41 protein-coding genes, 6 tRNA genes, 6 rRNA genes and 1 riboswitch (1 of these 54 running past the window's edge) are annotated in these 57,671 nt (G+C 55.6%); of the genes, 14 read left to right on the plus strand and 39 right to left on the minus strand.

Going from position 1 to position 57,671, the window contains the following annotated elements; all coding sequences use genetic code 11:
* Positions 1 to 144: 144 nt before the first annotated feature.
* Positions 145 to 1,074, minus strand: coding sequence for a homoserine O-acetyltransferase MetA (metA, locus tag C2E16_RS19255; protein WP_038629810.1), 930 nt, complete (start codon positions 1,072 to 1,074; stop codon positions 145 to 147).
* 196 nt (positions 1,075 to 1,270) lie between these two features.
* On the opposite strand from metA, the gene C2E16_RS21005 reads away from it, so the two are divergent.
* Positions 1,271 to 1,411, plus strand: a complete 141-nt coding sequence (locus C2E16_RS21005) for a hypothetical protein (protein ID WP_218925960.1) — start codon at positions 1,271 to 1,273, stop codon at positions 1,409 to 1,411.
* Positions 1,412 to 1,507: 96 nt separating this feature from the next.
* Here C2E16_RS21005 and rrf (C2E16_RS19260) read toward each other — a convergent pair.
* From rrf (C2E16_RS19260) to C2E16_RS19275, 4 genes are all read right to left on the minus strand, one after another.
* Positions 1,508 to 1,623, minus strand: a 5S ribosomal RNA gene (rrf, locus tag C2E16_RS19260).
* Positions 1,624 to 1,831: 208 nt separating this feature from the next.
* Positions 1,832 to 4,736: ribosomal RNA gene (locus tag C2E16_RS19265) — 23S ribosomal RNA — on the minus strand.
* A gap of 195 nt (positions 4,737 to 4,931) precedes the next feature.
* Positions 4,932 to 5,007 (minus strand) — tRNA-Glu (locus C2E16_RS19270).
* A gap of 173 nt (positions 5,008 to 5,180) precedes the next feature.
* Positions 5,181 to 6,722 (minus strand): 16S ribosomal RNA (locus C2E16_RS19275).
* The 16S, 23S and 5S rRNA genes sit together here with 1 tRNA gene alongside, the layout of an rRNA operon.
* 576 nt (positions 6,723 to 7,298) lie before the next feature.
* Here C2E16_RS19275 and purH point away from each other — a divergent pair.
* Positions 7,299 to 8,888, plus strand: a complete 1,590-nt coding sequence (gene purH / locus C2E16_RS19285) for a bifunctional phosphoribosylaminoimidazolecarboxamide formyltransferase/IMP cyclohydrolase (RefSeq protein WP_038629808.1) — start codon at positions 7,299 to 7,301, stop codon at positions 8,886 to 8,888.
* Between the two features lie 18 nt (positions 8,889 to 8,906).
* Entirely contained in the window at positions 8,907 to 10,187 is a 1,281-nt protein-coding gene (gene purD, locus C2E16_RS19290) for a phosphoribosylamine--glycine ligase (protein ID WP_038629807.1), read from the plus strand.
* A 54-nt stretch (positions 10,188 to 10,241) separates the two neighbouring features.
* On the opposite strand, the gene C2E16_RS19295 is transcribed toward purD, so the two are convergent.
* From C2E16_RS19295 to nudC, 6 genes are all read right to left on the minus strand, one after another.
* On the minus strand, positions 10,242 to 10,886 hold the full coding sequence (locus C2E16_RS19295; RefSeq protein ID WP_084970602.1) for a DUF1481 domain-containing protein: 645 nt from the start codon (positions 10,884 to 10,886) through the stop codon (positions 10,242 to 10,244).
* An 84-nt stretch (positions 10,887 to 10,970) separates the two neighbouring features.
* Positions 10,971 to 11,243, minus strand: a complete 273-nt coding sequence (hupA, locus tag C2E16_RS19300) for a nucleoid-associated protein HU-alpha (protein WP_038629805.1) — start codon at positions 11,241 to 11,243, stop codon at positions 10,971 to 10,973.
* Positions 11,244 to 11,431: 188 nt separating this feature from the next.
* Entirely contained in the window at positions 11,432 to 12,022 is a 591-nt protein-coding gene (locus tag C2E16_RS19305) for a YjaG family protein (RefSeq protein WP_038629804.1), read from the minus strand.
* A 62-nt stretch (positions 12,023 to 12,084) separates the two neighbouring features.
* Entirely contained in the window at positions 12,085 to 12,750 is a 666-nt protein-coding gene (gene nfi, locus C2E16_RS19310) for a deoxyribonuclease V (RefSeq protein ID WP_038629803.1), read from the minus strand.
* A gap of 2 nt (positions 12,751 to 12,752) precedes the next feature.
* Positions 12,753 to 13,820 carry a uroporphyrinogen decarboxylase gene (gene hemE / locus C2E16_RS19315; RefSeq protein ID WP_084970603.1) on the minus strand — a complete coding sequence of 356 codons (1,068 nt, stop codon included), beginning with the start codon at positions 13,818 to 13,820 and terminating at the stop codon, positions 12,753 to 12,755.
* A 104-nt stretch (positions 13,821 to 13,924) separates the two neighbouring features.
* Positions 13,925 to 14,704, minus strand: coding sequence for an NAD(+) diphosphatase (nudC, locus tag C2E16_RS19320; protein WP_084970601.1), 780 nt, complete (start codon positions 14,702 to 14,704; stop codon positions 13,925 to 13,927).
* Between the two features lie 140 nt (positions 14,705 to 14,844).
* Between nudC and C2E16_RS19325 the strand changes: the two genes are divergently transcribed.
* From C2E16_RS19325 to thiH, 7 genes are all read left to right on the plus strand, one after another.
* Positions 14,845 to 15,351 carry an Rsd/AlgQ family anti-sigma factor gene (locus C2E16_RS19325; RefSeq protein ID WP_038629801.1) on the plus strand — a complete coding sequence of 169 codons (507 nt, stop codon included), beginning with the start codon at positions 14,845 to 14,847 and terminating at the stop codon, positions 15,349 to 15,351.
* A gap of 129 nt (positions 15,352 to 15,480) precedes the next feature.
* Positions 15,481 to 15,580, plus strand: a riboswitch (TPP riboswitch).
* Between the two features lie 84 nt (positions 15,581 to 15,664).
* Positions 15,665 to 17,587 (plus strand): phosphomethylpyrimidine synthase ThiC, encoded by a 1,923-nt coding sequence (gene thiC, locus C2E16_RS19330; RefSeq protein ID WP_084970600.1) that lies wholly within the window; start codon positions 15,665 to 15,667, stop codon positions 17,585 to 17,587.
* Complete coding sequence (thiE, locus tag C2E16_RS19335; RefSeq protein WP_038629799.1) at positions 17,584 to 18,225, plus strand: thiamine phosphate synthase; 642 nt, start codon at positions 17,584 to 17,586, stop codon at positions 18,223 to 18,225. The genes thiC and thiE overlap by 4 nt, the downstream gene beginning before the upstream one ends.
* Positions 18,218 to 18,967, plus strand: coding sequence for a HesA/MoeB/ThiF family protein (locus C2E16_RS19340; RefSeq protein WP_038629798.1), 750 nt, complete (start codon positions 18,218 to 18,220; stop codon positions 18,965 to 18,967). The genes thiE and C2E16_RS19340 overlap by 8 nt, the downstream gene beginning before the upstream one ends.
* On the plus strand, positions 18,964 to 19,164 hold the full coding sequence (thiS, locus tag C2E16_RS19345; protein WP_038629797.1) for a sulfur carrier protein ThiS: 201 nt from the start codon (positions 18,964 to 18,966) through the stop codon (positions 19,162 to 19,164). The genes C2E16_RS19340 and thiS overlap by 4 nt, the downstream gene beginning before the upstream one ends.
* A 1-nt stretch (position 19,165) precedes the next feature.
* Positions 19,166 to 19,945 (plus strand): thiazole synthase, encoded by a 780-nt coding sequence (locus C2E16_RS19350; RefSeq protein WP_084970599.1) that lies wholly within the window; start codon positions 19,166 to 19,168, stop codon positions 19,943 to 19,945.
* Complete coding sequence (gene thiH, locus C2E16_RS19355) at positions 19,942 to 21,069, plus strand: 2-iminoacetate synthase ThiH (RefSeq protein WP_104951610.1); 1,128 nt, start codon at positions 19,942 to 19,944, stop codon at positions 21,067 to 21,069. The genes C2E16_RS19350 and thiH overlap by 4 nt, the downstream gene beginning before the upstream one ends.
* A gap of 187 nt (positions 21,070 to 21,256) precedes the next feature.
* On the opposite strand, the gene C2E16_RS19360 is transcribed toward thiH, so the two are convergent.
* The 14 genes from C2E16_RS19360 to C2E16_RS19425 all read right to left on the minus strand — a co-directional run bounded on the left by C2E16_RS19360 (position 21,257) and on the right by C2E16_RS19425 (position 36,559).
* The gene (locus tag C2E16_RS19360; protein ID WP_052134000.1) at positions 21,257 to 22,330 is read right to left on the minus strand and encodes a DUF1176 domain-containing protein; all 1,074 of its coding nucleotides are present in this window, start codon (positions 22,328 to 22,330) and stop codon (positions 21,257 to 21,259) included.
* Between the two features lie 83 nt (positions 22,331 to 22,413).
* The gene (rpoC, locus tag C2E16_RS19365; protein ID WP_038629794.1) at positions 22,414 to 26,637 is read right to left on the minus strand and encodes a DNA-directed RNA polymerase subunit beta'; all 4,224 of its coding nucleotides are present in this window, start codon (positions 26,635 to 26,637) and stop codon (positions 22,414 to 22,416) included.
* 96 nt (positions 26,638 to 26,733) lie between these two features.
* The gene (gene rpoB / locus C2E16_RS19370) at positions 26,734 to 30,762 is read right to left on the minus strand and encodes a DNA-directed RNA polymerase subunit beta (protein WP_038629793.1); all 4,029 of its coding nucleotides are present in this window, start codon (positions 30,760 to 30,762) and stop codon (positions 26,734 to 26,736) included.
* Between the two features lie 325 nt (positions 30,763 to 31,087).
* Positions 31,088 to 31,453, minus strand: coding sequence for a 50S ribosomal protein L7/L12 (gene rplL, locus C2E16_RS19375; RefSeq protein ID WP_038629792.1), 366 nt, complete (start codon positions 31,451 to 31,453; stop codon positions 31,088 to 31,090).
* A 62-nt stretch (positions 31,454 to 31,515) separates the two neighbouring features.
* On the minus strand, positions 31,516 to 32,013 hold the full coding sequence (gene rplJ, locus C2E16_RS19380) for a 50S ribosomal protein L10 (RefSeq protein WP_012772934.1): 498 nt from the start codon (positions 32,011 to 32,013) through the stop codon (positions 31,516 to 31,518).
* A 345-nt stretch (positions 32,014 to 32,358) separates the two neighbouring features.
* Positions 32,359 to 33,063 (minus strand): 50S ribosomal protein L1, encoded by a 705-nt coding sequence (gene rplA, locus C2E16_RS19385; RefSeq protein ID WP_038629791.1) that lies wholly within the window; start codon positions 33,061 to 33,063, stop codon positions 32,359 to 32,361.
* Between the two features lie 3 nt (positions 33,064 to 33,066).
* Positions 33,067 to 33,495 carry a 50S ribosomal protein L11 gene (rplK, locus tag C2E16_RS19390; protein ID WP_038629790.1) on the minus strand — a complete coding sequence of 143 codons (429 nt, stop codon included), beginning with the start codon at positions 33,493 to 33,495 and terminating at the stop codon, positions 33,067 to 33,069.
* A 151-nt stretch (positions 33,496 to 33,646) separates the two neighbouring features.
* Positions 33,647 to 34,192, minus strand: a complete 546-nt coding sequence (nusG, locus tag C2E16_RS19395) for a transcription termination/antitermination protein NusG (protein ID WP_038629789.1) — start codon at positions 34,190 to 34,192, stop codon at positions 33,647 to 33,649.
* Position 34,193: 1 nt separating this feature from the next.
* Positions 34,194 to 34,577: a preprotein translocase subunit SecE gene (gene secE / locus C2E16_RS19400; RefSeq protein ID WP_038629788.1), complete on the minus strand. Its 384-nt coding sequence runs from the start codon at positions 34,575 to 34,577 to the stop codon at positions 34,194 to 34,196.
* Positions 34,578 to 34,808: 231 nt separating this feature from the next.
* On the minus strand, positions 34,809 to 35,993 hold the full coding sequence (gene tuf / locus C2E16_RS19405) for an elongation factor Tu (protein ID WP_038629787.1): 1,185 nt from the start codon (positions 35,991 to 35,993) through the stop codon (positions 34,809 to 34,811).
* Positions 35,994 to 36,104: 111 nt separating this feature from the next.
* Positions 36,105 to 36,180, minus strand: a tRNA-Thr gene (locus tag C2E16_RS19410).
* Between the two features lie 5 nt (positions 36,181 to 36,185).
* A tRNA-Gly gene (locus C2E16_RS19415) sits at positions 36,186 to 36,260 on the minus strand.
* A 128-nt stretch (positions 36,261 to 36,388) separates the two neighbouring features.
* Positions 36,389 to 36,473: transfer RNA gene (locus C2E16_RS19420), tRNA-Tyr, on the minus strand.
* Positions 36,474 to 36,483: 10 nt separating this feature from the next.
* A tRNA-Thr gene (locus C2E16_RS19425) sits at positions 36,484 to 36,559 on the minus strand.
* A gap of 609 nt (positions 36,560 to 37,168) precedes the next feature.
* Here C2E16_RS19425 and coaA point away from each other — a divergent pair.
* The gene (coaA, locus tag C2E16_RS19430) at positions 37,169 to 38,119 is read left to right on the plus strand and encodes a type I pantothenate kinase (RefSeq protein WP_038629786.1); all 951 of its coding nucleotides are present in this window, start codon (positions 37,169 to 37,171) and stop codon (positions 38,117 to 38,119) included.
* A gap of 61 nt (positions 38,120 to 38,180) precedes the next feature.
* Here coaA and birA read toward each other — a convergent pair whose 3' ends face one another.
* The 10 genes from birA to pepQ all read right to left on the minus strand — a co-directional run bounded on the left by birA (position 38,181) and on the right by pepQ (position 49,834).
* Positions 38,181 to 39,143, minus strand: a complete 963-nt coding sequence (gene birA / locus C2E16_RS19435; RefSeq protein ID WP_084971658.1) for a bifunctional biotin--[acetyl-CoA-carboxylase] ligase/biotin operon repressor BirA — start codon at positions 39,141 to 39,143, stop codon at positions 38,181 to 38,183.
* On the minus strand, positions 39,140 to 40,177 hold the full coding sequence (gene murB / locus C2E16_RS19440) for a UDP-N-acetylmuramate dehydrogenase (protein ID WP_084971656.1): 1,038 nt from the start codon (positions 40,175 to 40,177) through the stop codon (positions 39,140 to 39,142). The genes birA and murB overlap by 4 nt, the downstream gene beginning before the upstream one ends.
* A gap of 291 nt (positions 40,178 to 40,468) precedes the next feature.
* Positions 40,469 to 40,584, minus strand: a 5S ribosomal RNA gene (gene rrf / locus C2E16_RS19445).
* 92 nt (positions 40,585 to 40,676) lie between these two features.
* Positions 40,677 to 43,582: ribosomal RNA gene (locus C2E16_RS19450) — 23S ribosomal RNA — on the minus strand.
* A 195-nt stretch (positions 43,583 to 43,777) separates the two neighbouring features.
* Positions 43,778 to 43,853 (minus strand) — tRNA-Glu (locus tag C2E16_RS19455).
* 85 nt (positions 43,854 to 43,938) lie between these two features.
* Positions 43,939 to 45,480, minus strand: a 16S ribosomal RNA gene (locus C2E16_RS19460).
* A gap of 377 nt (positions 45,481 to 45,857) precedes the next feature.
* On the minus strand, positions 45,858 to 46,394 hold the full coding sequence (gene hemG, locus C2E16_RS19465; protein ID WP_038628884.1) for a menaquinone-dependent protoporphyrinogen IX dehydrogenase: 537 nt from the start codon (positions 46,392 to 46,394) through the stop codon (positions 45,858 to 45,860).
* A 15-nt stretch (positions 46,395 to 46,409) separates the two neighbouring features.
* Positions 46,410 to 47,861 (minus strand): Trk system potassium transporter TrkH, encoded by a 1,452-nt coding sequence (gene trkH, locus C2E16_RS19470; protein WP_038628886.1) that lies wholly within the window; start codon positions 47,859 to 47,861, stop codon positions 46,410 to 46,412.
* 24 nt (positions 47,862 to 47,885) lie between these two features.
* Positions 47,886 to 48,503 carry an IMPACT family protein gene (locus C2E16_RS19475; protein WP_038628888.1) on the minus strand — a complete coding sequence of 206 codons (618 nt, stop codon included), beginning with the start codon at positions 48,501 to 48,503 and terminating at the stop codon, positions 47,886 to 47,888.
* On the minus strand, positions 48,503 to 49,834 hold the full coding sequence (gene pepQ, locus C2E16_RS19480) for a Xaa-Pro dipeptidase (RefSeq protein WP_038628890.1): 1,332 nt from the start codon (positions 49,832 to 49,834) through the stop codon (positions 48,503 to 48,505). Before pepQ ends, C2E16_RS19475 begins: the two co-directional genes overlap by 1 nt.
* 187 nt (positions 49,835 to 50,021) lie before the next feature.
* On the opposite strand from pepQ, the gene fadB reads away from it, so the two are divergent.
* Both fadB and fadA read left to right on the plus strand, forming a co-directional pair.
* A complete protein-coding gene (gene fadB / locus C2E16_RS19485; protein WP_038628892.1) occupies positions 50,022 to 52,208 on the plus strand; it encodes a fatty acid oxidation complex subunit alpha FadB in 2,187 nt (728 codons plus the stop codon).
* Positions 52,209 to 52,219: 11 nt separating this feature from the next.
* Positions 52,220 to 53,383 carry an acetyl-CoA C-acyltransferase FadA gene (fadA, locus tag C2E16_RS19490; RefSeq protein ID WP_038628893.1) on the plus strand — a complete coding sequence of 388 codons (1,164 nt, stop codon included), beginning with the start codon at positions 52,220 to 52,222 and terminating at the stop codon, positions 53,381 to 53,383.
* A 78-nt stretch (positions 53,384 to 53,461) separates the two neighbouring features.
* On the opposite strand, the gene fre is transcribed toward fadA, so the two are convergent.
* Both fre and ubiD read right to left on the minus strand, forming a co-directional pair.
* Positions 53,462 to 54,163 carry an NAD(P)H-flavin reductase gene (gene fre / locus C2E16_RS19495; protein ID WP_038628895.1) on the minus strand — a complete coding sequence of 234 codons (702 nt, stop codon included), beginning with the start codon at positions 54,161 to 54,163 and terminating at the stop codon, positions 53,462 to 53,464.
* 39 nt (positions 54,164 to 54,202) lie between these two features.
* Entirely contained in the window at positions 54,203 to 55,687 is a 1,485-nt protein-coding gene (gene ubiD / locus C2E16_RS19500; RefSeq protein ID WP_038630168.1) for a 4-hydroxy-3-polyprenylbenzoate decarboxylase, read from the minus strand.
* 358 nt (positions 55,688 to 56,045) lie between these two features.
* Between ubiD and rfaH the strand changes: the two genes are divergently transcribed.
* Positions 56,046 to 56,534, plus strand: a complete 489-nt coding sequence (gene rfaH / locus C2E16_RS19505; RefSeq protein WP_038630169.1) for a transcription/translation regulatory transformer protein RfaH — start codon at positions 56,046 to 56,048, stop codon at positions 56,532 to 56,534.
* 20 nt (positions 56,535 to 56,554) lie between these two features.
* On the opposite strand, the gene tatD is transcribed toward rfaH, so the two are convergent.
* Together tatD and tatC are read right to left on the minus strand one after the other, a co-directional pair.
* Positions 56,555 to 57,334 (minus strand): 3'-5' ssDNA/RNA exonuclease TatD, encoded by a 780-nt coding sequence (gene tatD / locus C2E16_RS19510; RefSeq protein ID WP_038628897.1) that lies wholly within the window; start codon positions 57,332 to 57,334, stop codon positions 56,555 to 56,557.
* Positions 57,335 to 57,416: 82 nt separating this feature from the next.
* A protein-coding gene (gene tatC / locus C2E16_RS19515) for a Sec-independent protein translocase subunit TatC (protein WP_084971310.1) crosses the window boundary here: on the minus strand, positions 57,417 to 57,671 show its 3' end. It continues 504 nt past the right edge of the window; the window shows 255 of its 759 coding nt (coding positions 505-759); its start codon lies beyond the right edge, outside the window; it ends in the stop codon at positions 57,417 to 57,419.

Here is a 57,671-nt window from a genome sequence, read left to right on the forward strand (position 1 = left end):
CTGGTTCAATATATCCACCGCTGCCTGCGGCACTGTCTGGCATAGTTCTTATGCTGCTTAAAATCTCCGCCGACCTCCTGCTCTACCGTTTGAGCGATAGTCGGGTAACGCAGCCGACGAACGGACTCTTAAAAGAAAGCATGCCTATTCAAGCGTAGGATTCATATGCCGCAGATCGTAAGGCGTGATCTGGTAAACGTAATAGTTCAGCCAGTTGGAAAACAGCAGGTTGCCGTGGCTGCGCCAGCTGGCGCGCGGCGGCAAGGCCGGATTGTCCTGCGGAAAGTAATTGCAGGGAATTACCGGATTCAGTCCCGCTTCGCTATCGCGCTGATATTCCCCGGCCAACGTTAACACATCATATTCCGGGTGGCCGGTAACGAAGGCAAGACGCTTGTCTTTGCTGCCCAACAGGTAAGGCCCGGCCAGCTCGGATTCAGCGAAGATTTCCAGGTCGGTATAGTCCCTGATCAGCTGCGCCGGGAAATCGGCATAACGCGAATGAGGAGCGAGAAAAGTGTCATCGAATCCGCGCGTTAACAGAGCATGCGGATGCAGGGTCTGATGTTCATAAACGCCTGACAGCTTGGTGGCGCGGGTCTGTTTCGGCAGGCCATAAAGAATATTCAGCGCCGCCTGCACCGCCCAACACACAAACAGGGTTGAGGTAACGTGCTCTTTCGCCCAGTGCAGCACGCGCTGGATCTGCGGCCAGTAAGCAACATCATTAAAATCAACCAGCCCCAACGGCGCGCCGGTAACAATCAAGCCGTCAAAGTTATCGTGTGCGATATCATCAAAGTTACAGTAGAAATTATTAAGATGCTCCATCGGCGTATTGCGCGACTCACGGCTGTCTATGCGCAGCAGCTGTATATCTATCTGTAACGGTGAGTTAGAAAGCAGGCGCAAAAACTGGTTTTCCGTCTCGATCTTTTTCGGCATCAAATTCAATACCAGCACCTTAAGCGGTCGAATTTCCTGAACGCTGGCGCGAGAATGGGTCATGACAAACACATTCTCGTTACGCAGAAAGTTTACGGCTGGTAATTCATCGGGTATCCGAATCGGCATAACCTGTTTTCCTCACTACATACGTTTATACGTTTAGACATCCAGATGCCCGAAGATAGCCTGTAGCAGGGAAAATGTCGAGACTTCAGCCAGAAATTGAAAATGTTTCATACAAAGCGGCATAATGGATATAAATGCGCCGAAAAAGCGCTAAAAAAGTTATAGCGAAATGTAGGTAATGGGAGATTAGTAAAGGATGGTTGAAGGAATAACAAACGGGAACGTTGAAGGGGAATATGCTGTTATAAAAATGATTGGAATAAAAGCGCGCTGGCAGATGAATATGCCGGCCAGGGCGAAGACCCGATCGGGCAAAAAGGCGCTTTTGAAAGCCTGAACCGGCTGACTTTTAGAGTAACAATGGGCGTAAATTTCGTAAATTACACATACGAAAAAGCCTCAGCTTGCGCTGAGGCTCTGTCGTTTGTTTGATGCCTGGCAGTTCCCTACTCTCGCATGGGGAGGCCCCACACTACCATCGGCGCTGCGGCGTTTCACTTCTGAGTTCGGCATGGGGTCAGGTGGGACCACCGCGCTCTTGCCGCCAGGCAAATTCTTTGTGCCGGAAACGAATCTCCCGCGCTGCTGCTGCGTTGGCCGCATTCGCATCACTCAGTCACATACCGCTGTATGCTCCTTCCTGATGTCTCATTTGCCGCCTTGCTTCAGCGCAACATCTTTCGTTTCCGCAGATTTCTTTTATCCGGTAAACAAAGCTGAAAATCGTCTCTCATCCTCAAAACGCCTGTGGCGTTGTAAGGTTAAGCCTCACGGGTCATTAGTACCGGTTAGCTCAACGCATCGCTGCGCTTACACACCCGGCCTATCAACGTCGTCGTCTTCAACGTCCCTTCAGGAGACTCACGGTCTCAGGGAAGACTCATCTCGAGGCAAGTTTCGTGCTTAGATGCTTTCAGCACTTATCTCTTCCGCACTTAGCTACCGGGCAGTGCCATTGGCATGACAACCCGAACACCAGCGGTGCGTTCACTCCGGTCCTCTCGTACTAGGAGCAACCCCTCTCAGTCTTCCAGCGCCCACGGCAGATAGGGACCGAACTGTCTCACGACGTTCTAAACCCAGCTCGCGTACCACTTTAAATGGCGAACAGCCATACCCTTGGGACCTACTTCAGCCCCAGGATGTGATGAGCCGACATCGAGGTGCCAAACACCGCCGTCGATATGAACTCTTGGGCGGTATCAGCCTGTTATCCCCGGAGTACCTTTTATCCGTTGAGCGATGGCCCTTCCATTCAGAACCACCGGATCACTATGACCTGCTTTCGCACCTGCTCGAACCGTCACTCTCGCAGTCAAGCCAGCTTATGCCATTGCACTAACCTCACGATGTCCGACCGTGATTAGCTGACCTTCGTACTCCTCCGTTACACTTTGGGAGGAGACCGCCCCAGTCAAACTACCCACCAGACACTGTCCCCACGCCGGATTACGGCGCCAGGTTAGAACATCAAACATTAAAGGGTGGTATTTCAAGGATGGCTCCACGCAGACTGGCGTCCACGCTTCAAAGCCTCCCACCTATCCTGCACATCAAGGCTCAATGTTCAGTGTCAAGCTGTAGTAAAGGTTCACGGGGTCTTTCCGTCTTGCCGCGGGTACACTGCATCTTCACAGCGAGTTCAATTTCACTGAGTCTCGGGTGGAGACAGCCTGGCCATCATTACGCCATTCGTGCAGGTCGGAACTTACCCGACAAGGAATTTCGCTACCTTAGGACCGTTATAGTTACGGCCGCCGTTTACCGGGGCTTCGATCAGGAGCTTCTCTTGCGATAACCCCATCAATTAACCTTCCGGCACCGGGCAGGCGTCACACCGTATACGTCCACTTTCGTGTTTGCACAGTGCTGTGTTTTTAATAAACAGTTGCAGCCAGCTGGTATCTTCGACTGGCTTCGGCTCGGGGAGCAGGTCCCTCCACCTACGTGCCAGCGTGCCTTCTCCCGAAGTTACGGCACCATTTTGCCTAGTTCCTTCACCCGAGTTCTCTCAAGCGCCTTGGTATTCTCTACCTGACCACCTGTGTCGGTTTGGGGTACGATTCACTGTTACCTGATGCTTAGAGGCTTTTCCTGGAAGCAGGGCATTTGTTGCTTCAGCACCGTGGTGCCTCGTCATCACGCCTCAGCCTTGACCTTCCGGATTTGCCTGGAAAGTCAGCCTACACGCTTAAACCGGGACAACCGTCGCCCGGCCAACATAGCCTTCTCCGTCCCCCTTCGCAGTAACACCGAGTACGGGAATATTAACCCGTTTCCCATCGACTACGCCTTTCGGCCTCGCCTTAGGGGTCGACTCACCCTGCCCCGATTAACGTTGGACAGGAACCCTTGGTCTTCCGGCGAGCGGGCTTTTCACCCGCTTTATCGTTACTTATGTCAGCATTCGCACTTCTGATACCTCCAGCATGCCTCACAGCACACCTTCGCAGGCTTACAGAACGCTCCCCTACCCAACAACGCATTCGCGTCGCTGCCGCAGCTTCGGTGCATGGTTTAGCCCCGTTACATCTTCCGCGCAGGCCGACTCGACCAGTGAGCTATTACGCTTTCTTTAAATGATGGCTGCTTCTAAGCCAACATCCTGGCTGTCTGGGCCTTCCCACATCGTTTCCCACTTAACCATGACTTTGGGACCTTAGCTGGCGGTCTGGGTTGTTTCCCTCTTCACGACGGACGTTAGCACCCGCCGTGTGTCTCCCGTGATAACATTCTCCGGTATTCGCAGTTTGCATCGGGTTGGTAAGCCGGGATGGCCCCCTAGCCGAAACAGTGCTCTACCCCCGGAGATGAATTCACGAGGCGCTACCTAAATAGCTTTCGGGGAGAACCAGCTATCTCCCGGTTTGATTGGCCTTTCACCCCCAGCCACAGGTCATCCGCTAATTTTTCAACATTAGTCGGTTCGGTCCTCCAGTTAGTGTTACCCAACCTTCAACCTGCCCATGGCTAGATCACCGGGTTTCGGGTCTATACCCTGCAACTGAGCGCCCGGTTAAGACTCGGTTTCCCTGCGGCTCCCCTATACGGTTAACCTTGCTACAGAATATAAGTCGCTGACCCATTATACAAAAGGTACGCAGTCACCCTCATAAATGAAGGCTCCCACTGCTTGTACGTACACGGTTTCAGGTTCTTTTTCACTCCCCTCGCCGGGGTTCTTTTCGCCTTTCCCTCACGGTACTGGTTCACTATCGGTCAGTCAGGAGTATTTAGCCTTGGAGGATGGTCCCCCATATTCAGACAGGATACCACGTGTCCCGCCCTACTCATCGAGCTCACAGCACATGCATCTTCGTGTACGGGACTGTCACCCTGTACCGTGCGCCTTTCCAGACGCTTCCACTGACACACATGCTGATTCAGGCTCTGGGCTGTTCCCCGTTCGCTCGCCGCTACTCAGGGAATCTCGGTTGATTTCTTTTCCTCGGGGTACTTAGATGTTTCAGTTCCCCCGGTTCGCCTCGTTAAGCTATGTATTCACTTAACGATAGTGTGACGAATCACACTGGGTTTCCCCATTCGGACATCGCCGGCTGATAGCGGTTCATATCACCTCACCGGCGCTTTTCGCAGATTAGCACGTCCTTCATCGCCTCTGACTGCCAGGGCATCCACCGTGTACGCTTGGTCGCTTAACCTCACAACCCGCAGGCGTCTTGCGACACCGCATGGTGCGAGAAATTGAGAGACTCTGAACAGTTCTTTATGCAAGAAGCTGTTCTTTCAAATTTTCAGCTTGTTCCGGATTGTTAAAGAGCAATATCGTAAAGCTGACTCGCAAGTCAGTTTTAGGATATGACGGGTACGCGACTTTCACTCACACTACCAGCAAGTGGCGTCCCCTAGGGGATTCGAACCCCTGTTACCGCCGTGAAAGGGCGGTGTCCTGGGCCTCTAGACGAAGGGGACACGAAATTTGCTCAGCGAATCACCGATTCGCTAATTTCGTGTAAGGGCGAGATTTTCTCAAGAAAATCGAGCGACAATGTCTTTTGTCACCGTACCCCCTACGCGTAAACGCCTTGCTCATGCTTTCTATCAGACAATCTGTGTGAGCACTTCACGGGAAGGTATCAGCTTGGTAAGGAGGTGATCCAACCGCAGGTTCCCCTACGGTTACCTTGTTACGACTTCACCCCAGTCATGAATCACAAAGTGGTAAGCGCCCTCCCGAAGGTTAAGCTACCTACTTCTTTTGCAACCCACTCCCATGGTGTGACGGGCGGTGTGTACAAGGCCCGGGAACGTATTCACCGTGGCATTCTGATCCACGATTACTAGCGATTCCGACTTCATGGAGTCGAGTTGCAGACTCCAATCCGGACTACGACGCACTTTATGAGGTCCGCTTGCTCTCGCGAGGTCGCTTCTCTTTGTATGCGCCATTGTAGCACGTGTGTAGCCCTGGTCGTAAGGGCCATGATGACTTGACGTCATCCCCACCTTCCTCCGGTTTATCACCGGCAGTCTCCTTTGAGTTCCCGCCATCACGCGCTGGCAACAAAGGATAAGGGTTGCGCTCGTTGCGGGACTTAACCCAACATTTCACAACACGAGCTGACGACAGCCATGCAGCACCTGTCTCACGGTTCCCGAAGGCACTAGGGCATCTCTGCCGAATTCCGTGGATGTCAAGACCAGGTAAGGTTCTTCGCGTTGCATCGAATTAAACCACATGCTCCACCGCTTGTGCGGGCCCCCGTCAATTCATTTGAGTTTTAACCTTGCGGCCGTACTCCCCAGGCGGTCGACTTAACGCGTTAGCTCCGGAAGCCACTTCTCAAGGAAACAGCCTCCAAGTCGACATCGTTTACGGCGTGGACTACCAGGGTATCTAATCCTGTTTGCTCCCCACGCTTTCGCACCTGAGCGTCAGTCTTCGTCCAGGGGGCCGCCTTCGCCACCGGTATTCCTCCAGATCTCTACGCATTTCACCGCTACACCTGGAATTCTACCCCCTCTACGAGACTCAAGCCTGCCAGTTTCAAATGCAGTTCCCAGGTTAAGCCCGGGGATTTCACATCTGACTTAACAGACCGCCTGCGTGCGCTTTACGCCCAGTAATTCCGATTAACGCTTGCACCCTCCGTATTACCGCGGCTGCTGGCACGGAGTTAGCCGGTGCTTCTTCTGCGGGTAACGTCAATGACGGCGCGTATTAAGCACCATCCCTTCCTCCCCGCTGAAAGTACTTTACAACCCGAAGGCCTTCTTCATACACGCGGCATGGCTGCATCAGGCTTGCGCCCATTGTGCAATATTCCCCACTGCTGCCTCCCGTAGGAGTCTGGACCGTGTCTCAGTTCCAGTGTGGCTGGTCATCCTCTCAGACCAGCTAGGGATCGTCGCCTAGGTGAGCCGTTACCCCACCTACTAGCTAATCCCATCTGGGTTCATCCGATGGTGTGAGGCCCGAAGGTCCCCCACTTTGGTCTTGCGACGTTATGCGGTATTAGCCACCGTTTCCAGTGGTTATCCCCCTCCATCGGGCAGATCCCCAGACATTACTCACCCGTCCGCCACTCGTCAGCAAAGCAGCAAGCTGCTTCCTGTTACCGTTCGACTTGCATGTGTTAGGCCTGCCGCCAGCGTTCAATCTGAGCCATGATCAAACTCTTCAATTAAAGTCTGATGCTCAAAGAAAAACGTCGTAATGAATTACGTGTTCACTCTGAGACTTGATACTGCAAATGTGTTTTGCGATATCCGTCCTGTGAGTGCCCACACAGATTGTCTGATAAATTGTTAAAGAGCGGTGCGACCGGCGCTTCGTGCCGTTGTCGCGAGGTGGCGTATATTACGCTTTCCTCTTTCAGAGTCAACCCTTTTTCAGAAGTTTTTCTCCGGCGATTCAGGCTTCGCTGAACCGCTCAACACCGCGTGGCGTAAGCCGTTGTGCCGTGTCGATGGAGGCGCATTATAGGGAGTTCTCGCGGCGCTGCAACCGCTAAATCGCGATAAATTGACTGTTTGCTGCAATCCTCAGCAAAAGCGGGGTTTATACCCAGTTATCCACAGAATTACCCACATACCGCTCTCATTTTAATTTAGTCGAGCATCGCGCAAACGTTTTCGCTACAATGCCAGCCGACGTTAATGCGCGCCCCTGATGGGGCGTTACCTGAAGTTTATCGCCGTACAGGCTTAAACTTGATGTAACGCTCTTTACTTGCGAACCAAAGCCAAGGGATAAAACCACCATGCAACAACGTCGTCCTGTACGCCGCGCTCTGCTCAGCGTGTCTGATAAAGCCGGTATCGTCGAATTCGCTCAGGCTCTTTCCAGCCGGGGCGTCGAGCTGCTCTCTACTGGCGGCACCGCTCGCCTGCTGGCTGATGCCGGCCTGCCGGTAACAGAGGTCTCTGACTATACCGGTTTCCCGGAAATGATGGATGGACGCGTTAAAACTCTGCATCCGAAAGTTCATGGCGGCATTCTGGGCCGTCGCGGCCAGGACGATGCGATCATGAATGAGCATCAGATCTCCCCTATCGATATGGTCGTCGTTAACCTTTATCCCTTTGCCCAGACTGTCGCGCGCGAAGGCTGCTCGCTGGAAGACGCCGTAGAGAATATCGATATCGGCGGACCGACCATGGTGCGCTCCGCGGCCAAGAACCATAAAGATGTCGCGATCGTTGTAAAGAGTAGCGACTACCAGGCGATCGTGGCCGAGCTGGACGCCAACGAAAATTCTTTGACGCTGGAAACCCGCTTCGACCTGGCGATCAAGGCGTTTGAACATACCGCCGCTTACGACAGCATGATCGCTAACTACTTCGGCAGCCTGGTGCCCGCCTATCACGGCGAGACCAATGCCCCGTCCGGGCGCTTCCCGCGTACGCTGAACCTGAACTTTATTAAAAAGCAGGATATGCGCTACGGCGAGAACAGCCATCAGCAGGCCGCTTTCTATATAGAAGAAGAGATTAAAGAAGCTTCCGTCGCCACCGCACAGCAGCTGCAGGGCAAAGCGCTCTCCTACAACAACATCGCCGATACCGACGCCGCGCTGGAGTGCGTGAAGGAATTCAATGAGCCTGCCTGCGTGATCGTTAAGCATGCCAATCCCTGCGGCGTCGCCGTAGGCGATTCGTTGCTGGACGCCTACGAGCGCGCTTATAAAACCGATCCAACCTCTGCATTCGGCGGCATTATCGCCTTTAACCGCGAACTGGACGAAGCCACTGCGCAGGCGATTATTAGCCGCCAGTTCGTTGAGGTGATCATCGCGCCTTCCGCCAGTGAAGCGGCGTTGAAAGTGACGGCGGCGAAGCAGAATGTGCGCGTCCTGACCTGCGGCGCCTGGCAGCAGCGCGTGGCGGGGCTGGACTTTAAACGCGTTAATGGCGGCCTGCTGGTGCAGGATCGCGATTTGGGCATGGTGGAAAGCCACCAGCTGCGCGTGGTCAGCAAGCGTCAACCGACCGAGCAGGAACTGCGTGACGCCCTCTTCTGCTGGAAGGTGGCGAAGTTTGTGAAATCCAACGCTATCGTTTACGCCCGCGACAATATGACTATCGGCATCGGCGCCGGTCAGATGAGCCGCGTTTACTCCGCAAAAATCGCTGGCATTAAAGCGGGCGACGAAGGACTGGAAGTAAAAGGCTCCGCGATGGCGTCTGATGCGTTCTTCCCGTTCCGCGACGGCATTGACGCCGCAGCGGCCGTTGGCGTGAGCTGCGTGATTCAGCCGGGCGGCTCTATCCGCGACGATGAGGTAATTGCCGCCGCCGATGAACACGGCATCGCAATGATCTTTACCGATATGCGTCACTTCCGCCATTAATCGCTTTGGGAGAAACAGATGAATATTTTAATTATTGGTAACGGCGGGCGCGAACATGCGCTGGCGTGGAAAGCGGCCCAGTCTCCGCTGGCGGAACGCGTCTTCGTCGCCCCAGGCAACGCAGGCACCGCGCTGGAGCCAGCGCTGCAAAATATCGACATCGCCGCGACTGATATTCCGGCCCTGCTCGATTTCGCGCAGAAAGAAAATATCGGCCTGACTATCGTCGGCCCCGAAGCGCCGCTGGTCAAAGGCGTCGTGGATGCGTTCCGCAAAGCGGGCCTGAAAATCTTCGGTCCGACTAAGGCCGCCGCGCAGCTGGAAGGCTCTAAGGCGTTCACCAAAGATTTCCTGGCGCGTCATAAAATCCCGACGGCTGAATATCAAAACTTTACCGACGTCGAGCTGGCGCTGCAGTATGTGCATGCCAAAGGCGCGCCGATCGTCATTAAAGCAGACGGCCTGGCGGCGGGCAAAGGCGTTATCGTCGCCATGACGCTGGAGGAAGCGGAAGCGGCGGTGCGCGATATGCTGGCTGGCAATGCGTTTGGCGACGCCGGACACCGCATCGTCGTGGAAGAGTTCCTGGACGGCGAAGAGGCGAGCTTTATCGTCATGGTGGACGGCGAGCATGTGCTGCCGATGGCCACCAGCCAGGATCATAAGCGCGTGGGCGACGGCGACACCGGCCCGAATACCGGCGGTATGGGCGCCTACTCGCCAGCGCCGGTCGTGACGGCAGAGATCCACCAGCGCGTGATGGACGAGGTAATCTGGCCGACGGTGCGCGGCATGGCGGCCGAAGGCAACGTCTATACCGGCTTCCTGTACGCCGGACTGATGATTGGTCAGGACGGCCAGCCGAAAGTCATTGAATTCAACTGCCGCTTCGGCGACCCGGAAACGCAACCGATCATGATGCGCCTGCAGTCGGATCTGGTTGAGATGTGTCTGGCGGCCTGCGAAGGCAAGCTGGATAATGCGGAGTCGCGCTGGGACGATCGTCCGGCGTTGGGCGTGGTGCTGGCCGCCGGCGGCTATCCGGGCGACTATCGCATCGGCGATGCGATTCACGGTCTGCCGCTGGAAGCGCTGCCGGACGGCAAAGTATTCCATGCCGGAACGAAGCTTGAAGATGATTTAGTACTCACCCATGGCGGCCGCGTACTGTGCGTAACGGCGCTGGGGAAAGATATCGCTGAAGCGCAGCGTCGCGCCTATGAGCTGGCGTCGCCCATTTCATGGGAAGGCAGTTTCTGCCGCCGCGATATCGGCTATCGCGCCATCAACCGTAAGTAATCAATTGCGGTCCTGCCCTGCTGGCGGGGCCGCTTCTTTCTCTGTGCCGTCCGTTTAAAAATCCGCTTCCTGCGGCTCCCACTGACAGTCATCTTCCGTTGATACCTGTATCAGCTGCGTCCCCGCTGGCGCTTCCAGCCACGCAACGCTCAGCTTCACATCCGCCTGATGCGGCCAGAACCGAATGCGCTGCCATTCGCTCTCATCCAGCGCTGGCTTTACCGTCTCGCCCTGACAGGTTCGCACGCTATCGTCGCCCTGCCAGCGCCCCTGCTTCAGCAGCACGCGTCCGGCCAGTAGCGCATCGCTGATTTTCAGCATCCGCTGGGCGTCGAATTTATACAGTTCTATCGTTTGTTCGCTTACCGCTTCGCGCCGGTCGGCCAACTGACGCTGCATAAAGCTCAGCCCGCCGTCGCGGTCGAAACGCAGCGTTACGTCATCCGGCTTAGCGCCGCTGAGATGACGTTCAATGCTGACCAGGTTTTCATCCTGCCAGCTGTAGCGCGTAAACACCGACGCGCCCTCCTGGAACGGCGTAAACACCGTCAGCATATGTACGCTGTGATCTTCGGTCTTACGCCAGATGCGCACCGCGCCGCGATCGGCCAGATAGCCGCTGGCGGTAAAAGCGGGCAACGTCGGCTGCGAGCTGCATCCTGCCAGCAGCAACGTCAGAAGTGCCAATAGCCGCTTCATGATGCTCCGTTATGATAACGACGACACAAAAACAAAAGGGCGACAATAATTGCCGCCCTCGTTAAACCTTTCACTGCAACGCGATTACTTAACGGCGTCTTTCAGTGCTTTACCAGAAACGAATGCCGGTACGTTTGCAGCAGCAATTTTGATTTCTTTGCCAGTCTGCGGGTTGCGGCCAGTGCGCTCAGCACGGTGGTTAACTTTAAAAGTACCAAAACCAACCAGTTGTACAGCATCACCATCTTTCAGAGACTCGGTAATTGCAGCCAGGGTGGATTCCAGCGCAGCTTTAGCCTGGGACTTGGAGAGATCCGCTTTCTCTGCAATTACATCAATCAGTTGAGTCTTGTTCATAAGTTATCCTTACAGTGTATTTATCGCTTGCTAAGCATCGAGTGCGAGGGAATTGCCAGATTCTGACACTCTTCAGCCTGCACGCACCGATAGCCACATTTTTCAGCCCCCCAAATGTAGACCAGACAGGGGGCGGATGTGAAGCCTTTAGGCGCGACAATTCAGGCGTGAAGTCACGTTTTATCGCCTTATTGCTCTATTTTTATACCGATGTTGCTTGTCGCGGCTTCCCGCAGGTCAGAACGTAATCCTTTTATCAATTCCAGGTCCCGTTCTTCACAGGCCGCCAGCAGGCGAAAAATCTCCCACTGGAGGTCCCATTCTTCTTCTATCGCCGGCAGTTCGCCCAACTCCTCGTCGGTCATTTCCCGACCAGCCTGAGTCATTTCCAGCATTGCCACGGTGGTGATCGACGCCTTGCTGACTTCGATAGCATGCTCCAGCGTTTCCCCGCTCAGACGCGAATGCAACAGCTCGCTTAAAGCGACGCAGGCGTCGATCGCCGGATAAACGCCATAGACGTCGAAATCGTCTGCCAGCGGGATCGCCTCTTCCAGCTTTTCCAGCTGGGAGTCGAAGTTGATTTTCGCGTCTTTGACCGTCAGGGATTCCCAAATCAGATCGAGAATGCGGCGGTAGCGCTGCGCATCGGCGAAGCCGGTCTGTTGGCAAAACGCCCAGTAGTTGGGATAGAGGCGTTCGCACAGACAGGCCATAAAGGTCACATGCTGCCAGCTTTCCAGCTTTTCGAGGCGCAGGTGGATAGGGTTACGTAACATGATAAGGTCTCTTCAGCATCATTCTGGCGGCAGTGTAACGCAAAAGGACCCTTGCGGCACGGCTAACCCTTCTGCCAGCGCAGAAAGGCGCTGCGCTCTGAGGCGACGGCGTCCGCCCAGCGCGTCGGTTCCGGCAAACGGTAGCCCGCCATGCACTTTTGCACCCACTCTAAGGCGGTATCGATGCTGACGCGATGGCCGGTAGAGACGAACAGCGGATTACAGCGTTTTTTGCTGCGCCAGACCCAGCCGATCTTTTCACCTTTGTCCATCAGCGGCTGCTGCGAACCCGGCTCGTCGTCCAGCGGCTCGAAACGGCCGCACAGACGGCGCTTCGCCACGCCGATGGTCGGCACATCCACCAGCATGCCGAAGTGGCTGGCGACGCCGAGCCGACGCGGATGCGAAATGCCGTGGCCGTCGACGAAAAGCAGGTCAGGTTTTTGCTCCAGCATCTCCCAGGCCGCCAGCAGCGCCGGATATTCGCGGAAGGAGAGGAAGCCGGGGATATAAGGCATGATGGTGGCGATGCGCGCCACCTTATATTCGATAAGCTTCAGCGAAGGATATTCCAGAATGACCATGGCGGCGCGCGTCACCTCGCCGTCCTGCTCGAATCCTACGTCCGCGCCGCCAATCAGGCGCGGCGGCATCACATCGAAATCATCATGGCGCACCACTTCCGCGGCGCGCTGCAACTGTTCGGCTCGTAATGCCTGTATATCCATGTCTACTCCTTGTGATAAGGACATGACAGCCGATGCACCGCCTCCACAAACGCGCCTGCGTGCTCAGGCGGCACATCCTGATGGATGCCATGTCCTAAATTAAATACGTGTCCGTTACCCTGGCCGAAACCTGCCAGAATAGTCGCCACTTCCTGCTCGATACGCGCAGGCGATGCATAAAGCATAGACGGATCCATATTGCCCTGCAGCGCGACTTTATCGCCCACGCGACGGCGCGCATCGGCAATATCAGTGGTCCAGTCCAGGCCCAGCGCATCGCAGCCGGTCGCCGCCATCGCTTCCAGCCACTGACCGCCGCCTTTGGTAAACAGCGTAACCGGCACGCGGCGCCCGTCATGTTCGCGGATCAGGCCGTCAACGATCTTATGCATATACTGTAACGAGAAGTCGTGATAATCGCGTCCGGTCAGCACGCCGCCCCAGGTGTCGAATATCATGACCGACTGCGCGCCAGCGCGAATTTGCGCATTGAGATAGAGCGTGACGCTGTCGGCCAGCTTATCCAGCATCGCGTGCAGGGTTTCCGGCTCGGCGTACATCATTTTTTTGATTTTGGTGAAAGCCTTGCTGCTGCCGCCTTCAACCATATAGGTACCGAGCGTCCACGGGCTGCCGGAGAAGCCGATCAGCGGCACTGCGCCCTGTAAGTTTTTGCGGATGGTGCGCACCGCGTTCATCACGTAGCCCAGCTCCTGCTCAGGATCGGGAATCGGCAGCTTGTCGACGTCGGCACGACAGGTAATCGGCGAGGCGAAGCGCGGGCCTTCGCCCGCCTCGAACCACAGCCCCAGCCCCATCGCATCGGGAATAGTCAAAATATCAGAGAAGAGAATCGCCGCATCCAGAGGATAGCGACGCAGCGGCTGCAGCGTGACTTCGCAGGCCAGCTCGGCGTTTTTGCACAGCGACATAAAATCGCCTGCCTGCGCGCGCGTGGCTTTATATTCCGGCAAATAGCGTCCAGCCTGACGCATCATCCATACCGGCGTCACATCTACCGGCTGGCGTAACAGGGCACGCAGGTAACGATCGTTCTTCAATTCGCTCATCATAAGGCTCTCTCAAATACAGGCGCCTAGTGTAGCAGTTATTGCCGCCGGTTAAGCAAGTTTGCCGCCTCAGGCGCATCTATCCAGCCCTGCGAACGTCGCCGTTACGGTTGCTCATCCGCCGCGCGACAGAGCGCCACGGTATCCTCTATCAGACGACGCGCTACGGTGCCGGCGGGCGGAAGCTGCGGCAGGGCGTCGTAGCGAAACCAGTTGGCGTCGATCAGCTCTTTATTGTCGATTTGCAGCTCTCCCTCATCATATTCTGCCATAAAGGCCATCATCAGCGAATGAGGAAAAGGCCAGGGCTGCGAGGTTACATAGCGCAGGTTTTTTACCCGCACGTTGCTCTCCTCCATCACTTCGCGCGCCACCGCTTGCTCCAACGTTTCGCCAACTTCGACAAATCCCGCCAGCACGGTATAGATGCTGTTGCGATGCCGGGCATGCTGGGCCAGCAGAATTTTATCGTCGCGGCGGATAGCAACGATGATGCACGGGGCGATTTGCGGGTAATAGCGCTGACGGCAATGGCCGCACAGGCAGGCGTTTTCGCTATTGCTCAGATGCATTTCATGGCCGCAGTAGCCGCAGTAGCGGTGCGAGCGAATAAATTCCGCCAGCTGGACGCCGCGTCCGGCCAGCTGAAACAGTCCGCTGTCCAGATCGATGATTTGTCGAATCGATCCCATATTTTCGCTGCGATTTTCGCGGATCAACCAGACCGGCTCGCCGCGCCATTCGCCGATTATGGCGCCGCGCGACCCCGCCAGATCCCATGTTTCTGCCGTACCGAACGGTAATTCACCATTCGGCAACCAAATTTTCTGTTCGTGGCTGACAACCCACCAGCCAGCGTCTACGCTTGTAATCACACGTTCCATAGAAAAGTTATCCTTTGCTTCAGCACGCCTTTTGTGACTGGGGCCGTAAATATTCTTAAAACTGGAACAGATACGGGACACAGCCTCTGTACTGATGTTAAGTATAAGTAGCGGTAAGACTATAACCCACGGAGACAAACATGCTTAACCAGTTAGACGTTCTGACCGAGCGCGTAGGTGGCAGTAATGAACTGGTAGATTTTTGGCTAAATGCGCGCAGGCAACTGTTGGTTGCTTATTATCAGGTAGTAGGCATCAAGCCGAATAAGGAATCACTCACTGCGCTTGATGAGAAAGCTCTTGATGATTTTTGTCAGAACCTGGTGGACTATCTTTCTACCGGACATTTTAGCGTCTATGAACGTATCATCGAAGAGATGACTGGCGACAGCCCGTTACTGGCGGCGGCACAAATTTACCCCGGCCTGCAGGCTAATACCGAAACCATCATGCAACTGTATGATACCCATCTTGAAGCGGCTATCGATCACGATAACTGTCTGGAATTCCAGCAGGCCCTTTCGGAAGTCGGTGAAGCGCTGGAAGCGCGCTTTACGCTGGAAGATAAGCTGATCCAGCTGGCGTTCGACCATAATCTCGCCGCTCTGGCGGCTGCAAACGATCAGGCAATGGCACGTCCGGCCTGATGGTTATCAGTTTGTTATAAACCCTTGTAGTTTCTTAAACGCCCCTTTATGCTGAAGGGGCTTTTTTATGACCTCGCCACGGCGTTAAGCGTGACGGGTCCAGGCTGTCAGCCCTGCTGACGCCTGATTTTCATCTTGTCGGAGTGCCTTTTAGGCTGAGACCGTTTATTCGGGATCCGCGGAACCTGATCAGGTTAGTACCTGCGAAGGGAACAAGAGTACAGATCTTTTCACGCCGTCAATCCGTACTGGCCGCGTGTCGTTACTCCTTCCGAGCTCCGGACAAGCAACGTTCCTTTTTCTGGAGATTGCTATGTCTGCTAAACCCAACCGTCGTGAACAGCGCGCTCAGGCGCAACAGTTTATTTCCTCATTGCAGGGTACCGCTTTTCCCAACTCTAAACGTATCTGGATTGCGGGTAGTCGTCCCGATATTCGCGTGCCGATGCGCGAGATCCAGCTCAGCCCTACCCTGATCGGCGGCGATAAAAACGATCCGATTTATGAAGCCAATGAACCGGTGCCGGTTTACGATACCGCCGGCCCGTATGGCGATCCCGAGGCGCAAATCGATGTTCATCAGGGCCTGCCGCGTCTGCGCAGCGCCTGGATCGAACAGCGCGGCGACAGCGAACTGACGCAGCTCAGCTCCAGTTACAGCCAACAACGCCTGAAGGATGAAGGGCTCGATCATCTGCGCTTCGATAATCTGCCGCGCCCGCGCCGCGCGATGGCGGGACGTCGGGTTACGCAGCTTCACTATGCGCGTCAGGGGATCGTGACGCCGGAGATGGAGTTCATCGCCCTGCGGGAAAATATGGGTCGCGAGCGCATTCGTAGCGAAGTACTGCGCCAGCAGCACCCTGGCCACAGCTTCGGCGCGCACCCGCCGGAAAACATTACGCCGGAGTTTGTACGCCAGGAGGTGGCAGCCGGCCGCGCGATTATCCCCGCCAACATTAATCATCCAGAAGCGGAGCCGATGATTATCGGCCGCAATTTCCTGGTGAAGGTCAACGCCAATATCGGCAACTCGGCCGTCAGCTCCTCTATCGAAGAAGAGGTCGAAAAGCTGGTCTGGGCGACCCGTTGGGGCGCCGATACGGTGATGGACCTCTCCACCGGCCGCTATATTCATGAAACGCGCGAATGGATCCTGCGCAACAGTCCGGTGCCGATCGGTACCGTGCCGATCTATCAGGCGCTGGAAAAAGTGAACGGCGTTGCTGAAAACCTCACCTGGGAGCTGTTCCGCGATACGCTGCTGGAGCAGGCGGAACAGGGCGTGGACTACTTCACGATTCACGCCGGCGTTCTGCTGCGCTATGTGCCGATGACGGCGAAACGTCTGACTGGCATCGTCTCGCGCGGCGGCTCGATCATGGCGAAATGGTGTCTGTCCCATCATCAGGAAAGTTTCCTGTATCAGCATTTCCGTGAAATCTGTGAAATTTGCGCCGCCTATGACGTCTCTCTGTCACTGGGCGACGGACTGCGTCCCGGCTCTATTCAGGACGCCAATGACGAAGCGCAGTTCGCCGAGCTGCATACGCTGGGCGAACTGACCAAAATCGCCTGGGAATATGACGTACAGGTCATGATTGAAGGCCCCGGCCACGTGCCGATGCAGATGATCCGCCGCAATATGACCGAACAGCTGGAGCACTGCCACGAAGCGCCGTTCTATACGCTCGGCCCGCTGACCACCGATATCGCGCCCGGCTACGATCATTTCACCTCCGGCATCGGCGCGGCGATGATTGGCTGGTTCGGCTGCGCGATGCTCTGCTACGTCACGCCAAAAGAGCATCTCGGCCTGCCGAATAAAGAAGATGTTCGCCAGGGACTGATCACCTACAAAATCGCGGCGCACGCGGCAGATCTGGCCAAGGGACACCCTGGCGCGCAGATCCGCGATAACGCCATGTCGAAAGCGCGCTTTGAATTCCGCTGGGAGGATCAGTTCAATCTGGCGCTCGATCCGCATACCGCGCGCGCCTATCACGATGAAACGCTGCCGCAGGAGTCGGGGAAAGTGGCGCACTTTTGCTCAATGTGCGGTCCGAAGTTCTGCTCAATGAAAATTACGCAGGAGGTGCGCGACTATGCCGCCAAACAGGAAGCGCAGGCGCAACCTGTTGAAGTCGGCATGGCGCAAATGTCACAGGCATTTCGTCAGCGCGGCGGCGAGCTTTATCATCCTGCGGACGCCCTGACGCCGGAGGGAAAAGCATGAGTCAGCCTTTTCCATCTTGCCCCGCCAGGCTTGGGCTTTATGCGGTGGTCGACAGCGTGGAATGGATAGAGCGTCTGCTAACCGCGGGGGTGCGCACTCTACAGCTGCGCATTAAGGATCGTCCGGCAGAGGAAGTAGAACCCGCTATCCAGCAGGCGATTGCGCTGGGCCATGCTTACCAGGCGCGTCTGTTTATCAATGACTACTGGCAGTTGGCGATTAAGCATCACGCTTACGGTGTGCACCTGGGCCAGGAAGATCTGGACGTCGCCGATCTGGAGGCGATTCGCCACGCCGGGCTGCGTCTCGGCCTTTCAACGCACGACGATCGGGAAATTGACCGGGCGCTCGCCTTTCAGCCCTCTTATATCGCGCTGGGCCATATCTTTCCTACGCAAACCAAAGCGATGCCTTCTGCGCCGCAGGGACTGGAGCAGCTAACGCGCCACGTTGCGCGACTGGGCACAATGCCGACCGTCGCCATCGGCGGCATCAGCATTGAACGCGCTCCGGCGGTGCTGGCCTGCGGCGTGGGCAGCATCGCGGTGGTCAGCGCCATTACTCAGGCCGACGACTGGCGCGCCGCTACCGAGACGCTGCTGGCGTTAGCTGGCGCAGGAGAAGATGACGATGCTTAACGATCAGGATTTTCTGCGCTACAGCCGTCAGCTGCTGCTGGAGGAGTTCGGCGTGGAAGGTCAGCAGAAGCTGCATCAGGCCAGCGTGCTGATTGTCGGACTCGGCGGCCTGGGCGCGCCCGCGGCGCTCTGGCTGGCAGCAGCGGGCGTCGGCAAGCTGTTGCTGGCCGATGACGATACGCTGCATGTCAGCAACCTGCAGCGCCAAATCCTTTATCGCAGCGCGGACTGCGGGCAGGCGAAAGCGCCGCTGGCGCAGCGGCAGTTGCAGGCGCTGAATCCGCAGGTCGAAGCGATTGTTCTGCAACAGCGCATGGATGAGGCGCAGTTGCGCGAATGGGTGCCGCAGGCGGATCTGGTGCTTGACTGCAGCGACAACATGGCGACGCGTCAGGCGATTAACGCTGCCTGCGTCGCTGCGGATATCCCCCTAATCAGCGGCAGCGCCGTCGGCTTTAGCGGGCAGCTGCTGGTGATCTCGCCGCCCTGGCAAAAAGGCTGCTACCGCTGTCTCTGGCCAGATAACAGCGAACCACAGCGCAACTGCCGCACCGCTGGCGTGCTGGGTCCGGTGGTGGGCACCATCGGCACGCTGCAGGCGCTTGAAGCGCTGAAAATGCTGGCGGGGCAGACTTCCGCGCTGGATGGACAGCTGCGTCTGTTCGATGGGCGTCAGCAAACCTGGCGCACCTTCAGCCTGACGCCGGATGCGCACTGTCCGGTATGCGGAGGCGCCCGATGAGGATTGTAGTAAACGATGAAACCTTGATGCTGGAAACGCCATTAACGCTCGACAGGCTGCTGGAGAAGCTCGGCTGCCATCAGCCCGGCACCGCGCTGGCAGTTAATCAGCAGATCGTTCCCCGCGCCAGCTGGCCGGACTATGCGTTACGGGATGACGATGAGGTGGTGATTTTTCAGGCGATAGCCGGAGGCTGAGATGCTACAGATAGCGGACAAACAATTTTCTTCACGACTCTTTACCGGCACCGGAAAATTCGCCACCCCGGCGCTGATGCTGGAGGCGATTCGCGCATCCGGTTCGCAGCTGGTCACCATGGCGATGAAGCGGCTTGATTTACGCGGCGGCAACGACAATATTCTGGCGCCGTTGCAGGCGTCAGGCGTACAGCTGTTGCCGAACACGTCCGGCGCCAGGACCGCCGAGGAGGCGATCTTCGCCTCGCGTCTGGCGCGCGAAGCGCTGGGCACCCACTGGCTGAAGCTGGAGATTCACCCGGACGCGCGTTATTTGCTGCCGGACGCTATCGAGACCCTGAAGGCGGCGCAGCAGCTGGTGAAAGAAGGCTTTACCGTTCTGCCCTACTGCGGCGCCGATCCGGTATTGTGCAAGCGTCTGGAGGAGGCGGGCTGCGCTGCGGTAATGCCGCTCGGCGCACCGATTGGCAGCAATCAGGGACTGAAAACCCGCGATCTGCTGGCGATTATTATTGAGCAGGCAAAGGTGCCGGTGGTAATCGACGCCGGTATCGGTGCGCCCAGCCACGCCAGCGAAGCGCTGGAAATGGGCGCGGACGCGGTGCTGGTCAATACGGCGATAGCCGTTGCGCGCGATCCGGTAGAGATGGCGCGGGCATTCCGACTTGCGGTTGAGGCAGGACGCCTGGCATGGCGCAGCGGACTCGGTGCCAGCCAGATTCAGGCCGCGCCTTCCAGCCCGCTTACCGCCTTCCTTAGCCAGCCGGAGGAAACCAGATGAAAGATTTTACCGAGCGCTGGCGGCAGCTCGACTGGGAAGATATCCGCCTGCGCATCCACAGCAAAACCGCAGCGGACGTGCAGCAGGCGCTAAATAAGTCACGCCTGAATCGGGAAGACTTAATGGCGTTGCTCTCCCCCGCCGCCGCCGACTTTCTTGAACCGCTGGCGCAAAAGGCGCAGCGCCTGACGCGTCAGCGTTTCGGCAATACCGTCAGCTTCTATGTCCCGCTTTACCTTTCCAACCTGTGCGCCAACGACTGCACCTACTGCGGCTTCTCCATGAGCAACCGTATTAAGCGCAAGACGCTGAACGCAGAGGAGATCGAACGGGAGTGCCTGGCGATCCGCAAAATGGGATTCGATCATTTGCTTCTGGTCACCGGCGAGCATCAGACAAAGGTGGGCATCGATTACTTCCACCAGCATATTCCGGCAATCCGTAAGCATTTCAGTTCGCTGATGATGGAGGTACAGCCCTTATCGGAAGCCGAGTATGTCGGGCTGAAACAGATCGGGTTGGATGGTGTGCTGGTTTATCAGGAGACCTATCATCCAAGGGTTTATCAGCAGCACCATCTGAAAGGCAATAAACAGGATTTCTTTTTTCGTCTGGAGACGCCGGATCGTCTCGGCCGCGCCGGGATCGACAAGATCGGCCTCGGCGCGCTGATCGGCCTGTCCGACAGCTGGCGCACCGACTGCTTTATGCTGGCGGAACATCTGCTGTGGCTACAGCAGATGTGGTGGCAAAGCCGCTATTCGATCTCTTTTCCACGGCTGCGTCCCTGCGCTGGCGGCATCGAACCGGCATCACTGATGAGCGAAGCGCAGCTGGTACAGACAATTTGCGCCTTTCGCCTGTTTGCGCCTGAGGTGGAGCTTTCCCTGTCGACGCGCGAATCACCGAACTTCCGCGATCGGGTCGTGCCGCTGGCTATTAACAGCGTCAGCGCGTTTTCCAAAACGCAGCCGGGCGGCTATGCCGATCCGCAACCGGAGCTTGAACAATTTTCGCCAGACGACCATCGTACGCCGCAGGAAGTGGCCGCTGCGCTCACACAGGCAGGCTTGCAGCCGGTATGGAAAGACTGGGATAGCTGGCTGGGACGCGTCTCGCAGTAGCCGGCAACGGACCGGCGCTAATGCCGTTTATACGGAAGCCGTCACGCAACCCGATAAAGGCGCGCTGTGTTTAATGCGCCGCCTGACATACGCTGGCTTCGTCAGGCAATCCGCACCGATCGGGGCTGGCCCTGCATTGCGCCAGCCCTGCTTTTCAGCCGCTGCTTACGCGCAGCGATAAATTACGTTACCGGCCGATGGGACTATCTGTATAGCCTGGCGTCGCCCAGACCGAAGGCCAGTCACCCGGTTCGCCGCCATCGCAGCCTGGCTGGCTGTTATAGCTTATCAGGTGGAAAAGCTGGCCGTCGTAGCGCCAGGTAGCGCTTTCGCCGCAGTCTGCGATGCCTCGCCCGCGCGCCGCATGAAACAGCTGGCCGCTGTGCGGATCGTAGCTCGCCTCGGTAAACCAACTGATACTGTTGGGTTTGCCCTCGTCATCTTTTAGCGGCAACGGCAGGATCAGCTGCTCCGCCTTTGCCGGCGCCGCGCGCGGCGTGACAAACAGCACGCTGGAGGATTGGTAGGCGCCCATGCCGCAGTTAATCATTACCAGCGCATGCTGCGCATCCAGAGGCTGCGCCTCGCTGCGGGCGACGTCCTCATCGTCTGGCTCGCACTCTTCCTGTTTTAATACCTGCTGCTGGCTGGCGATAACATTTTTAACCAGCGTCTGGGCATTATTCAGCGGCACAACCGGCGGCACGGAAAGCGCAGGCGCGGCAGAGGGACGCGGCGGAACGCTGGCGGCAGGCGCTTCACCGGTTTTAAACAGCGCCGTTTGGTTATTCAGGCGCCCCTGTCGTTCATCAACAAACAGCAGGGCCGCATTCAACCCGTTCAATGAACCCGTTACGTCATCGCCGGGCGTTAAAGAAATAGTCATGGCGTTTTTCGCCGCCGCGATTAAGGCCTGGATATCGCTCAGGCTGTCGCTGTGCGCATTGGCGTAATCATTGTTTGCATCCGCGTTCGACAGCGCGATCGCATGGTCCCAGCGTTTACCGTCCAGCCAGATGCCTTCGGCTTTATCCGCATCGAAGCTCATAATATCCAGCGACGCCGTGCCATTCGGCCCCGCCTGATGACGAATAACGATACGCATATTCTCATCGGCGTTGCGAATGTCGCAGTCGTTAAGGTTATTGCAGGTGACCTGCCATTCCCTGAACAGGCGCTGCACCGGCTCATCAGCCCTCGCCGCGACGCTTTGAAAAAGCGTTATGCCCGCCACTAACAGGCTTATGGTGAAGAGATTCATGCCTGGCTTCCTTTACTGTGCTGAAAAGGGATATAAAAAAACCCTGCCGAAGCAGGGTTTATATTTTACAGCATGCCTGACGATTACTCGTCGTCGCTGCCACCAAGGCCAGCGTTCAGGAGCTCGGCCAGGCTGGCCGTCGCTTCTTCCGCGCTCACCTGAGGCGCAACGGTCGGCTCGCCAGCCGCACGGCGACGCATACGATCCTGATGGTAAGCGTAACCGGTACCGGCCGGGATCAGACGACCCACGATAACGTTCTCTTTCAGGCCGCGCAGCTCGTCGCGCTTGCCTGCTACCGCTGCTTCGGTCAGGACACGGGTGGTCTCCTGGAACGATGCCGCAGAGATGAACGATTCGGTTGCCAGAGACGCTTTGGTGATGCCCAACAGGTCGCGAGCGTATGTGGCGCCCACTTTGCCGTTGATCTCCAGATCGCGGTTGGCAATCTTCACGCGTGAGTATTCTACCTGCTCGCCTTCCAGGAACTCGGAGCTGCCCGCGCTGGAGATGGTTGCTTTACGCAGCATCTGACGCACGATAACTTCGATGTGCTTATCGTTAATCTTAACGCCCTGCAGACGGTATACGTCCTGCACTTCGTTAACGATGTAACGGGTCACAGCCTGAACGCCACGCAGACGCAGAATGTCATGCGGAGATTCTGGTCCGTCGGAGATCACGTCACCACGTTCAACGCGTTCGCCTTCAAATACGTTGAGCTGACGCCATTTCGGAATCATCTCTTCGTACGGCTCGCTGCCGTCGACCGGCGTGATCACCAGACGACGCTTGCCTTTGGTCTCTTTACCGAAGGAGACGATACCGCTAATTTCAGCCAGAATCGCAGGCTCTTTCGGACGACGCGCTTCGAACAGGTCGGCAACGCGCGGCAGACCACCGGTAATATCCTTGGTACCGCCAGATTCCTGAGGCACACGCGCCAGGGTGTCACCAGAGCTGATCTTCACGCCGTCTTCCAGCTGAACAATCGCTTTGCCCGGCAGGAAGTACTGAGCCGGCATGTCGGTGCCCGGGATCAGAACGTCGTCGCCGTTAGCGTCAACGATTTTCAGCGCCGGACGCAGGTCTTTACCACCAGCGGTACGCTCTGCGGTGTCCAGCACCACGAGTGAAGACAGACCGGTCAGCTCGTCAGTTTGACGGGTAATGGTCTGGCCGTCGATCATGTCGGTGAAACGGATGAAACCGCTCACTTCGGTGATAACCGGCATGGTGTGCGGATCCCAGTTCGCTACTGTTTCACCAGCATTGACCTGCTCACCGTCACCTTTCGCCATGGTCGCGCCGTAAGGCACTTTATAGCTTTCTTTGGTGCGCCCGAATTCGTCGATCATTTTCAGTTCAACGTTACGGGAAGTGATCACCAGCTTGCCAGCGGAGTTGGTTACCGACTTGGCGTTCGTCAGCTTGATGGTACCTTTGTTCTTCACCTGAATGCTGGATTCAGCAGCCGCACGCGATGCCGCACCACCGATGTGGAACGTACGCATCGTCAGCTGTGTACCCGGCTCACCGATGGACTGCGCCGCGATAACGCCGATGGCCTCACCTTTGTTGATGATATGGCCACGCGCCAGGTCACGACCGTAGCAGTGCGCACAGACGCCGAAGTCAGTTTCACAGGCAACAACGGAACGCACTTTCACGCTGTCGACAGAGTTCTGCTCCAACACGTCACACCAGTGCTCATCGAGCAGGGTGTTGCGGGAAACCAGAATGTCCGCCGTACCCGGCTTCAGTACGTCTTCCGCCGTTACACGGCCCAGTACACGCTCACGCAGCGGCTCTTTAACGTCGCCACCTTCGATAACCGGCGTCATGGTAATGCCTTCGAGGGTGCCGCAGTCATCTTCGGTCACCACCAAATCCTGCGCCACGTCAACCAGACGACGGGTCAGATAACCGGAGTTTGCCGTTTTCAGTGCGGTATCCGCCAGACCTTTACGCGCACCGTGCGTGGAGATGAAGTACTGGAGTACGTTCAGACCTTCACGGAAGTTCGCAGTGATCGGCGTTTCGATGATGGAGCCATCCGGCTTCGCCATCAGGCCACGCATACCCGCCAGCTGACGGATCTGAGCGGCAGAACCACGCGCACCGGAGTCGGCCATCATAAAGATGCTGTTAAAGGAAACCTGTTTTTCCTCTTCGCCGTCGCGGTTGATAACCGTTTCGGTAGAGAGGTTTTCCATCATCGCCTTGGCAACACGTTCGTTGGCCGCGGCCCAGATATCGATAACTTTGTTATAGCGTTCGCCAGCGGTTACCAGACCAGACTGGAACTGCTCCTGGATCTCAGCCACTTCCGCTTCCGCTTCGGTGATGATCTCCACTTTCTTCGCCGGGATAACCATGTCGTCGATACCTACGGAAGCGCCTGAACGGGCTGCGTAGGCAAAACCGGTGTACATGGTCTGGTCAGCAAAGATAACAGTCGGTTTCAGGCCCAGAATGCGGTAACAGGTGTTCAGCATTTTGGAGATCGCCTTTTTACCCAGCGCCTGGTTGACGATGGAGTAAGGCAGACCCTGCGGCACGATCATCCACAGAATAGCGCGACCGATAGTGGTATCGATCAGGCTGGTTTTCGGGATGAATTCACCCTGCTCATTCTTTTCATATTCAGTGATACGCACTTTAACGCGCGCATGCAGCTCGGCCAGGCCGGCGCGGTAAACACGCTCAGCTTCTTTCGGGCCGGTCAGCACCATGCCTTCGCCTTTCGCGTTCACTTTGTCGCGGGTCATGTAGTACAGACCCAGAACAACGTCCTGAGACGGAACGATAATCGGCTCACCGTTCGCCGGAGACAGGATGTTGTTGGTAGACATCATCAGCGCACGCGCTTCCAGCTGGGCTTCCAGCGTCAGCGGTACGTGAACAGCCATCTGGTCACCATCGAAGTCGGCGTTATAGGCCGCACAAACCAGCGGGTGCAGCTGAATTGCTTTACCTTCGATCAGAACCGGCTCAAACGCCTGGATGCCAAGACGGTGCAGCGTCGGCGCACGGTTCAGCAGAACCGGGTGTTCGCGGATCACTTCGTCCAGGATATCCCAAACCACGGCTTCTTCACGCTCAACCATTTTCTTGGCGGCTTTGATGGTGGTCGCGAGGCCACGCAGCTCCAGCTTGCCGTAGATGAACGGTTTGAACAGTTCGAGCGCCATTTTCTTCGGCAGGCCGCACTGATGCAGACGCAGGTAAGGACCTACGGTAATAACGGAACGACCAGAGTAGTCGACGCGTTTACCCAGCAGGTTCTGACGGAAACGACCCTGCTTACCTTTAATCATGTCAGCCAGCGATTTCAGCGGACGCTTGTTGGAGCCGGTGATCGCGCGACCGCGACGACCGTTGTCCAGCAGGGCGTCTACCGCTTCCTGCAGCATACGTTTTTCGTTGCGTACGATGATGTCCGGCGCAGCCAGATCCAGCAGTCGTTTCAGACGGTTGTTACGGTTAATGACGCGACGATAGAGATCGTTCAGGTCAGAAGTCGCAAAACGACCGCCGTCCAGCGGAACCAGAGGACGCAGATCCGGCGGCAGCACAGGCAGCACGGTCAGGATCATCCACTCCGGCTTGTTGCCAGACTGTACGAAGGCTTCCAGCAGCTTGATGCGCTTGGTCAGCTTCTTACGCTTGGTCTCGGAGTTGGTTTCGTTCAGCTCTTCGCGCAGCTGCTCGCATTCCTGCTCCAGATCCATGTTTTTCAGCAGCGCCTGGATCGCTTCCGCGCCCATTTTCGCGTCGAATTCGTCGCCAAACTCTTCCAGCGCGTCGAGATACTGCTCTTCAGTCAGGATCTGGCGCTTCTCGAGGTTGGTCATGCCGCCTTCAACCACGACATAAGATTCGAAATACAGCACGCGTTCGATATCGCGCAGCGGCATATCCAGCAGCAGGCCGATACGGGACGGCAGCGATTTCAGGAACCAGATGTGCGCGGTCGGGGAAGCCAGCTCGATGTGGCCCATGCGCTCACGACGCACTTTGGTCTGGGTCACTTCAACGCCGCACTTCTCACAGATCACGCCACGGTGTTTCAGGCGCTTGTATTTGCCGCACAGGCATTCGTAATCTTTTACCGGCCCGAAAATACGGGCGCAGAACAGACCATCGCGCTCTGGCTTGAAGGTACGGTAGTTAATGGTTTCCGGCTTTTTCACTTCACCGAAAGACCAGGAACGGATCATGTCTGGCGAGGCCAGCGCAATCTTGATCGCATCAAACTCTTCGGTTTTAGTTTGCGCTTTCAGAAACTTAAGTAAGTCTTTCACGGATTAGCTCCCGTCGGAGTGAGACTTCTCAAGGGAATCCGGGCAAGCCCGGATTCCCTTGTAACCAGTACAGATGCGAATGCTACCCTGAGGGTATTACTCGTCTTCCAGCTCGATGTTGATGCCCAGCGAGCGGATCTCTTTCAACAGTACGTTGAAGGATTCCGGCATGCCCGGCTCCATCTGATGGTTGCCGTCCACGATGTTCTTATACATCTTGGTACGACCGTTGACGTCATCAGACTTAACGGTGAGCATTTCCTGCAGCGTGTATGCCGCGCCGTATGCTTCCAGCGCCCACACTTCCATCTCACCGAAGCGCTGACCACCGAACTGCGCCTTACCACCCAGCGGCTGCTGAGTAACCAGGCTGTAAGAGCCGGTAGAACGTGCGTGCATCTTGTCATCAACCAGGTGGTTGAGTTTCAGCATGTACATGTAGCCTACGGTAACCGGACGCTCGAACTGCTCGCCGGTGCGGCCGTCGAACAGGGTGATCTGACCGGAAGTCGGCAGATCGCCAAGCTGCAGCAGCTCTTTGATTTCGCTTTCTTTCGCGCCATCAAACACCGGCGTTGCGATCGGCATACCTTTTTTCAGGTTCTCGGCCAGACGCAGCACTTCGTCATCAGAGAAGGTGTTCAGATCGACACGCTGACGTACGTCGGCGCCCAGATCGTAAGCACGCTGGATGAACTCACGCAGTTTGGCGACTTCTTCCTGCTTCTTCAGCATCGCATTGATTTTGTCACCAATGCCTTTCGCCGCCATGCCCAGGTGGGTTTCCAGGATCTGACCGATGTTCATACGAGACGGTACGCCCAGCGGGTTCAGTACGATGTCGACCGGCGTGCCGTTCTCATCGTAAGGCATATCTTCGATCGGGTTGATCTTGGAGATAACACCTTTGTTCCCGTGACGACCTGCCATCTTGTCACCAGGCTGGATCTGACGTTTAACGGCCAGATACACTTTGACGATTTTCAGCACGCCCGGTGCCAGGTCGTCGCCCTGAGTGATTTTGCGGCGCTTAGCTTCGAGTTTCTTCTCAAACTCGTGCTTCAGCTCGTCGTACTGCTCGGCCAGCTGCTCCAGCTGATTCTGCTTCGCTTCGTCGGTCAGGCCCAGTTCCAGCCAGCGCTCGCGCGGCAGCTTGTCCAGTTTTTCCGCTTCCACGCCGCCGGAAACCAGCACTGCATGGATACGTGCGAACAGACCGGCTTCGAGGATCTGCAGTTCTTCAGTCAGGTCTTTCTTCGCCTGCTTCAGCTGCATCTCTTCGATTTCCAGCGCGCGCTTGTCTTTTTCCACGCCATCGCGGGTAAAGACCTGCACGTCGATAACGGTGCCGGAAACGCCATTCGGTACGCGCAGAGAAGAGTCTTTCACGTCAGACGCTTTCTCACCGAAGATCGCGCGCAGCAGTTTCTCTTCCGGCGTCAGCTGGGTTTCACCTTTCGGCGTTACCTTACCAACCAGAATGTCACCGCCGGTCACTTCCGCACCGATGTAAACGATGCCGGACTCATCCAGTTTGGAGAGCGCCGCTTCACCCACGTTCGGGATGTCAGCAGTGATCTCTTCTGGCCCCAGCTTGGTGTCACGAGACACACACGCCAGTTCCTGAATGTGGATGGTGGTGAAGCGATCTTCCTGTACAACGCGCTCGGAGACCAGAATGGAGTCTTCGAAGTTGTAGCCGTTCCACGGCATGAACGCGACGCGCATGTTCTGACCCAGCGCCAGCTCACCGAGGTCGGTGGACGGGCCATCAGCCAGCACGTCGCCGCGCTCTACCGGTTCGCCCAGAGAAACGCACGGCATCTGGTTGATGCAGGTGTTCTGGTTAGAACGGGTATATTTAGTCAGGTTGTAGATGTCGATGCCGGCTTCGCCCGGATACATCTCGTCTTCGTTAACTTTGATAACGATACGTGACGCATCAACATACTGTACGGTACCGCCACGTTTGGCTACGGCGGTTACGCCGGAGTCAACCGCTACCGCGCGCTCCATACCGGTACCAACCAGCGGCTTATCAGCACGCAGAGTCGGAACCGCCTGACGTTGCATGTTCGCACCCATCAGGGCGCGGTTAGCATCATCGTGCTCCAGGAACGGGATCAGGGACGCACCGACGGAAACCACCTGCTGGGTGGAAACGTCCATGTAGTCAACCTGATCGCGGCTGAACAGGCTCGATTCGCCTTTGCTACGGCAGGTGACCAGATCGTCAACAAAGCCGCCGTTTTCATCAAGCTGGGCGTTCGCCTGAGCGATAACGTAGTTACCCTCTTCGATAGCGGAGAGGTAATGAATTTCATCACTCACTACGCCGTCGATAACGCGACGATACGGGGTTTCCAGGAAACCGTATTCGTTCGTCTGCGCATATACGGAGAGTGAGTTGATCAGACCGATGTTCGGACCTTCAGGCGTTTCGATAGGACATACGCGACCGTAGTGAGTCGGGTGTACGTCTCGCACTTCGAAGCCTGCGCGTTCACGGGTCAGACCGCCTGGGCCAAGCGCGGAAATACGACGCTTGTGCGTAATCTCAGACAGCGGGTTGTTCTGGTCCATAAACTGAGACAGCTGGCTGGAACCGAAGAACTCTTTCACCGCCGCAGAGATCGGCTTGGCGTTGATCATATCCTGAGGCATCAGGGTATCGAGATCGCCCAAAGACAGACGCTCTTTCACCGCACGCTCAACGCGCACCAGACCGACGCGGAACTGGTTTTCCGCCATTTCGCCCACGGAACGAATACGACGGTTGCCGAGGTGGTCAATATCATCCACTTCGCCTTTGCCGTTACGGATACCGATGAGCTTCTTCATCACTTCGATGATGTCGTCTTTGCTCAGGATACCGGAACCTTCGATCTCGTCGCGACCCAGAGAACGGTTGAACTTCATGCGGCCAACCGCAGAAAGATCGTAACGGTCTTCGGAGAAGAACAGGTTCTCGAACAGGTTTTCCGCCGCTTCGCGCGTCGGCGGCTCGCCCGGACGCATCATGCGATAGATCTCAACCAGCGCACTCAGGCGATCGTTGGTTGGGTCAACGCGCAGCGTTTCGGAGATATACGGGCCGTGATCCAGGTCGTTGGTAAACAGCGTTTCGATACGCTTGTGACCGGCCTGGCTCAGCTTCGCCAGCAGATCCAGCGACAGCTCCATGTTCGCAGTGACGATCAGCTCGCCTGTGCCTTCGTCGACATAGTCTTTAGCAACCACTTTGCCTGCAATGTATTCCACCGGCACTTCGATATGCTGGATACCATCTTTTTCCAGCTGACGAATATGACGCGCGGTAATACGGCGGCCTTTCTCTACGTAGACCGTGCCGTTCGCTTCGATATCGAAGGAGGCGGTTTCGCCACGCAGACGCTCAGGCACCAGCTCCATCTGCAGCTTGTTGTCGCGAATTTCGAATACCACTTTTTCAAAGAACAGATCGAGAATCTGTTCAGTGGTGTAATTCAGCGCGCGCAGAATGATACTGGCCGGCAGTTTACGACGACGGTCGATACGGACGAACAGGTTGTCTTTCGGGTCAAACTCGAAATCGAGCCATGAGCCACGGTAAGGGATGATGCGTGCGTTATAGAGCACTTTACCCGAAGAGTGGGTTTTACCCTTATCGCTGTCAAAGAATACGCCAGGACTACGGTGCAGCTGAGAAACGATAACCCTTTCAGTACCGTTAATAACAAAGGTACCGTTTTCGGTCATGAGCGGAATTTCGCCCATGTATACTTCTTGTTCTTTGATGTCTTTAACGGTGCCTTCCGGCGCTTCGCGCTCGTAGATCACCAGACGCAGCTTAACGCGCAGCGGAGCTGAATACGTCACGCCACGGATCTGACATTCTTTCACATCAAAGACAGGTTCGCCTAAGCGGTAGCTGACATACTGCAGCTCAGAGTTGCCGCTATAGCTCTGGATTGGGAATACGGAACGGAATGCAGCTTCCAGACCGTATTGGCCTTCCGGATCTTGCTCGATAAACTTCTGGAACGAGTCAAGCTGGATAGAAAGGAGATAGGGTACGTCCAGAACCTGTGGACGTTTGCCAAAATCCTTACGAATGCGTTTTTTCTCGGTATAGGAGTAAACCATAGGGTTCCTCAGCTAGCTGACAAGTCGACCCACTCTGTCCGTCCTGAAGGACAGTTCATGCAACACTATTTTGTTTCTCGGAAAGTGCGGGACACCTTCCGCAATACGTCTTTCTATCACTCTTAAATCATTTCATTGCTGTTGCATGGGCAGGGAACCCTGCAGGGAAGCAGTATATTAAGGCGTCGATAGAAAAAGATATTGAAGACGCTCAATGGACAAACAGTGCGAAACCCCATTGAGGCCCTGTAGCGCAAAAAGGCTGGTGACCAAAAAGTCACCAGCCATCAGCCTAAAAGATCAGGCTGCAACCTGAAAGGTTGGCTTATTTAACTTCAACTTCAGCGCCAGCTTCTTCCAGAGATTTTTTCAGAGCTTCAGCGTCGTCTTTGCTGATGCCTTCTTTCAGCGCAGCCGGTGCAGACTCAACCAGATCTTTCGCTTCTTTCAGGCCCAGGCCAGTTGCGCCACGTACTGCTTTGATAACAGCAACTTTGTTAGCGCCAACAGCTTTCAGTACAACGTCGAACTCAGTTTTTTCTTCAACAGCTTCAGCCGGGCCAGCAGCAACAGCTACAGCAGCAGCAGCAGAAACGCCGAATTTTTCTTCCATAGCGGAAACCAGCTCAACTACTTCCATTACGGACATAGCGGCTACTGCTTCCAGAATTTGATCTTTAGTGATAGACATGACAATTGTTCCTAAGAATCAGAAAATAGTGTGTACGTAAAAGTGCGCTGTAAAGGAAGGCCTTAAGCGGCTTCTTTCGCATCGCGTACGGCAGCCAGGGTGCGGACCAGTTTGCCTGCAGCGGCTTCTTTCATGGTCGACATCAGACGTGCCAGTGCTTCTTCGTAAGTCGGCAGCGTTGCCAGACGGTCAATTTGTGCCGCCGGGATCAGCTCACCTTCAAAGGCTGCAGCTTTGACCTCGAATTTTGCATTCGCTTTCGCGAACTCTTTGAACAGACGAGCAGCAGCGCCCGGGTGTTCCATAGAGTATGCAATCAGGGTCGGACCAACAAACGTGTCTTTCAGGCACTCGAACTGAGTACCTTCAACGACGCGGCGCAGCAGGGTGTTACGAACAACACGCATGTAAACGCCAGCTTCACGACCTGCTTTACGCAGTTCAGTCATTTTATCTACGGTAACGCCACGAGAATCCGCAACCACCGCAGACAGCGCGCCTTTGGCTACTTCGCTGACTTCAGCAACAATCGCTTGTTTGTCTTGAAGATTTAATGCCATTAGCTTTTGCTCCTGGATTTTAGCCGGAGGAAAAATTCCCCCGAACTCACTTCACTTACCGACCGAAAAGAAGGTAAGCGCTAAAACACGGTGAGCAGAATCCAGAAAAGAAAAAATATTCTTCAGGCTCTGTCACCGTCTACGCAGGACGATTAAGTTTCTTTCGAAACACCTGCGGTCTTGGACGGAGGCCTGGATAAGGCCAGGCTCCAACCGAAAATCTTTCCGCCCTCCCCTTTCTGAACCGGCATCACCGATGTCATGAAGGCTTGAGGCGGGCGTTCTGTTTAACAGAACAACGGGCGTAAGATTCTAGAGGAAACTTTCGCCCGCGTAAAGCGATTATTAATTCGCCACTGCAGTCAGACCAGTCTGGTCGATGGCAACGCCAGCGCCCATGGTGGTAGACAGGCTAACTTTCTTGATGTACACGCCTTTCGCCTGAGTCGGTTTGGCTTTTTTCAGCGCAACCAGCAGAGCTTCCAGGTTTTCTTTCAGTTTGTCAGCGTCGAAATCAACCTTACCGATAGTGGTATGGATGATGCCGTTTTTGTCGTTGCGGTAGCGAACCTGGCCAGCTTTAGCGTTTTTCACTGCTTCAGCGACGTTCGGCGTTACCGTACCCACTTTCGGGTTCGGCATCAGGCCGCGCGGACCCAGAACCTGGCCCAGCTGGCCAACAACGCGCATTGCATCAGGAGATGCGATAACAACGTCAAAGTTCATTTCGCCTTTTTTGATTTGCTCAGCCAGATCTTCCATACCTACCAGCTCAGCGCCAGCTGCTTTAGCAGCTTCAGCGTTCGCGCCCTGGGTAAACACAGCAACGCGTACAGAGCGGCCAGTACCGTGCGGCAGCACAGTCGCGCCACGTACGTTCTGGTCTGATTTACGCGCGTCGATGCCGAGGTTAACGGCAACGTCAACGCTTTCTACAAACTTAGCGGTAGCCAGTTCTTTCAGCAGAGCAACAGCTTCGTTGATGTCGTACTGTTTGGTAGAATCAACTTTGTCACGGATCACGCGCATGCGCTTGGTCAGCTTAGCCATCTCTTAATCCTCCACTACCAGGCCCATGGAACGAGCAGTACCTTCGATAGAGCGAGTCATCGCTTCTACGTCGGAACCAGTCATGTCCGCAGCTTTGGTTTCTGCGATTTCACGTACCTGAGCACGGGTTACTTTACCGACTTTGTCTTTGTTCGGCTTGCCGGAACCAGACTTGATACCCGCCGCTTTCTTCAGCAGTACAGCTGCCGGAGGCGTTTTGGTAACGAAGGTGAAAGAACGGTCAGAATAAACGGTAATAACAACAGGAATCGGCAGACCTTTTTCCAGGCTGTCGGTTTTCGCGTTGAACGCTTTACAGAATTCCATGATGTTAACGCCCTGCTGACCCAGAGCCGGACCAACTGGCGGACTCGGGTTAGCCATACCAGCCGCAACCTGCAGCTTGACGTAGGCTTGTACTTTCTTAGCCATGATATTTCCTCTGTTGGGTATAGCGCCTGTTAAGGCTTCCCGTGATTAAACTTTCATATGCCGCCGGGGCACATAAAAACAAAAGGCGCGAAATTGTAGGGCAATTTCGCGCCTTCTGCAACCCTAAATCGGTAAAAACCGAGCGGGTAATTTAGCCTTTTTCAACCTGGCCGAAATCCAGCTCAACCGGGGTTGCGCGTCCGAAGATAGAGACAGAAACCTTCAGGCGACTCTTCTCATAATCCACTTCTTCCACGACGCCATTAAAGTCGGCAAACGGGCCGTCATTGACGCGAACCATTTCGCCCGGCTCAAACAGCGTTTTCGGACGCGGTTTGTCGCCGACCTGCTGCAGACGGTTCATGATCGCATCGACTTCTTTATCGCTAATCGGTGCCGGACGATCGGACGTACCGCCAATAAATCCCATCACGCGCGGAACGCTGCGCACCAGGTGCCAGCTTGCGTCGTTCATAACCATTTGCACCAGCACATAGCCGGGGAAGAATTTACGTTCGCTTTTGCGACGCTGGCCGCCACGAATCTCGACTACTTCTTCAGTAGGGACCATGACGTCGCCAAACAACTCTTCCATATTGTGCAATTTGATATGCTCACGCAGCGATTGTGCTACGCGCGCCTCAAAACCGGAAAACGCCTGAACGACGTACCAGCGCTTTTTTGGAGCTTCAGACATCTCAGAACCTCAGGCCAGTGATAAACGATACCAGACGGACCAGAATACCATCCAGCCCCCACAAAATCAGTGACATCACGGCGGTAACCGCGGCAACGATTAACGTGGTATGCAGCGTTTCCTGGCGCGTAGGCCAAATGACTTTGCGCACTTCGGTTCTGGCTTCGCGAGCGAAAGCCACCGTTGCTTTACCTTTCGTCGTCAACAGCGCGATGCCGCCTGCCGCCGCGATCAGTATAACAACAGCCAATGCGCGCAGCGGTAAGGTCACTTCGCGATAATAGAAGTTACCTACAATTGCCACGATCAGCAAAATGGCGACGACTACCCACTTTATCGCTTCCAGGCCGCGCCCGCTTCCTTGAGCTTCGGTATTAGCACTCATAAACCAACCTGCCACATAAATCAGAAACAATTTTGCCCCGCGCATGCGAGGCAGCCAAACCGAATGCAGCTGTTAAGGCGTAACTCGGTCGATTACGCCGTGCTACAGAGCCTGTCTCAGCAATGATTATGAGCAAAGAATCACTGATGAGCCAGGTTCTATGTTACAGCGTATAAAAAGGGCATCAAATGATGCCCTCTTCTTGTACGTTGCGTCAAATGTTATCGGCGATTAGCCCAGAACTTTAGCAACAACGCCTGCACCAACGGTACGGCCGCCTTCGCGGATTGCGAAACGCAGACCGTCGTCCATCGCGATCGGGTGGATCAGGGTAACAACCATTTTGATGTTGTCGCCCGGCATAACCATCTCAACGCCTTCCGGCAGTTCGATGGTGCCCGTTACGTCAGTCGTACGGAAGTAGAACTGAGGACGATAGCCTTTGAAGAACGGAGTGTGACGGCCGCCTTCGTCTTTGGACAGGATGTATACTTCTGATTCGAATTTGGTGTGCGGCTTGATAGAGCCCGGCTTAGCCAGAACCTGGCCACGCTCGATCTCTTCACGCTTGATGCCACGCAGCAGAACGCCGACGTTCTCACCAGCACGGCCTTCGTCCAGCAGTTTGCGGAACATTTCAACGCCGGTACAGGTAGATTTCGCGGTATCTTTGATACCCACGATTTCAACTTCTTCACCCACTTTGATGATGCCGCGCTCAACACGACCGGTCACTACGGTACCACGACCAGAGATGGAGAATACGTCTTCGATCGGCAGCAGGAACGGCTTGTCAATCGCGCGCTCTGGTTCCGGGATGTAGGTATCCAGGTGGCCAGCCAGCTCGATGATTTTCGCTTCCCACTCAGCGTCGCCTTCCAGCGCTTTCAGCGCGGAACCGCGAACGATCGGAGTGTCGTCGCCCGGGAAGTCGTACTGAGACAGCAGGTCACGCACTTCCATCTCAACCAGTTCCAGCAGCTCTTCGTCATCAACCATGTCACACTTGTTCAGGAACACGATGATGTACGGAACGCCAACCTGACGACCCAGCAGGATGTGCTCACGGGTCTGCGGCATCGGGCCGTCAGTCGCAGCAACAACCAGGATAGCGCCGTCCATCTGAGCAGCACCGGTGATCATGTTTTTCACGTAGTCGGCGTGGCCCGGGCAGTCAACGTGCGCGTAGTGGCGAGACGGGGTGTCATATTCAACGTGAGAGGTGTTGATGGTGATACCACGTGCCTTCTCTTCCGGCGCGTTATCGATCTGATCGAATGCGCGAGCTGCGCCGCCGTAGGTCTTAGCCAGAACGGTGGTGATAGCTGCAGTCAGGGTAGTTTTACCGTGGTCAACGTGGCCGATAGTACCGACGTTGACGTGCGGTTTTGAACGTTCAAATTTTTCTTTAGACATCGATTGTCCCTCTAAGACACGGTTAAATCGGTGATATCACCACATCAACCAGGCATAGCCTGTGCTGTTGTATTTTTTGTACAGGAAGAATCAGGGAGGGAGATGAAGAAGTGGTGCTGATACCCAGAGTCGAACTGGGGACCTCACCCTTACCAAGGGTGCGCTCTACCAACTGAGCCATATCAGCACATCTGGAGCGGGCAGCGGGAATCGAACCCGCATCATCAGCTTGGAAGGCTGAGGTAATAGCCATTATACGATGCCCGCAACCTGGAACTCGGCTACCTGTTCTTTCTGTAGCATATGAATAATAAGGTAAGGAGACTTATTATTCGAGCTTCGAGCCAACCTGCGTTGCTTGCTGACTCCGACTGTGCTTGAGCTCAGTCTGAATATGGTGGTGGGAGAAGGATTCGAACCTTCGAAGTCTGTGACGGCAGATTTACAGTCTGCTCCCTTTGGCCGCTCGGGAATCCCACCTGATACTTGATGGTGCCGGCTACCGGAATCGAACTGGTGACCTACTGATTACAAGTCAGTTGCTCTACCTACTGAGCTAAGCCGGCATCAAGTGAGGCGCATTCTAGGAAGAGCGGCTGAGGTATGCAACAAAAAAATTGCGATAAATGTTCTATCGATTACTATTTGTGCAATTCTTCGCAAAATTACGCTTTTTTGAAGAAAAAACAACCGTTCCTGGCAGTGAGGCCCGCCCGCAAAAAGCATTATAGCCTGCCGATTACGTCGGTAAGCCAGCAACAGCGTGCGTCGTTATGCCCGTTCGGCTGACTTAAAAAGCCCCTCTGGAGAAGCCCACCCGGCACCGCAATGAAAGCCAGGCAGGTTAAAAGCACAACCTGTGATCCACATCACTTTTTAGTTTCTATCGCGCACTGTGCTTCTATCTAATAAGCTCAGCGGATCAATCGCTTAACACATACTGGGTCAGGCCTGTATCCCAGGGTTTTCTTTATTTGAATTTTATAATAACAGGCGAAATTGTGGGGATCCTTCCGATTGCATTTACCGATCTATCTTTTTCCTTCTTTTTTTCCCGTTACTGGTGTTAACCTCCTGCGCATTGTTTTCTGAAATTACCTTCAGGGCACAGGAAGGCGGATCAACTATGCTCTCCTGTCGCCGTTCGGTAAATATTTGCTGGCAGAAGCATGCTTATGAGTAATAAAGAGTCCTCGTTTACCACCCCGTACCTGACATTCAGTCGCCAACAATGGGCTGCGTTGCGTGATTCTGTGCCGATGACATTATCAGAGGATGAGATTGCGCGTCTGAAAGGCATTAACGAAGATCTTTCACTGGAAGAAGTTGCAGAGATCTATTTACCGCTGTCTCGCCTGTTGAATTTTTATATTAATTCTAATTTACGTCGTCAGGCGGTGCTGGAGCAGTTTTTAGGTACCGACGGCCAAAAGATTCCTTATATTATCAGTATCGCTGGAAGCGTAGCCGTAGGAAAAAGCACGACCGCCCGCGTGTTACAGGCGTTACTGAGTCGCTGGCCGGAACATCGCCGCGTTGAGTTGATCACAACGGACGGCTTTCTGCATCCGAACGCCGTGTTAAAAGAACGCGGCCTGATGAAGAAAAAAGGATTTCCGGAATCTTACGATATGCACCGACTGGTCAATTTCGTCGCCGACCTGAAATCAGGCGCAACAGAAGTGACGGCCCCGGTCTATTCACATCTGATTTATGATGTCATCCCGGACGGCGATAAAGTCGTTCAGCAGCCGGATATCCTGATTCTCGAAGGGCTGAATGTGCTGCAAAGCGGAATGGATTATCCTCACGATCCGCACCATGTCTTTGTGTCTGATTTCGTCGACTTTTCTATATACGTCGATGCGCCTGAAGATCTGCTGGAGCATTGGTATATCAATCGCTTCCTGAAGTTCCGTAAGGGCGCTTTTACCAATCCCGATTCCTATTTTCATCATTACGCTCAGCTTGTCGAAGAGGAAGCGGTCAATATCGCCACTCAGCTCTGGCGGGAAATTAACTGGCGTAACCTGAAAGAGAATATTTTACCGACGCGAGAACGTGCGAGCCTGATTCTGAGCAAGAGCGCAAATCACGCAGTGGAAAAGGTTAAATTACGTAAATAGAAGATGAATAGTGCTTCTGGCGGCACAGATGCCGCCAGAAGAGTGTCTGCTTATAAAGCAATCAGTCCTGAGGCCGTAAAGATATTTCGCCGCCTACCCAGGCTTTAGTTACGCCATCCTGTTCCAGCAACAGCCCACCCTGTGGATCGATGCCGCGTGCAATGCCTAATACTTCACGCTCGCCAATCAGTAACTTAACTGGTCGGTTAATAAAGTTATCCAGGCGCTGCCAGCGTGAAATAAATGGCGTGAGGCCTTCACGCTCAAACTCTTTCAGGCTGCGTCTTAGCTGATTAACCAGCACGCTAACAAGCTCATTACGGTTGATGGCAATTCCTGCTTCGTGCAAATTAATCCAACCCTGATTTACTACGTTCGCATCCGGGGAACGCATCGCCAGGTTGATGCCCGCACCGAAAACAATCTGTGCCGCATCACCTGTTTTGCCCGTCATTTCAACCAGAATGCCCGCTAACTTACGATCGTTCAGATAGAGATCGTTTGGCCATTTGACTCTTACATCTTCCGCACCGAGCTGCTGTAGCACCTCAGCAATCACAATGCCGATAACCAGGCTGAGTCCCATTGCCGCAGCGGGTCCCTGATCGAGGCGCCAGTACATGGAAAGATAAAGATTAGCGCCAAAGGGCGAAAACCACTGACGGCCACGGCGGCCACGTCCCGCCTGCTGGTATTCTGCAACGCAGGCATCTCCGGTCTGTAGCGTGTTCATACGTTCCAGTAAATACTGGTTAGTCGAATCAATAACCGGAATGACAGCTACACCCTGCTGTTTCAGGGCGGTGTTTATTTTATCTTCATCCAACAGTTCAATCGGCGCCGGTAAGCAGTATCCTTTTCCCGTCACGGTAAAGACATCCAGCCCCCACTCTTTCAGCGTCTGTATATGCTTATTGATTGCGGCACGGCTCATGCCAAGTTGCTCGCCGATCTGCTCGCCGGAATGGAATTCACCATCTGCCAGGATAGCAACTAACTTTAACGGTACGCTGTTATCTTTCATGCTATTACCTCAACGGCATTCTCTTCACCTTCGGCACCGATAAATCGCACTTCCGGCTCCAGCCAGACATCAAATTTTTCACCGACGCGTTGCCTGACAGCATGCGCTAACGCCACTACATCCGCTGCCGTGGCTTGTTCGATATTAATCAGCACCAGGGCCTGCTGTTGATGCACGGCAGCGCCGCCGACCCGATAACCTTTCAACTGGCATTGATCGATAAGCCAGCCAGCGGCCAGCTTAACCTCACCGTTGCTTTGCGGATAATGCGGAGCATGCGGGAAATCTGCCAGCAGCGAAGCTGCCTGCTCCGCACTAACAACGGGATTTTTAAAAAAGCTGCCGGCGTTGCCGGTTAAGGCGGGATCGGGCAGCTTGCTGCGCCGCATATGGCACACTGCATCGAAAATCTGCTGCGGCGTTACGGTGGCTGGATCCAGACGCGTTAAATCGCCATAGCTCATTACAGGCCGCCACCGTTTTGGCAGTATAAAGCCAACAGCAATGATGGCGTGGCCATGCTGCAACTGATGCTTAAAGATGCTGTCACGGTAGCTGAACTGGCACTGCGCCGCTGTGAGTCGCTTAACGCTCCCGCTGTTTAACTCCAGCACATCAACCCACTCACAGACATCCTTCATCTCTATGCCGTAGGCGCCTATGTTCTGGATCGGTGCCGATCCTACACAGCCAGGAATCAACGCAAGGTTTTCCAGGCCGCCGATCCCCTGCTGTAATGTGAAGGTCACCAGCCGGTGCCAGTTCTCCCCTGCCCCTACGTGTAAGCGCCATGAATCATCATCTTCGTTGACAGCGATGCCTTTGATACGGTTGATTACCACAATGCCGCTAAAAGCTTCCAGAAACAGTACATTGCTGCCTTCGCCAAGCAGCAAAAAGGGTAAGTTCTGCCGCTGGCATTCTTGCCAGGCGGCGACGATCTGTTCCGGGCTTTCTGCTATTACCACTTTGCGCGCAGCTGTATCAATAGCGAAGGTATGAAGGGTTTTCAGTGAGTATTCAGGGCTGGACATGAAACGGCCTATTTCCGGTTAACTGTGGCCAGTTTACCTGATAGGCATAGCGGGAAGAAAATATTATCGGTGTGCTTTAAAAAGCACAGATAAAATAAAACGATATGCATAAAAAATCAGCGCGTTGAGTTGTTGTTTTATGCAGCAGAAGACAAGCTGTATAAAATTGAGCGTTAAAGACAGGGCAAAAGCTGTAGAGGAGCAGGAAAAATAATCGATCCAGGCATTTTTTCATAAAATGCGGATACGAAAAAGCCTCAGCTTTCGCTGAGGCTCTGTCGCTTGTTTGATGCCTGGCAGTTCCCTACTCTCGCATGGGGAGGCCCCACACTACCATCGGCGCTGCGGCGTTTCACTTCTGAGTTCGGCATGGGGTCAGGTGGGACCACCGCGCTCTCGCCGCCAGGCAAATTCTGTCTGCATGCCGCCTTCCGGCCACATGCTGTATCCGTAACAGGCTGAAAATCGTCTCTCATCCTCAAAACGCCTGTGGCGTTGTAAGGTTAAGCCTCACGGGTCATTAGTACCGGTTAGCTCAACGCATCGCTGCGCTTACACACCCGGCCTATCAACGTCGTCGTCTTCAACGTCCCTTCAGGGGGCTCTGGGCCCAGGGAAGACTCATCTCGAGGCAAGTTTCGTGCTTAGATGCTTTCAGCACTTATCTCTTCCGCACTTAGCTACCGGGCAGTGCCATTGGCATGACAACCCGAACACCAGCGGTGCGTTCACTCCGGTCCTCTCGTACTAGGAGCAACCCCTCTCAGTCTTCCAGCGCCCACGGCAGATAGGGACCGAACTGTCTCACGACGTTCTAAACCCAGCTCGCGTACCACTTTAAATGGCGAACAGCCATACCCTTGGGACCTACTTCAGCCCCAGGATGTGATGAGCCGACATCGAGGTGCCAAACACCGCCGTCGATATGAACTCTTGGGCGGTATCAGCCTGTTATCCCCGGAGTACCTTTTATCCGTTGAGCGATGGCCCTTCCATTCAGAACCACCGGATCACTATGACCTGCTTTCGCACCTGCTCGAACCGTCACTCTCGCAGTCAAGCCAGCTTATGCCATTGCACTAACCTCACGATGTCCGACCGTGATTAGCTGACCTTCGTACTCCTCCGTTACACTTTGGGAGGAGACCGCCCCAGTCAAACTACCCACCAGACACTGTCCCCACGCCGGATTACGGCGCCAGGTTAGAACATCAAACATTAAAGGGTGGTATTTCAAGGATGGCTCCACGCAGACTGGCGTCCGCGCTTCAAAGCCTCCCACCTATCCTGCACATCAAGGCTCAATGTTCAGTGTCAAGCTGTAGTAAAGGTTCACGGGGTCTTTCCGTCTTGCCGCGGGTACACTGCATCTTCACAGCGAGTTCAATTTCACTGAGTCTCGGGTGGAGACAGCCTGGCCATCATTACGCCATTCGTGCAGGTCGGAACTTACCCGACAAGGAATTTCGCTACCTTAGGACCGTTATAGTTACGGCCGCCGTTTACCGGGGCTTCGATCAGGAGCTTCTCTTGCGATAACCCCATCAATTAACCTTCCGGCACCGGGCAGGCGTCACACCGTATACGTCCACTTTCGTGTTTGCACAGTGCTGTGTTTTTAATAAACAGTTGCAGCCAGCTGGTATCTTCGACTGGCTTCGGCTCGGGGAGCGGGTCCCTCCACCTACATGCCAGCGTGCCTTCTCCCGAAGTTACGGCACCATTTTGCCTAGTTCCTTCACCCGAGTTCTCTCAAGCGCCTTGGTATTCTCTACCTGACCACCTGTGTCGGTTTGGGGTACGATTCACTGTTACCTGATGCTTAGAGGCTTTTCCTGGAAGCAGGGCATTTGTTGCTTCAGCACCGTGGTGCCTCGTCGTCACGCCTCAGCCTTGACCTTCCGGATTTGCCTGGAAAGTCAGCCTACACGCTTAAACCGGGACAACCGTCGCCCGGCCAACATAGCCTTCTCCGTCCCCCCTTCGCAGTAACACCGAGTACGGGAATATTAACCCGTTTCCCATCGACTACGCCTTTCGGCCTCGCCTTAGGGGTCGACTCACCCTGCCCCGATTAACGTTGGACAGGAACCCTTGGTCTTCCGGCGAGCGGGCTTTTCACCCGCTTTATCGTTACTTATGTCAGCATTCGCACTTCTGATACCTCCAGCATGCCTCACAGCACACCTTCGCAGGCTTACAGAACGCTCCCCTACCCAACAACGCATTCGCGTCGCTGCCGCAGCTTCGGTGCATGGTTTAGCCCCGTTACATCTTCCGCGCAGGCCGACTCGACCAGTGAGCTATTACGCTTTCTTTAAATGATGGCTGCTTCTAAGCCAACATCCTGGCTGTCTGGGCCTTCCCACATCGTTTCCCACTTAACCATGACTTTGGGACCTTAGCTGGCGGTCTGGGTTGTTTCCCTCTTCACGACGGACGTTAGCACCCGCCGTGTGTCTCCCGTGATAACATTCTCCGGTATTCGCAGTTTGCATCGGGTTGGTAAGCCGGGATGGCCCCCTAGCCGAAACAGTGCTCTACCCCCGGAGATGAATTCACGAGGCGCTACCTAAATAGCTTTCGGGGAGAACCAGCTATCTCCCGGTTTGATTGGCCTTTCACCCCCAGCCACAGGTCATCCGCTAATTTTTCAACATTAGTCGGTTCGGTCCTCCAGTTAGTGTTACCCAACCTTCAACCTGCCCATGGCTAGATCACCGGGTTTCGGGTCTATACCCTGCAACTGAGCGCCCGGTTAAGACTCGGTTTCCCTGCGGCTCCCCTATACGGTTAACCTTGCTACAGAATATAAGTCGCTGACCCATTATACAAAAGGTACGCAGTCACCCTCATAAATGAAGGCTCCCACTGCTTGTACGTACACGGTTTCAGGTTCTTTTTCACTCCCCTCGCCGGGGTTCTTTTCGCCTTTCCCTCACGGTACTGGTTCACTATCGGTCAGTCAGGAGTATTTAGCCTTGGAGGATGGTCCCCCCATATTCAGACAGGATACCACGTGTCCCGCCCTACTCATCGAGCTCACAGCACATGCATCTTCGTGTACGGGACTGTCACCCTGTACCGTGCGCCTTTCCAGACGCTTCCACTGACACACATGCTGATTCAGGCTCTGGGCTGTTCCCCGTTCGCTCGCCGCTACTCAGGGAATCTCGGTTGATTTCTTTTCCTCGGGGTACTTAGATGTTTCAGTTCCCCCGGTTCGCCTCGTTAAGCTATGTATTCACTTAACGATAGTGTGACGAATCACACTGGGTTTCCCCATTCGGACATCGCCGGCTGATAGCGGTTCATATCACCTCACCGGCGCTTTTCGCAGATTAGCACGTCCTTCATCGCCTCTGACTGCCAGGGCATCCACCGTGTACGCTTGGTCGCTTAACCTCACAACCCGCAGGCGTCTTGCGACACCGCATGGTGCGAGAAATTGAGAGACTCTGAACAGTTCTTTATGCAAGAAGCTGCTCTTTCAAATTTTCAGCTTGTTCCGGATTGTTAAAGAGCAATATCGTAAAGCTGACTCGCAAGTCAGTTTTAGGATATGACGGGTACGCGACTTTCACTCACACTACCAGCAAGTGGCGTCCCCTAGGGGATTCGAACCCCTGTTACCGCCGTGAAAGGGCGGTGTCCTGGGCCTCTAGACGAAGGGGACACTGAAGTCTGCTTCGCAAGACGCCTTGCTCATACTTTCTATCAGACAATCTGTGTGAGCACTTCACGGGAAGGTATCAGCTTGGTAAGGAGGTGATCCAACCGCAGGTTCCCCTACGGTTACCTTGTTACGACTTCACCCCAGTCATGAATCACAAAGTGGTAAGCGCCCTCCCGAAGGTTAAGCTACCTACTTCTTTTGCAACCCACTCCCATGGTGTGACGGGCGGTGTGTACAAGGCCCGGGAACGTATTCACCGTGGCATTCTGATCCACGATTACTAGCGATTCCGACTTCATGGAGTCGAGTTGCAGACTCCAATCCGGACTACGACGCACTTTATGAGGTCCGCTTGCTCTCGCGAGGTCGCTTCTCTTTGTATGCGCCATTGTAGCACGTGTGTAGCCCTGGTCGTAAGGGCCATGATGACTTGACGTCATCCCCACCTTCCTCCGGTTTATCACCGGCAGTCTCCTTTGAGTTCCCGCCATCACGCGCTGGCAACAAAGGATAAGGGTTGCGCTCGTTGCGGGACTTAACCCAACATTTCACAACACGAGCTGACGACAGCCATGCAGCACCTGTCTCACGGTTCCCGAAGGCACTAGGGCATCTCTGCCGAATTCCGTGGATGTCAAGACCAGGTAAGGTTCTTCGCGTTGCATCGAATTAAACCACATGCTCCACCGCTTGTGCGGGCCCCCGTCAATTCATTTGAGTTTTAACCTTGCGGCCGTACTCCCCAGGCGGTCGACTTAACGCGTTAGCTCCGGAAGCCACTTCTCAAGGAAACAGCCTCCAAGTCGACATCGTTTACGGCGTGGACTACCAGGGTATCTAATCCTGTTTGCTCCCCACGCTTTCGCACCTGAGCGTCAGTCTTCGTCCAGGGGCCGCCTTCGCCACCGGTATTCCTCCAGATCTCTACGCATTTCACCGCTACACCTGGAATTCTACCCCCCTCTACGAGACTCAAGCCTGCCAGTTTCAAATGCAGTTCCCAGGTTAAGCCCGGGGATTTCACATCTGACTTAACAGACCGCCTGCGTGCGCTTTACGCCCAGTAATTCCGATTAACGCTTGCACCCTCCGTATTACCGCGGCTGCTGGCACGGAGTTAGCCGGTGCTTCTTCTGCGGGTAACGTCAATGACGGCGCGTATTAAGCACCATCCCTTCCTCCCCGCTGAAAGTACTTTACAACCCGAAGGCCTTCTTCATACACGCGGCATGGCTGCATCAGGCTTGCGCCCATTGTGCAATATTCCCCACTGCTGCCTCCCGTAGGAGTCTGGACCGTGTCTCAGTTCCAGTGTGGCTGGTCATCCTCTCAGACCAGCTAGGGATCGTCGCCTAGGTGAGCCGTTACCCCACCTACTAGCTAATCCCATCTGGGTTCATCCGATGGTGTGAGGCCCGAAGGTCCCCCACTTTGGTCTTGCGACGTTATGCGGTATTAGCCACCGTTTCCAGTGGTTATCCCCCTCCATCGGGCAGATCCCCAGACATTACTCACCCGTCCGCCACTCGTCAGCGAAGCAGCAAGCTGCTTCCTGTTACCGTTCGACTTGCATGTGTTAGGCCTGCCGCCAGCGTTCAATCTGAGCCATGATCAAACTCTTCAATTAAAGTCTGATGCTCACAGAAAAACGTCGTAATGAATTACGTGTTCACTCATGAGACTTGATACTGCAAATGTGTTTTGCGATATCCGTCCTGTGAGTGCCCACACAGATTGTCTGATAAATTGTTAAAGAGCGGTGCGACCGGCGTTTCGTGCCGTTGTCGCGAGGTGGCGTATATTACGCTTTCCTCTTTCAGAGTCAACCCCTTTTTCAGAAGTTTTTCTCCGGCGATTCAGACTTCGCTGAACCGCCTGACCGTGCCGACCAGAAGCCGTTGTGCCGTGTCAGTGGAGGCGCATTATAGGGAGTTATTCCGGGCTGACAAGTGTTTATTTCAAAAATATGATCGTTAGGTTTATTTTTCAGCAAAGCGTGTTTTTTTAGCGCGATTTGCTGCTCATTTGCGCGAATTCCTCAGCGAAACGCTCTACCTGCTGCCAGTCGGTATACTCCACTTCTTTAGTGGCGTCAGTCTCGCCGCCGGTCATGCGCATAATAAACTGAATCATCACACGGTCGAACCAGCCGTAGCGCGGATAGCGCAGCGCGCCGGCAAACACCGCGCAACTGTCCGGCTGCCACGGCGACTGTAACAGGAACTTGCGCGTATAGGCGTTGGTTTGCGGCGTTCGCTTTTCTGGTTTGCGCGCGGTGAGGTTAACGGAGAAGAAACCGCTGATGCGCTGTTGCAGCTGCGCCAGATTCTTCTTTACAAAGCGCGCCACCGCCGGCTGAAAGTGGCCGTAACGAATCGATGCGCCAATTAGCACGCGATCGTACTGCGCCCAGTCAATATGCTGAACATGCAGGATATTCATTACGTCGCACTCCTGATGCGCTTTCATCGTATTGGCGATGTAAGCGGCAATCTCGCGCGTTTGCCCGTCACGGCTGGAAAACAGAATCAGCGCCTTCATTACTTTCTCCTTATATCACTCACGCCAGAAGGTAGGAGTGAACAGTACCAGCAGCGTAAACACTTCCAGACGACCAAAAAGCATGGTCGAAATCAGAATCCATTTTGCAACGTCATTCATTGAGGTGAAGTTATCCGCTACAACGCCCAGGCCCGGTCCGAGATTGTTGAGTGTGGCAGCCACTGCGGCGAACGCGGAAAAGTCATCGACGCCGGTGGCGATAATCGCCAGCATGCTCAGCAGGAACACCAACGCATAAGCGGAGAAGAACCCCCACACCGCTTCGAGAATACGTTCCGGCAAAGCGCGATTTCCTAACTTAATCGTATAGACGGCGTTGGGATGCACCAGACGCTTCAGTTCACGCGAGCCCTGCTTAAACAACAGCAGAATACGAATCACCTTCAAGCCGCCGCCTGTAGAACCGGCACAGCCGCCAATAAAAGCGGAGCAGAGCAGCAGCACCGGTAAGAATAGCGGCCAGCGCGCAATGCTGTCAGTGGTAAAACCTGCTGTCGTCGCCATCGACACCACCTGGAAAAACGCCTGGTTCAGGGTTTGCCAGCCGCTGGCATAAACATTATGGAACCACAATACAATGGTGCAGATAACCACCAGCGTAAACTGTACGCCGATAAACATGCGGAATTCAGGATCGCGCCAGTAGACGCGCAAATTACGTCCGCTCAGTAAAGAGAAGTGCAAACCATAGTTACAGCCGGAAATCAGCAGGAATACGGCGATAATAGTATTGATGGTTGGGCTGTTGAAGTAGCCCACGCTGGCGTCATGGGTCGAGAAGCCGCCGATAGCGATTGTCGAGAAGCTGTGGCCGATAGCGTCAAACATCGGCATGCCCGCCAGCCACAGCGCCACAGCGCAGGCCACGGTCAGCAAAACGTAAATCAGCCACAACGTTTTCGCCGTTTCGGCAATACGCGGGCGCATTTTGTTATCTTTCAATGGACCGGGCATTTCCGCCCGATAAAGCTGCATGCCCCCAACGCCCAGTATCGGCAGAATCGCCACCGCTAGCACAATGATCCCCATGCCGCCGAGCCATTGCAGCATCTGTCGATAAAAAAGAATCGCTTTGGGCAACGAATCCAGTCCCACCAGCGTCGTCGCACCGGTCGTGGTCAAGCCGGAAAAGGACTCGAAAAAGGCGTCAGTGACAGAGAGGTTCGGATGCTCGGCGAATATAAACGGCATCGCCCCGACGCTGCCCAGCACGGTCCAGAACAGCACGACAATCAAAAAGCCTTCGCGCGGCTTCAGATCGTTCTTCTGTTTACGGTTAGGCCACCAGAGCATAGCGCCGATAATCAGCGCCATGATAAATGTCTGACTGAATGCGCGCCCCGCACCATCGCGGTAAATCAACGCCACCAGGCCGGGCACGATCATTGTTCCAGAGAACAGAATGACCAGTAACCCGACGATACGGGTAATGGCACGAAAATGCATTCTGCCGTTTCCTTAAGGTAAAAATTAGGGGTCTACCGGTTCGAGCGTTAACATTCCCCGGCTAACGTCTGTCAGATTCTGCGTAAACCCGGCAACCTGCGCCCAGGGCAACGCTAATGTGATCGAGACGACATCCAAAAAATCCGTCTTAAGCAATTCTCCTTCAAAACGCTGAACCAGGCGCTCGATATCGCTGAGTTGCGCATAATCGCAGCGTAGCTGAAAACGGCGCATCGGTATCTTTTGTTTGCGCGCCAGCTGCCTGAGCGCCTGCTGCACGCCGCCGCCGTAAGCTTTCACCAGGCCGCCGGTGCCCAGCATAATGCCGCCGTAGTAACGCACCACGACGGCGGTGATCTCGCCCACTTGACTGCCCATCAACTGCGCCAGCATCGGCTTGCCTGCCGTGCCGGATGGTTCACCGTCATCAGAAAATCCCAGCTGTTGGGAATCATCGGGGCGTCCCGCCACGTATGCCCAGCAGTGATGGCGAGCGGTCGGATGCTCCGCCTTCACCTGCTGGACAAACGCGCGCGCCGCTTCAACGCCTTCGGTATGGGCCAGCATTGTAATGAAACGGCTTTTTTTAATTATCTCTTCGCTGATGCTGAGCGGCTCAGCGGGAATATCGTAAACGTCCATCATGCCAAAAGCAGATCGCGCGTCATGTTCTCAATACGATTGGCGTAGATCACCACATTGTCCTCAATGCGGACGCCGCCGTAAGGCTGCAGGGCGTCGATCGCCTGCCAGTTAAAGTGCTGGCTGTATTTGCCTTCACGCCACGGCGTCAGCAGCGATTCAATAATATAGAAGCCCGGCTCGATGGTTAGCACCATGCGCGGCTCCAGCACGCGAGTGCAGCGCAGGAAAGGATACTGCCGCGGCGCCGCCAGATGCGTGCCGTTCTCATCCTGCATAAAGCCAGCGACGTCATGCACCTGCAAGCCAAGCGGATGTCCCAACCCGTGCGGCATAAACGGACCGGTCAGATTTTCTGCCACCATCGCCTCCGCGCTGATATCGCGCACCAGATCGTACTTCAGCAGCATCTCAGCGATACGCTGATGCATCTGCAGATGGTAGTCGGTATAGCGTTCACCCGCTTTTAATGTCGCGATCAACGCCAGCTCATGCTGATTCATATCCTGCAAAATGTGCGCGAATAGCGAGTCACTTTGCGTGGTATAAGTGCGCGTCAGATCGGCAGCGTAGCCGTTGTACTCCGCGCCTGCGTCAATCAGGAAGCTGCGGCGCTTCGGCGGTGCCTGATGGTCGAGCCTGGTGTAGTGCAGCACCGCCGCATGTTCGTTCAGGGCGATAATATTGCCGTAGGGCACATCGGTGTCACGATGGCCGGTCGCGGTCAGATAGGCGAGATTGATATCGAACTCGCTCATGCCGGAGAGAAATGCCTCTTTCGCTGCCCGGTGCCCTGCCACCGCCAGCTTCTGCGCTTCACGCATGCAGGCCAGCTCATAATCGGTTTTATAAGAGCGATGATAATGCAGGAAATCGATAGCGCCCTGCGGGTTGATGCGTTCATTGCTGATACCGAGCTGCGTCGCGCGCTGCGGCACCGGTCCGATATAGGCGACATTCTGACGCTGCGACGGCAGCAGGTCGCCAATCTCATCCGCGTTTTTCAGCGCGACAATGTCGATTTCGTCAGTCCAGAAGCTGTGCGGCAGAGGCTCGACGTTGTGCCAGTAGTCTACCGGCGAATAAAACCAGAGCTTCGGCTTATTAACGCCATCGACCCACAGCCAACAGTTAGGCACCTGCGTCACCGGCACCCAGGCTTTGAACTGCGGATTAACCTTGAAAGGATAGTGATGGTCATCCAGGAAAACCGTCAGCAGCTCGCCGGAATGAATAAGCATCGCATCCAGTTGAAAGCGTGCCAGAACCTGCTGCGCGCGCTGTTGCAGCGTCGCGATGTGATCTTTGTACAAGGTAGCCAGCGTATCCATTGTCGTACTCCGTATCAGCAAAATTGTCCGCATCTTATCACAGCGCTGACAGGGATGCCGTGTCGCCGCCGCCTGTGATCCCGTTTGCAAATGAGCAAAGTTTTGTTTGCAAATAATTAACATCACTCCCACACTCTCGATCATCTGGTACGACCAGATCCCTTTATCGCGGTTTCAGGAGACGGACATGCTTTACCAAGGCGACACACTTTCCCTTGACTGGCTGGACGACGGCATCGCCGAGCTGGTATTCGACGCGCCCGGTTCAGTAAACAAACTGGATACGCAAACGGTAGCCAGCCTGGGCGAAGCCATTGCCGTGCTGGAAAAACAGACGGCGCTGAAAGGCGTTCTGCTCAGCTCTGCTAAACCGGCGTTTATCGTTGGCGCGGATATCACCGAATTTTTATCATTGTTTAACGCGCCATCAGAGAAGCTGGCGAACTGGCTGGCTTTCGCCAACGGCATCTTTAACCGCCTGGAGGATCTGCCGGTTCCTACCCTTTCCGCGATCAAAGGCTACGCGCTGGGCGGCGGCTGCGAATGCGTTCTCGCCACCGATTATCGTATCGCCACGCCGGATGCGCGCATTGGCTTGCCGGAAACCAAACTGGGCATTATGCCGGGCTTTGGCGGTTCGGTGCGTCTGCCCCGACTGCTGGGCGCCGACAGCGCGCTGGAAATTATCGCCGCCGGGAAAGACGTTGACGCCAAAAGCGCGCTGGCGCTCGGCCTGGTAGACGCGGTGGTGCCGGAAGAAAAACTGCGCGCTGGCGCGATCGCCATGCTGAAAATGGCGATCGCCGATGCCGATGACTGGCGGCAACGACGTCAACCGAAGCTGCAGCCGCTGAAGCTCAGCCCCATTGAAGCGGCAATGAGCTTCACCATCGCCAAAAGCATGGTGCAGCAGAGCGCCGGCAAACATTATCCTGCGCCGATGCGGGCGGTAAAAACCATTGAGGCCGCAGCCAGCCTGGGACGTGATGAGGCGCTGAAGCTGGAAACGCAGGCGTTCGTGCCGCTGGCGCAGTCGAAAGAGGCGCGCGCCCTGGTCGGCATCTTCCTGAACGATCAGTATGTTAAAGGCAATGCGAAAAAGTTGACGCAGGGCCACGCCCCGCCGCAGCAGGCGGCGGTAATAGGCGCTGGCATTATGGGCGGCGGCATCGCCTGGCAGTCGGCATGGAAAGGCGTGCCGGTCATTATGAAAGATATCAGCGAAAAATCGCTGGCGCTGGGGATGAACGAAGCGGGCAAGCTGCTGAATAAACAGCTGGAGCGCGGCAAAATAGACGGACAACAGCTGGCCAATATTATCTCCACTATCCACCCTACGCTCTCTTTCGACGGTTTTGACCGCGCAGATATCGTGGTGGAAGCCGTAGTGGAAAACCCGCAGGTTAAAGCGAAAGTGTTGGCGGACACCGAGGCGCAGGTGCGCGAGGAGACCATCCTGGCCACCAATACCTCAACCATCCCGGTGAGCCTGCTGGCACGATCGCTGAAACGTCCTGAAAATTTCTGCGGCATGCACTTCTTTAATCCCGTGCCCCGTATGCCGTTGGTAGAAGTGATCCGTGGTGAGAAAACCTCAGACGCCACGCTGGCGAAGGTGATCGCCTGGGCGGCCAAAATGGGCAAGACCGCCATCGTCGTCAATGACTGCCCCGGCTTTTTCGTTAACCGCGTGCTCTTTCCCTACTTCGCCGGCTTCAGCCTGCTGCTGCGCGACGGCGCCGATTTCCGCCAGATTGATAAAGTGATGGAAAAGCAGTTCGGCTGGCCAATGGGACCCGCCACGCTGCTGGATGTGGTGGGCATCGATACCGCGCATCATGCGCAAAGCGTTATGGCGGACGGCTTCCCGACGCGCATGAAGAAAGATTACCGCGACGCCATTGATGTGCTGTTCGACGCGCAACGCTTCGGACAAAAAAACCAGCGCGGCTTTTACGCCTGGGAGAAAGACAGCAAAGGCAAAACGAAGAAAACCGCCGATAGCGAGACCGATGCGCTGCTGCAAAGCGTGAGCGCGCCCCGTCGCGTGTTTACCGACGATGAGATTATCGCCCGCATGATGATCCCGATGATTAACGAAGTCGTGCGCTGCCTTGAGGAGCGCGTTATCGCCAGCCCGGCGGAAGCCGATATGGCGCTGGTTTACGGGCTCGGCTTTCCGCCGTTCCACGGCGGCGTATTCCGCTATCTCGATACGTTAAGCAACGCGGCCTTCGTAACGCTGGCACAGCGCTACGAAGAGCTCGGCCCGCTCTACGCCATTCCTGAACTGCTGGCGATGAAGGCGCAGCAAAATGAGAGCTGGTATCCGCCCGCCGAACCGATCACCGACATTGCGCTGGCCACGGCGTGAGGAGCAAGAAAATGGAAAACGCAGTTATCGTTGACGCTATCCGCACGCCCATGGGCCGCTCGAAAGGCGGCGCTTTCCGACAGGTTCGGGCGGAAGATCTCTCCGCGCATCTGATGCGCAGCCTGCTCAGTCGCAACCCTCAGCTGGAGCCGGCGATGCTGGATGATATTTACTGGGGCTGCGTGCAGCAGACGCTGGAGCAGGGTTTCAACATCGCACGCAACGCCGCGCTGCTGGCGGAAATTCCGCATCGCGTGCCAGCGACTACCGTGAACCGTCTGTGCGGTTCATCCATGCAGGCACTGCATGACGCCGCGCGCGCCATTATGGTCGGCGATGCGCATGCCTGCCTGATCGGCGGCGTCGAGCATATGGGCCACGTGCCGATGAGCCACGGCGTCGATTTTCATCCGGGCCTCAGCCGCACGGTCGCTAAAGCGGCGGGCATGATGGGGCTGACCGCTGAAATGCTGGCGCGGATGCACCACATTAGTCGGGAGATGCAGGATGCGTTCGCCGCACGCTCGCATCAGCGCGCCTGGGCCGCCACCCAGTCAGGTCACTTCCGCAATGAGATCGTAGCGACCAGCGGACACGACGCCGATGGCGTCCTGAAACGTTACGATTTTGATGAAGTGATCCGCAGCGATACCAACGCGGCGGGACTGGCGACGCTGAAGCCCGCTTTCGATCCGGTTAACGGCACGGTCACCGCGGGAAGTTCTTCAGCGCTGTCGGACGGCGCGGCGGCGATGCTGGTAATGAGCGAATCCCGCGCGCGTGAGCTGGGGCTGAAGCCCAGGGCGCGCATCAGGGCGATGGCGGTAGTGGGCTGCGATCCGTCGATTATGGGCTACGGGCCGGTGCCCGCTTCTCAACTGGCGCTGAAGCGCGCCGGACTCAGCGTCAGTGATATTGATCTGTTTGAGCTGAATGAGGCGTTCGCCGCACAGACGCTGCCCTGCATTAAAGATTTAGGTTTGATGGAGCAGATTGACGAGAAGGTTAACCTGAACGGCGGCGCCATCGCGCTGGGCCACCCGCTGGGCTGTTCAGGCGCGCGCATCAGCACAACGCTGCTCAACCTGATGGAGCGCCGCGACGCCCAGTTCGGCCTCGCCACCATGTGCATTGGCCTGGGACAGGGCATCGCCACCGTATTTGAACGAGTCTGATACGTTAGTACTTGTGGTTTTTCCCGCCTGTCAGGGGCGGGTTTTTTACGGTCGGCGCGGCGCAGATCGCTCCGCCTGTCAGATAAAAGCGAAAGCGTCGCCGTAGATCTGCGTTTCCTGCGCGCCGCGTTCGGCGCAAAAACGTTCACGGGCGATCTTGGCCATCTCGAAGCGTCCGGCGATATAGATATCGTGTTCGCTCAGCGAGCCGAAATCCTGCATTACGGCCGTCAGGACGGTGCCGCTGCGCCCTTGCCAGCTTTCCTGCGGCTGTTCCACGACCGGCACGACTTTCAGGTTCGGATGACGCACCGCCAGCGCGTTCAGTTCTTCCAAATCGTACAGATGATGGATTTCACGGCCGCCCCAGTAGATGGCGATGTTACGATCCGGCTGTTGCGCCAGTGCCGTCAACAGAATGGATCGAGCATAGGAAAAGCCGGTGCCGCCGGCGATCAGGATCATCGGACGGGTGCTTTCTTCACGCAGCCAGGCGTCGCCGTGCGGAATGTCCACCACGATTTCACGCTGCTGCTGAATGCGTTCCATCACCGCCATCGCATAGAGGTTCAGTTCAGAAGCGCCGATATGCAGCTCGATGATATCTTTTTCCATCGGCGTTGAGGCCAGAGAGAACGGGCGCTTGTCGCGCTCATCCATCACTACCATCAGATACTGGCCAGCGCGGAATGAAAAATCCGCTTCCGGCACCAGGCGTACGCGATAAACGGTGTCGGTAATCGCCTCCACCGAAGTCACTTTACAGCTTAACGTTGTCATGCGTTCCCTCTGTCGGGTCGTCATTCGTAATTTGCGTCGTTAGCGTGACGGCAAATCGTTAAAAATTCCCAGCCGATCCCAGATAGCATCGACGCGCGCCGTGACCGCCGGATCTTTCACGATCGGACGCCCCCATTCGCGCTGTGTTTCGCCCGGCCATTTATTGGTGGCGTCCAGGCCCATTTTGGAACCCAGCCCCGACACCGGCGACGCAAAATCAAGGTAGTCGATCGGCGTGTTTTCGATCAGCACCGTATCACGCGCCGGATCCATACGCGTGGTTATTGCCCAGATAACGTCGTTCCAGTCACGGGCATTAACGTCGTCATCGCAGACAATCACGAATTTGGTGTACATAAACTGACGCAGGAAGGACCAGACGCCCATCATCACGCGCTTGGCGTGCCCGGCGTACTGCTTCTTCATCGTCACTACCGCCAGGCGATAGGAACAGCCTTCCGGCGGCAGGTAGAAGTCGACGATTTCCGGGAATTGCTTAATCAGAATCGGCACCAGCACCTCATTCAGCGCCACGCCCAGCACCGCCGGCTCATCCGGCGGACGGCCGGTATAAGTCGAATGGTAGATGGCATTGCGGCGCTGCGTAATGTGCGTCACGGTAAACACCGGGAAATTATCTACTTCATTATAGTAGCCGGTATGGTCGCCATACGGCCCTTCCGGCGCCACGTCGCCCGGCTCGATATAGCCCTCCAGCACGATTTCAGCGCTGGCTGGCACTTCCAGATCGTTCGACAGACACTTCACCACCTCGGATTTGGTGCCGCGCAGCAGGCCGGCGAAGGCGTATTCCGACAGGGTGTCCGGCACCGGCGTCACGGCGCCGAGAATGGTGGCGGGATCGGCGCCCAGCGCCACGGAAACGGGAAAACGTTCGCCGGGATGCGCTTTGCACCACTCCTGAAAATCGAGCGCGCCGCCGCGATGCGAGAGCCAGCGCATAATCAGACGATTTTTGCCGATTACCTGCTGACGATAGATGCCGAGATTCTGTCGCTCTTTATGCGGTCCGCGCGTAACCGTTAACCCCCAGGTGATCAGCGGCGCGGCGTCTTCCGGCCAGCACTGCATCACAGGTATACGCGACAGATCCACTTCATCGCCCTGCCATACCTGCTCCTGACACGGCGCGCTGCGCAGCCGTTTGGTCGGCATATTCAGTACCTGCCTGAACTGCGGCATTTTGTCGAACAGATCGCGAAACCCTTTCGGCGGCTCTGGTTCTTTAAGAAACGCCAGCAGCTTGCCTACCTCACGCAGCGCGCTGACCTCTTCCTGTCCCATGCCCAACGCCACGCGCTTCGGCGTGCCGAACAGGTTGCACAGCACCGGCATGTCATAGCCCTTGGGATTTTCAAACAGCAGAGCCGGGCCGCCAGCACGCAGGGTGCGGTCAGCGATCTCGGTCATCTCCAGAACGGGATCGACCTCCAGCGTTATACGTTTTAACTCGCCACGCTGTTCAAGCAGCGTAAGGAACTCGCGTAAGTCGTGGTATTTCATCAGATTCATTATTCAGGCCGCAGAATCAGCCATTATAAGGAGGATTCACCGGCTATGCTGAGGTTTGTGTGCGTGCCGTCGGCAGGATAACGGCACCTATATCGCAAGCCTGCGGGCGATGCTTTTCTTTATTGTTAACAGGTTGCGCTGCGAGTCTGAACCACCGACGCGGCGTTCGTCAATTTGCAATTCCGTAAATTGCGCCATTCGATCCAGTCAAAACTGCATTTTTCGGGATTTATGTTAAGGATTAGCATGGAAAAAAGCGGGGCTGGAGGGCGCTGGCGCCGCGCAATCTCGCTATCGCTCTGAAAGCAGTTTTGCTATTCTTAGCCTTCAATAATTGGAAAGTGACATTATGGAATCCTGGTATCTCCTTTACTGCAAACGTGGTCAGTTATTACGCGCTAAAGAGCATCTGGAACGGCAGGCGGTACATTGCCTGAGCCCAATGATCGCCATGGAAAAAATTGTGCGCGGCAAACGAACCACGGTAGAAGAACCGCTGTTTCCTAACTATCTTTTTATTGAATTCGACCCGGAAGATATTCACACCACCACTATTAGCGCGACGCGCGGCGTCAGCCACTTCGTCCGTTTTGGCGCTCAGCCGGCGATCGTGCCGCCGGATGTGATCGACGCGTTACGCACCGGCACGCCGGAAACCATGGTCGATCCCGATACGCCCTGTCCTGGCGACAAAGTGGTCATCATCAAAGGCGCGCTGGAAGGGCTGGAAGCGATTTTTACCGAGCCTGACGGCGAAGCGCGCTCCATGCTGCTGCTTAACCTGCTAAACAAACAGGTCAAACAGAGCGTCGAGAACGGCGCCTTTCGTAAAGCCTGATATTCCCTTACCGCGCGCGCTTACAGACGGAACAGACGACGGCTGTTGGCGTCGGTTTGCTGCGCCAGCCAGGCGGCATCCTCGCCGCGCCACAGCGCTACCTGCTGCACGATATGCGGCAGGAAGCAGGGCTCGTTGCGTCGTGACGTTGGACGCGGGCGCATATCGCGCGGCAGCAGCCAGGGCGCATCCGTCTCCAGCAACAGCCGGTCTGCCGGGATCTGCGGCAGCAGTTCGCGCAGCGTCATGCCGCGCCGTTCGTCGCATACCCAACCGGTAATGCCCACCGACAGCCCCATATCCAGGCACTCCGCCAGTTCGTCCGCCGTTCCGGTAAAGCAGTGCACTACCGCGCCGGGCAGACGCGCAATCCAGGGTTTCAGCACCGCGACAAAGCGTTCATGGGCGTCGCGGCAGTGCAGGAATACCGGCATTTGCAGTTCCGCCGCCAGCGCCAGCTGCGCGTCGAACGCATATTCCTGCTGCTCGTGCGCGGAAAAGTTACGGTTGAAGTCGAGTCCGCATTCGCCGATGGCGACCACCTGCGGATATTCCGCCAGGCGACGCAGCGTCGCGGCCGTATCCGCCGACCATTCGCTGGCATGATGGGGATGAACGCCAGCCGTCGACCAGCAGAAATCGGGATGGCGCTGCGCCAGGCTCTGCGCCTGCTGGCTCTCCAAAGCGTTGGTGCCGGTAATCAGCATGCCGGTGAGGCCTGCTTCGCGCGCACGCGTCACCACCTGCTCACGATCTTTCGCAAACTGCGTGCTGGTCAGGTTTACACCGATATCAAACATGGTATGTCCTGAAAATGTTAACCGCCCGTAATGGGCGGTTAGCGATGAATGTTCCCCGCGCTGGCGGGCCCTGCGTTAAACGTCAGGTGCCATTATCTTGCTCTTCTTCGCGATCCTGACGTCCTTTGCCTACATAGAAGCGCGAACAGAATACGCCAACCTCAAACAGGCAGTACATCGGAATAGCGAGCAAAGTTTGCGAAAAAACATCGGGCGGCGTCAGCAGCATGCCGACGACAAACGCGCCAACCAGCATATAGGGGCGCTTCTGACGCAGCATTTCAGGGGTGGTAACGCCAGTCCAGCACAGCAGCACGATGGCGATCGGCACTTCAAA

The sequence above is a fragment of the Mixta calida genome (assembly GCF_002953215.1).
GTDB lineage: Bacteria > Pseudomonadota > Gammaproteobacteria > Enterobacterales > Enterobacteriaceae > Mixta > Mixta calida.

Excerpts from the sequence above, each read along its gene's own strand:
- rfaH (WP_038630169.1), top strand. The coding sequence starts at position 56,046 with ATGGAATCCTGGTATCTCCTTTACTGCAAACGTGGTCAGTTATTACGC.
- metA (WP_038629810.1), bottom strand. The coding sequence starts at position 1,074 with ATGCCGATTCGGATACCCGATGAATTACCAGCCGTAAACTTTCTGCGT.
- C2E16_RS19325 (WP_038629801.1), top strand. The coding sequence starts at position 14,845 with ATGCTTAACCAGTTAGACGTTCTGACCGAGCGCGTAGGTGGCAGTAAT.
- fadA (WP_038628893.1), top strand. The coding sequence starts at position 52,220 with ATGGAAAACGCAGTTATCGTTGACGCTATCCGCACGCCCATGGGCCGC.
- C2E16_RS19350 (WP_084970599.1), top strand. The coding sequence starts at position 19,166 with ATGCTACAGATAGCGGACAAACAATTTTCTTCACGACTCTTTACCGGC.
- thiH (WP_104951610.1), top strand. The coding sequence starts at position 19,942 with ATGAAAGATTTTACCGAGCGCTGGCGGCAGCTCGACTGGGAAGATATC.
- C2E16_RS21005 (WP_218925960.1), top strand. The coding sequence starts at position 1,271 with ATGGTTGAAGGAATAACAAACGGGAACGTTGAAGGGGAATATGCTGTT.
- nfi (WP_038629803.1), bottom strand. The coding sequence starts at position 12,750 with ATGGATATACAGGCATTACGAGCCGAACAGTTGCAGCGCGCCGCGGAA.
- thiC (WP_084970600.1), top strand. The coding sequence starts at position 15,665 with ATGTCTGCTAAACCCAACCGTCGTGAACAGCGCGCTCAGGCGCAACAG.
- rplJ (WP_012772934.1), bottom strand. The coding sequence starts at position 32,013 with ATGGCATTAAATCTTCAAGACAAACAAGCGATTGTTGCTGAAGTCAGC.
- purH (WP_038629808.1), top strand. The coding sequence starts at position 7,299 with ATGCAACAACGTCGTCCTGTACGCCGCGCTCTGCTCAGCGTGTCTGAT.
- rpoB (WP_038629793.1), bottom strand. The coding sequence starts at position 30,762 with ATGGTTTACTCCTATACCGAGAAAAAACGCATTCGTAAGGATTTTGGC.
- pepQ (WP_038628890.1), bottom strand. The coding sequence starts at position 49,834 with ATGGATACGCTGGCTACCTTGTACAAAGATCACATCGCGACGCTGCAA.
- thiE (WP_038629799.1), top strand. The coding sequence starts at position 17,584 with ATGAGTCAGCCTTTTCCATCTTGCCCCGCCAGGCTTGGGCTTTATGCG.
- hupA (WP_038629805.1), bottom strand. The coding sequence starts at position 11,243 with ATGAACAAGACTCAACTGATTGATGTAATTGCAGAGAAAGCGGATCTC.
- rplK (WP_038629790.1), bottom strand. The coding sequence starts at position 33,495 with ATGGCTAAGAAAGTACAAGCCTACGTCAAGCTGCAGGTTGCGGCTGGT.
- C2E16_RS19305 (WP_038629804.1), bottom strand. The coding sequence starts at position 12,022 with ATGTTACGTAACCCTATCCACCTGCGCCTCGAAAAGCTGGAAAGCTGG.
- coaA (WP_038629786.1), top strand. The coding sequence starts at position 37,169 with ATGAGTAATAAAGAGTCCTCGTTTACCACCCCGTACCTGACATTCAGT.
- murB (WP_084971656.1), bottom strand. The coding sequence starts at position 40,177 with ATGTCCAGCCCTGAATACTCACTGAAAACCCTTCATACCTTCGCTATT.
- rplA (WP_038629791.1), bottom strand. The coding sequence starts at position 33,063 with ATGGCTAAGCTGACCAAGCGCATGCGCGTGATCCGTGACAAAGTTGAT.
- fadB (WP_038628892.1), top strand. The coding sequence starts at position 50,022 with ATGCTTTACCAAGGCGACACACTTTCCCTTGACTGGCTGGACGACGGC.
- ubiD (WP_038630168.1), bottom strand. The coding sequence starts at position 55,687 with ATGAAATACCACGACTTACGCGAGTTCCTTACGCTGCTTGAACAGCGT.
- nudC (WP_084970601.1), bottom strand. The coding sequence starts at position 14,704 with ATGGAACGTGTGATTACAAGCGTAGACGCTGGCTGGTGGGTTGTCAGC.
- birA (WP_084971658.1), bottom strand. The coding sequence starts at position 39,143 with ATGAAAGATAACAGCGTACCGTTAAAGTTAGTTGCTATCCTGGCAGAT.
- C2E16_RS19475 (WP_038628888.1), bottom strand. The coding sequence starts at position 48,503 with ATGGACGTTTACGATATTCCCGCTGAGCCGCTCAGCATCAGCGAAGAG.
- trkH (WP_038628886.1), bottom strand. The coding sequence starts at position 47,861 with ATGCATTTTCGTGCCATTACCCGTATCGTCGGGTTACTGGTCATTCTG.
- C2E16_RS19295 (WP_084970602.1), bottom strand. The coding sequence starts at position 10,886 with ATGAAGCGGCTATTGGCACTTCTGACGTTGCTGCTGGCAGGATGCAGC.
- hemE (WP_084970603.1), bottom strand. The coding sequence starts at position 13,820 with ATGAGCGAATTGAAGAACGATCGTTACCTGCGTGCCCTGTTACGCCAG.
- fre (WP_038628895.1), bottom strand. The coding sequence starts at position 54,163 with ATGACAACGTTAAGCTGTAAAGTGACTTCGGTGGAGGCGATTACCGAC.
- C2E16_RS19340 (WP_038629798.1), top strand. The coding sequence starts at position 18,218 with ATGCTTAACGATCAGGATTTTCTGCGCTACAGCCGTCAGCTGCTGCTG.
- hemG (WP_038628884.1), bottom strand. The coding sequence starts at position 46,394 with ATGAAGGCGCTGATTCTGTTTTCCAGCCGTGACGGGCAAACGCGCGAG.
- thiS (WP_038629797.1), top strand. The coding sequence starts at position 18,964 with ATGAGGATTGTAGTAAACGATGAAACCTTGATGCTGGAAACGCCATTA.
- C2E16_RS19360 (WP_052134000.1), bottom strand. The coding sequence starts at position 22,330 with ATGAATCTCTTCACCATAAGCCTGTTAGTGGCGGGCATAACGCTTTTT.
- purD (WP_038629807.1), top strand. The coding sequence starts at position 8,907 with ATGAATATTTTAATTATTGGTAACGGCGGGCGCGAACATGCGCTGGCG.
- tuf (WP_038629787.1), bottom strand. The coding sequence starts at position 35,993 with ATGTCTAAAGAAAAATTTGAACGTTCAAAACCGCACGTCAACGTCGGT.
- rplL (WP_038629792.1), bottom strand. The coding sequence starts at position 31,453 with ATGTCTATCACTAAAGATCAAATTCTGGAAGCAGTAGCCGCTATGTCC.
- tatD (WP_038628897.1), bottom strand. The coding sequence starts at position 57,334 with ATGTTTGATATCGGTGTAAACCTGACCAGCACGCAGTTTGCGAAAGAT.
- secE (WP_038629788.1), bottom strand. The coding sequence starts at position 34,577 with ATGAGTGCTAATACCGAAGCTCAAGGAAGCGGGCGCGGCCTGGAAGCG.
- nusG (WP_038629789.1), bottom strand. The coding sequence starts at position 34,192 with ATGTCTGAAGCTCCAAAAAAGCGCTGGTACGTCGTTCAGGCGTTTTCC.